The organism is Microbacterium phoenicis (assembly GCF_047302325.1).
GTDB lineage: Bacteria > Actinomycetota > Actinomycetes > Actinomycetales > Microbacteriaceae > Microbacterium.
This window is the reverse complement of the sequence record NZ_CP154849.1, coordinates 450,471-505,026: the sequence shown is the minus strand read 5'-3', so window position 1 is coordinate 505,026 and position 54,556 is coordinate 450,471. Positions and strand designations below refer to the sequence as shown.

Annotated in this window: 61 protein-coding genes (2 of these 61 only partly in view); 34 read left to right on the top strand and 27 right to left on the bottom strand. The window is 70.1% G+C overall.

Features of this window, described 5'->3' with window-relative positions; all coding sequences use genetic code 11:
- The 6 genes from ABCU91_RS02495 to ABCU91_RS02470 form a co-directional block, all read left to right on the top strand.
- Positions 1-176: the final stretch of a carbohydrate ABC transporter permease gene (locus ABCU91_RS02495; RefSeq protein ID WP_133398969.1), read on the top strand. Its footprint begins 745 nt before the window's first position; only the last 176 of its 921 coding nucleotides appear in the window; the start codon falls outside the window, past its left edge; it ends in the stop codon at positions 174-176.
- Positions 177-203: 27 nt separating this feature from the next.
- Positions 204-1,898 carry a glycoside hydrolase family 13 protein gene (locus ABCU91_RS02490; RefSeq protein WP_413354668.1) on the top strand — a complete coding sequence of 565 codons (1,695 nt, stop codon included), beginning with the start codon at positions 204-206 and terminating at the stop codon, positions 1,896-1,898.
- A gap of 27 nt (positions 1,899-1,925) precedes the next feature.
- Complete coding sequence (locus ABCU91_RS02485; RefSeq protein ID WP_413354667.1) at positions 1,926-2,723, top strand: Fpg/Nei family DNA glycosylase; 798 nt, start codon at positions 1,926-1,928, stop codon at positions 2,721-2,723.
- A 16-nt stretch (positions 2,724-2,739) separates the two neighbouring features.
- Positions 2,740-3,300, top strand: a complete 561-nt coding sequence (locus ABCU91_RS02480) for a GAD-like domain-containing protein (RefSeq protein WP_413354666.1) — start codon at positions 2,740-2,742, stop codon at positions 3,298-3,300.
- A gap of 63 nt (positions 3,301-3,363) precedes the next feature.
- On the top strand, positions 3,364-3,738 hold the full coding sequence (locus tag ABCU91_RS02475) for a DUF3253 domain-containing protein (RefSeq protein ID WP_413354665.1): 375 nt from the start codon (positions 3,364-3,366) through the stop codon (positions 3,736-3,738).
- Position 3,739: 1 nt separating this feature from the next.
- Positions 3,740-4,192, top strand: a complete 453-nt coding sequence (locus tag ABCU91_RS02470) for an MSMEG_6728 family protein (RefSeq protein WP_413354664.1) — start codon at positions 3,740-3,742, stop codon at positions 4,190-4,192.
- A gap of 9 nt (positions 4,193-4,201) precedes the next feature.
- Here ABCU91_RS02470 and ABCU91_RS02465 read toward each other — a convergent pair whose 3' ends face one another.
- The 3 genes from ABCU91_RS02465 to ABCU91_RS02455 form a co-directional block, all read right to left on the bottom strand.
- Entirely contained in the window at positions 4,202-4,711 is a 510-nt protein-coding gene (locus tag ABCU91_RS02465) for a hypothetical protein (RefSeq protein ID WP_413354663.1), read from the bottom strand.
- 109 nt (positions 4,712-4,820) lie between these two features.
- Positions 4,821-5,825: an adenosine deaminase gene (locus tag ABCU91_RS02460; protein WP_413354662.1), complete on the bottom strand. Its 1,005-nt coding sequence runs from the start codon at positions 5,823-5,825 to the stop codon at positions 4,821-4,823.
- Positions 5,826-6,668: 843 nt separating this feature from the next.
- The gene (locus ABCU91_RS02455) at positions 6,669-6,938 is read right to left on the bottom strand and encodes a GlsB/YeaQ/YmgE family stress response membrane protein (protein WP_413354661.1); all 270 of its coding nucleotides are present in this window, start codon (positions 6,936-6,938) and stop codon (positions 6,669-6,671) included.
- Positions 6,939-7,064: 126 nt separating this feature from the next.
- Here ABCU91_RS02455 and ABCU91_RS02450 point away from each other — a divergent pair, with 126 nt between their 5' ends.
- The 3 genes from ABCU91_RS02450 to ABCU91_RS02440 all read left to right on the top strand — a co-directional run bounded on the left by ABCU91_RS02450 (position 7,065) and on the right by ABCU91_RS02440 (position 8,911).
- Complete coding sequence (locus ABCU91_RS02450) at positions 7,065-7,226, top strand: hypothetical protein (protein ID WP_413354660.1); 162 nt, start codon at positions 7,065-7,067, stop codon at positions 7,224-7,226.
- 63 nt (positions 7,227-7,289) lie between these two features.
- Positions 7,290-8,564, top strand: a complete 1,275-nt coding sequence (gene nhaA, locus ABCU91_RS02445) for a Na+/H+ antiporter NhaA (RefSeq protein ID WP_413354659.1) — start codon at positions 7,290-7,292, stop codon at positions 8,562-8,564.
- An 8-nt stretch (positions 8,565-8,572) separates the two neighbouring features.
- Positions 8,573-8,911 carry a DUF6804 family protein gene (locus ABCU91_RS02440; RefSeq protein WP_413354658.1) on the top strand — a complete coding sequence of 113 codons (339 nt, stop codon included), beginning with the start codon at positions 8,573-8,575 and terminating at the stop codon, positions 8,909-8,911.
- Between the two features lies 1 nt (position 8,912).
- On the opposite strand, the gene ABCU91_RS02435 is transcribed toward ABCU91_RS02440, so the two are convergent.
- The 6 genes from ABCU91_RS02435 to ABCU91_RS02410 all read right to left on the bottom strand — a co-directional run bounded on the left by ABCU91_RS02435 (position 8,913) and on the right by ABCU91_RS02410 (position 13,295).
- Entirely contained in the window at positions 8,913-9,302 is a 390-nt protein-coding gene (locus ABCU91_RS02435; protein ID WP_413354657.1) for a ribonuclease inhibitor, read from the bottom strand.
- A 5-nt stretch (positions 9,303-9,307) separates the two neighbouring features.
- Complete coding sequence (locus ABCU91_RS02430; protein ID WP_413355361.1) at positions 9,308-10,243, bottom strand: aldo/keto reductase; 936 nt, start codon at positions 10,241-10,243, stop codon at positions 9,308-9,310.
- A 79-nt stretch (positions 10,244-10,322) separates the two neighbouring features.
- Entirely contained in the window at positions 10,323-11,021 is a 699-nt protein-coding gene (locus ABCU91_RS02425) for a GOLPH3/VPS74 family protein (protein WP_413354656.1), read from the bottom strand.
- 33 nt (positions 11,022-11,054) lie between these two features.
- Positions 11,055-11,825, bottom strand: a complete 771-nt coding sequence (locus tag ABCU91_RS02420; RefSeq protein ID WP_413354655.1) for a MerR family transcriptional regulator — start codon at positions 11,823-11,825, stop codon at positions 11,055-11,057.
- A gap of 63 nt (positions 11,826-11,888) precedes the next feature.
- Complete coding sequence (locus ABCU91_RS02415; RefSeq protein ID WP_413354654.1) at positions 11,889-12,446, bottom strand: small multidrug efflux protein; 558 nt, start codon at positions 12,444-12,446, stop codon at positions 11,889-11,891.
- Positions 12,447-12,509: 63 nt separating this feature from the next.
- The gene (locus ABCU91_RS02410) at positions 12,510-13,295 is read right to left on the bottom strand and encodes an EI24 domain-containing protein (protein WP_413354653.1); all 786 of its coding nucleotides are present in this window, start codon (positions 13,293-13,295) and stop codon (positions 12,510-12,512) included.
- Positions 13,296-13,391: 96 nt separating this feature from the next.
- Between ABCU91_RS02410 and ABCU91_RS02405 the strand changes: the two genes are divergently transcribed.
- Genes ABCU91_RS02405 through ABCU91_RS02385 form a run of 5 tightly spaced genes read left to right on the top strand, consistent with a single transcriptional unit; the run spans position 13,392 to position 17,597 of the window.
- Positions 13,392-13,880 (top strand): DUF2975 domain-containing protein, encoded by a 489-nt coding sequence (locus ABCU91_RS02405; RefSeq protein WP_413354652.1) that lies wholly within the window; start codon positions 13,392-13,394, stop codon positions 13,878-13,880.
- 38 nt (positions 13,881-13,918) lie between these two features.
- Entirely contained in the window at positions 13,919-15,283 is a 1,365-nt protein-coding gene (locus tag ABCU91_RS02400) for an APC family permease (protein WP_413354651.1), read from the top strand.
- 40 nt (positions 15,284-15,323) lie between these two features.
- Positions 15,324-15,659, top strand: a complete 336-nt coding sequence (gene cmtR / locus ABCU91_RS02395; RefSeq protein ID WP_406923108.1) for a Cd(II)/Pb(II)-sensing metalloregulatory transcriptional regulator CmtR — start codon at positions 15,324-15,326, stop codon at positions 15,657-15,659.
- Positions 15,641-16,306, top strand: a complete 666-nt coding sequence (locus tag ABCU91_RS02390; RefSeq protein ID WP_413354650.1) for a cation diffusion facilitator family transporter — start codon at positions 15,641-15,643, stop codon at positions 16,304-16,306. Before cmtR ends, ABCU91_RS02390 begins: the two co-directional genes overlap by 19 nt.
- 40 nt (positions 16,307-16,346) lie before the next feature.
- A complete protein-coding gene (locus ABCU91_RS02385) occupies positions 16,347-17,597 on the top strand; it encodes an FAD-binding protein (RefSeq protein ID WP_413354649.1) in 1,251 nt (416 codons plus the stop codon).
- 85 nt (positions 17,598-17,682) lie between these two features.
- Here ABCU91_RS02385 and ABCU91_RS02380 read toward each other — a convergent pair whose 3' ends face one another.
- A complete protein-coding gene (locus ABCU91_RS02380; RefSeq protein WP_413354648.1) occupies positions 17,683-18,999 on the bottom strand; it encodes a DUF222 domain-containing protein in 1,317 nt (438 codons plus the stop codon).
- Positions 19,000-19,187: 188 nt separating this feature from the next.
- Between ABCU91_RS02380 and ABCU91_RS02375 the strand changes: the two genes are divergently transcribed.
- Positions 19,188-19,742, top strand: a complete 555-nt coding sequence (locus ABCU91_RS02375; protein WP_413354647.1) for an NUDIX domain-containing protein — start codon at positions 19,188-19,190, stop codon at positions 19,740-19,742.
- 3 nt (positions 19,743-19,745) lie between these two features.
- Here the strand turns inward: ABCU91_RS02375 and ABCU91_RS02370 are convergent, their stop codons facing one another.
- A complete protein-coding gene (locus ABCU91_RS02370) occupies positions 19,746-19,988 on the bottom strand; it encodes a hypothetical protein (protein ID WP_413354646.1) in 243 nt (80 codons plus the stop codon).
- A gap of 201 nt (positions 19,989-20,189) precedes the next feature.
- On the opposite strand from ABCU91_RS02370, the gene ABCU91_RS02365 reads away from it, so the two are divergent.
- The 5 genes from ABCU91_RS02365 to ABCU91_RS02345 are packed head-to-tail and all read left to right on the top strand — an operon-like array spanning position 20,190 to position 24,895.
- Positions 20,190-21,197 (top strand): SDR family oxidoreductase, encoded by a 1,008-nt coding sequence (locus ABCU91_RS02365; protein WP_413354645.1) that lies wholly within the window; start codon positions 20,190-20,192, stop codon positions 21,195-21,197.
- Between the two features lie 26 nt (positions 21,198-21,223).
- Positions 21,224-22,018: a thioesterase family protein gene (locus ABCU91_RS02360; RefSeq protein ID WP_413354644.1), complete on the top strand. Its 795-nt coding sequence runs from the start codon at positions 21,224-21,226 to the stop codon at positions 22,016-22,018.
- On the top strand, positions 22,015-22,875 hold the full coding sequence (locus tag ABCU91_RS02355) for an SDR family oxidoreductase (RefSeq protein ID WP_413354643.1): 861 nt from the start codon (positions 22,015-22,017) through the stop codon (positions 22,873-22,875). The genes ABCU91_RS02360 and ABCU91_RS02355 overlap by 4 nt, the downstream gene beginning before the upstream one ends.
- A gap of 57 nt (positions 22,876-22,932) precedes the next feature.
- Entirely contained in the window at positions 22,933-23,190 is a 258-nt protein-coding gene (locus ABCU91_RS02350; protein WP_413354642.1) for a hypothetical protein, read from the top strand.
- Between the two features lie 52 nt (positions 23,191-23,242).
- Positions 23,243-24,895 (top strand): FAD-binding dehydrogenase, encoded by a 1,653-nt coding sequence (locus tag ABCU91_RS02345; RefSeq protein WP_413354641.1) that lies wholly within the window; start codon positions 23,243-23,245, stop codon positions 24,893-24,895.
- 12 nt (positions 24,896-24,907) lie between these two features.
- On the opposite strand, the gene ABCU91_RS02340 is transcribed toward ABCU91_RS02345, so the two are convergent.
- The 3 genes from ABCU91_RS02340 to ABCU91_RS02330 form a co-directional block, all read right to left on the bottom strand.
- On the bottom strand, positions 24,908-25,489 hold the full coding sequence (locus tag ABCU91_RS02340; protein WP_413354640.1) for a sigma factor-like helix-turn-helix DNA-binding protein: 582 nt from the start codon (positions 25,487-25,489) through the stop codon (positions 24,908-24,910).
- Between the two features lie 98 nt (positions 25,490-25,587).
- Entirely contained in the window at positions 25,588-26,526 is a 939-nt protein-coding gene (locus ABCU91_RS02335; RefSeq protein ID WP_413354639.1) for a Clp protease N-terminal domain-containing protein, read from the bottom strand.
- Positions 26,523-26,768, bottom strand: coding sequence for a hypothetical protein (locus ABCU91_RS02330; RefSeq protein WP_406923121.1), 246 nt, complete (start codon positions 26,766-26,768; stop codon positions 26,523-26,525). The genes ABCU91_RS02335 and ABCU91_RS02330 overlap by 4 nt, the downstream gene beginning before the upstream one ends.
- A 129-nt stretch (positions 26,769-26,897) precedes the next feature.
- Here ABCU91_RS02330 and ABCU91_RS02325 point away from each other — a divergent pair, with 129 nt between their 5' ends.
- From ABCU91_RS02325 to ABCU91_RS02305, 5 genes are all read left to right on the top strand, one after another.
- The gene (locus tag ABCU91_RS02325; protein WP_406923122.1) at positions 26,898-27,728 is read left to right on the top strand and encodes an aldo/keto reductase; all 831 of its coding nucleotides are present in this window, start codon (positions 26,898-26,900) and stop codon (positions 27,726-27,728) included.
- Positions 27,729-27,854: 126 nt separating this feature from the next.
- Positions 27,855-29,366, top strand: a complete 1,512-nt coding sequence (locus tag ABCU91_RS02320; RefSeq protein ID WP_133398986.1) for an MATE family efflux transporter — start codon at positions 27,855-27,857, stop codon at positions 29,364-29,366.
- Positions 29,367-29,444: 78 nt separating this feature from the next.
- Positions 29,445-30,242 (top strand): alpha/beta fold hydrolase, encoded by a 798-nt coding sequence (locus ABCU91_RS02315; RefSeq protein ID WP_413354638.1) that lies wholly within the window; start codon positions 29,445-29,447, stop codon positions 30,240-30,242.
- A 114-nt stretch (positions 30,243-30,356) separates the two neighbouring features.
- Complete coding sequence (locus tag ABCU91_RS02310; protein ID WP_413354637.1) at positions 30,357-31,211, top strand: DUF2332 family protein; 855 nt, start codon at positions 30,357-30,359, stop codon at positions 31,209-31,211.
- Positions 31,212-31,410: 199 nt separating this feature from the next.
- Positions 31,411-31,863, top strand: a complete 453-nt coding sequence (locus tag ABCU91_RS02305) for a hypothetical protein (RefSeq protein ID WP_413354636.1) — start codon at positions 31,411-31,413, stop codon at positions 31,861-31,863.
- Here the strand turns inward: ABCU91_RS02305 and ABCU91_RS02300 are convergent.
- Positions 31,838-32,980 (bottom strand): PQQ-dependent sugar dehydrogenase, encoded by a 1,143-nt coding sequence (locus tag ABCU91_RS02300; RefSeq protein WP_413354635.1) that lies wholly within the window; start codon positions 32,978-32,980, stop codon positions 31,838-31,840. The two genes, ABCU91_RS02305 and ABCU91_RS02300, sit on opposite strands and share 26 nt — an antisense overlap.
- Before the next feature lie 95 nt (positions 32,981-33,075).
- Here ABCU91_RS02300 and ABCU91_RS02295 point away from each other — a divergent pair, with 95 nt between their 5' ends.
- Positions 33,076-33,717 (top strand): acyl-CoA synthetase, encoded by a 642-nt coding sequence (locus ABCU91_RS02295; RefSeq protein WP_413354634.1) that lies wholly within the window; start codon positions 33,076-33,078, stop codon positions 33,715-33,717.
- Positions 33,714-34,067 (top strand): hypothetical protein, encoded by a 354-nt coding sequence (locus ABCU91_RS02290; RefSeq protein WP_413354633.1) that lies wholly within the window; start codon positions 33,714-33,716, stop codon positions 34,065-34,067. The genes ABCU91_RS02295 and ABCU91_RS02290 overlap by 4 nt, the downstream gene beginning before the upstream one ends.
- Positions 34,068-34,113: 46 nt before the next feature.
- Here ABCU91_RS02290 and purB read toward each other — a convergent pair whose 3' ends face one another.
- The gene (gene purB, locus ABCU91_RS02285) at positions 34,114-35,496 is read right to left on the bottom strand and encodes an adenylosuccinate lyase (RefSeq protein ID WP_413354632.1); all 1,383 of its coding nucleotides are present in this window, start codon (positions 35,494-35,496) and stop codon (positions 34,114-34,116) included.
- Between the two features lie 26 nt (positions 35,497-35,522).
- The gene (locus ABCU91_RS02280) at positions 35,523-35,996 is read right to left on the bottom strand and encodes a low molecular weight protein-tyrosine-phosphatase (RefSeq protein WP_406923423.1); all 474 of its coding nucleotides are present in this window, start codon (positions 35,994-35,996) and stop codon (positions 35,523-35,525) included.
- A 140-nt stretch (positions 35,997-36,136) separates the two neighbouring features.
- Here ABCU91_RS02280 and ABCU91_RS02275 point away from each other — a divergent pair, with 140 nt between their 5' ends.
- Entirely contained in the window at positions 36,137-36,430 is a 294-nt protein-coding gene (locus ABCU91_RS02275) for a hypothetical protein (protein WP_413354631.1), read from the top strand.
- Positions 36,431-37,723, top strand: a complete 1,293-nt coding sequence (locus tag ABCU91_RS02270) for a hypothetical protein (protein ID WP_413354630.1) — start codon at positions 36,431-36,433, stop codon at positions 37,721-37,723. It abuts the gene before it with no gap.
- Here ABCU91_RS02270 and ABCU91_RS02265 read toward each other — a convergent pair.
- Positions 37,695-38,087, bottom strand: coding sequence for a phage holin family protein (locus ABCU91_RS02265; protein ID WP_406923132.1), 393 nt, complete (start codon positions 38,085-38,087; stop codon positions 37,695-37,697). The two genes, ABCU91_RS02270 and ABCU91_RS02265, sit on opposite strands and share 29 nt — an antisense overlap.
- A gap of 48 nt (positions 38,088-38,135) precedes the next feature.
- Here ABCU91_RS02265 and ABCU91_RS02260 point away from each other — a divergent pair, with 48 nt between their 5' ends.
- Positions 38,136-39,200: a histidinol-phosphate transaminase gene (locus ABCU91_RS02260; protein ID WP_413354629.1), complete on the top strand. Its 1,065-nt coding sequence runs from the start codon at positions 38,136-38,138 to the stop codon at positions 39,198-39,200.
- A gap of 114 nt (positions 39,201-39,314) precedes the next feature.
- On the opposite strand, the gene ABCU91_RS02255 is transcribed toward ABCU91_RS02260, so the two are convergent.
- From ABCU91_RS02255 to ABCU91_RS02220, 8 genes are all read right to left on the bottom strand, one after another.
- Positions 39,315-40,775, bottom strand: coding sequence for a sugar porter family MFS transporter (locus ABCU91_RS02255; protein WP_413354628.1), 1,461 nt, complete (start codon positions 40,773-40,775; stop codon positions 39,315-39,317).
- Between the two features lie 77 nt (positions 40,776-40,852).
- The gene (locus ABCU91_RS02250) at positions 40,853-42,121 is read right to left on the bottom strand and encodes a glucoamylase family protein (protein ID WP_413354627.1); all 1,269 of its coding nucleotides are present in this window, start codon (positions 42,119-42,121) and stop codon (positions 40,853-40,855) included.
- Positions 42,118-43,809, bottom strand: coding sequence for an ABC transporter ATP-binding protein (locus ABCU91_RS02245; RefSeq protein ID WP_413354626.1), 1,692 nt, complete (start codon positions 43,807-43,809; stop codon positions 42,118-42,120). The genes ABCU91_RS02250 and ABCU91_RS02245 overlap by 4 nt, the downstream gene beginning before the upstream one ends.
- The gene (locus ABCU91_RS02240; RefSeq protein WP_413354625.1) at positions 43,809-44,813 is read right to left on the bottom strand and encodes an ABC transporter permease; all 1,005 of its coding nucleotides are present in this window, start codon (positions 44,811-44,813) and stop codon (positions 43,809-43,811) included. The genes ABCU91_RS02245 and ABCU91_RS02240 overlap by 1 nt, the downstream gene beginning before the upstream one ends.
- A 16-nt stretch (positions 44,814-44,829) precedes the next feature.
- Complete coding sequence (locus ABCU91_RS02235) at positions 44,830-45,813, bottom strand: ABC transporter permease (protein ID WP_091357714.1); 984 nt, start codon at positions 45,811-45,813, stop codon at positions 44,830-44,832.
- A 3-nt stretch (positions 45,814-45,816) separates the two neighbouring features.
- Entirely contained in the window at positions 45,817-47,523 is a 1,707-nt protein-coding gene (locus ABCU91_RS02230) for an ABC transporter substrate-binding protein (protein ID WP_413354624.1), read from the bottom strand.
- A 45-nt stretch (positions 47,524-47,568) separates the two neighbouring features.
- Positions 47,569-48,603, bottom strand: coding sequence for a LacI family DNA-binding transcriptional regulator (locus tag ABCU91_RS02225; RefSeq protein ID WP_413354623.1), 1,035 nt, complete (start codon positions 48,601-48,603; stop codon positions 47,569-47,571).
- A gap of 93 nt (positions 48,604-48,696) precedes the next feature.
- Positions 48,697-49,128 carry a GIY-YIG nuclease family protein gene (locus ABCU91_RS02220; protein ID WP_413354622.1) on the bottom strand — a complete coding sequence of 144 codons (432 nt, stop codon included), beginning with the start codon at positions 49,126-49,128 and terminating at the stop codon, positions 48,697-48,699.
- A gap of 450 nt (positions 49,129-49,578) precedes the next feature.
- On the opposite strand from ABCU91_RS02220, the gene ABCU91_RS02215 reads away from it, so the two are divergent.
- The 3 genes from ABCU91_RS02215 to ABCU91_RS02205 all read left to right on the top strand — a co-directional run bounded on the left by ABCU91_RS02215 (position 49,579) and on the right by ABCU91_RS02205 (position 53,087).
- Positions 49,579-50,157: an NAD(P)H-dependent oxidoreductase gene (locus ABCU91_RS02215; RefSeq protein WP_413354621.1), complete on the top strand. Its 579-nt coding sequence runs from the start codon at positions 49,579-49,581 to the stop codon at positions 50,155-50,157.
- Positions 50,158-50,289: 132 nt separating this feature from the next.
- On the top strand, positions 50,290-51,903 hold the full coding sequence (locus ABCU91_RS02210) for an alpha-amylase family glycosyl hydrolase (protein ID WP_413354620.1): 1,614 nt from the start codon (positions 50,290-50,292) through the stop codon (positions 51,901-51,903).
- Entirely contained in the window at positions 51,900-53,087 is a 1,188-nt protein-coding gene (locus tag ABCU91_RS02205; protein WP_413354619.1) for a glycoside hydrolase family 1 protein, read from the top strand. Before ABCU91_RS02210 ends, ABCU91_RS02205 begins: the two co-directional genes overlap by 4 nt.
- A 150-nt stretch (positions 53,088-53,237) precedes the next feature.
- On the opposite strand, the gene ABCU91_RS02200 is transcribed toward ABCU91_RS02205, so the two are convergent.
- Positions 53,238-53,960 carry a PepSY domain-containing protein gene (locus ABCU91_RS02200; RefSeq protein WP_413354618.1) on the bottom strand — a complete coding sequence of 241 codons (723 nt, stop codon included), beginning with the start codon at positions 53,958-53,960 and terminating at the stop codon, positions 53,238-53,240.
- 85 nt (positions 53,961-54,045) lie between these two features.
- Between ABCU91_RS02200 and ABCU91_RS02195 the strand changes: the two genes are divergently transcribed.
- A protein-coding gene (locus tag ABCU91_RS02195; RefSeq protein WP_413354617.1) for an ASCH domain-containing protein crosses the window boundary here: on the top strand, positions 54,046-54,556 show its 5' portion. Its footprint extends 2 nt past the window's final position; 511 of the gene's 513 nt are visible here — the first part of the coding sequence; the start codon lies at positions 54,046-54,048; the stop codon is cut by the window's right edge — 1 of its three bases falls inside, at position 54,556.

The window sequence follows — 54,556 nt, the reverse complement described above, 5'->3', positions numbered from 1 at the left end:
ACCCGTCGATGCAGACCCTGCCCGTGCGGCAGAACCTGTTCCAGACGCAGTTCAGCAACAACTACAACGTCGCCTTCGCGTCGTACCTCATGGCCATGGCCCCCGCGATCCTCGCGTACCTCTTCACCCAGCGCTGGGTGATGGAGGGCGTGACGCAGGGCGCCGTCAAGGGCTGACCGACCGCCGACCCCCGAAAGGACACCGTGACCTCCGACGTGCAGACCGCACCCGAGACCGCCGACCTCACCGACGCCGAGCTGCCCGAGTGGTGGCGTCAGGCGGTCGTCTACCAGGTGTACCCGCGCAGCTTCACGGATGCCGACGGTGACGGCATCGGCGACCTGCGCGGCATCCGCTCGCGGGTGCCCTACCTGAGGGAACTCGGCGTCGACGCGGTGTGGATGAGCCCGTTCTACCCGTCCGAGCTCGCCGACGGCGGGTACGACGTCGCCGACTACCGCGAGGTCGATCCCCGCCTCGGGACGCTCGCCGACGCGGACGCGCTGATCGCCACGCTGCACGAGGCCGGGATCAAGGTCGTCATCGACATCGTGCCGAACCACACGTCCGACCAGCACGCGTGGTTCCAGGAGGCGCTCGCCTCGGAGCGCGGGTCGGCTGCGCGGGCGCGGTACATCTTCCGCGACGGGAAGGGCGAGAACGGCGAGGAGCCGCCGGCGGACTGGCAGTCCGTGTTCGGCGGGCCGGCCTGGGAGCCGGTCGGCGACGGCCAGTGGTACTTCCACAACTTCGCCGTCGAGCAGCCGGACCTCGACTGGTCGAACCCCGAGGTGCGTGCCGACTTCGTGCGGACCCTCCGCTTCTGGTCCGACCGGGGCGTCGACGGATTCCGCATCGACGTCGCGCACATGCTCACGAAGGACCTGCCCGTCGACCTGCCGACGCAGGCCGAGCTCGACGCGATGCCGCTGGACGGGCGGCATCCGATGATCGACCGTGACGACGTGCACGAGGTGTACGCCGAGTGGCGGGCGGTGTTCAACTCCTACGATCCGCCGCGCACCGCCGTCGCCGAGGCCTGGGTCGCGCCCGCCCGTATCCCGCTGTACGCCAGCGCCGAGAGCCTCGGGCAGGCGTTCAACTTCGACCTCCTCGAGGGCGACTTCGATGCGTCGCAGTTCCGACGCATCGTCGCCGACAACCTCGCGCTCGCCGCGTCGTCGGGATCGTCGACCACCTGGGTGCTGTCGAACCACGACGTCGTGCGCCACGCGACGCGCTACGGGCTGCCGCATTCGGCCCGGGATGCCTCGGGCCGCCCCGCGCGCAAGCACGGCAACGAATGGCTGCTCTCCGGCGGCGCCGCGTCGACCGTCGATGCCGACGCGGGGCTCCGGCGGGCGCGCGCCGCGAGCCTGTTCGTCCTCGGGCTGCCGGGATCGGCGTACATCTACCAGGGCGAGGAGCTCGGCTTGCAGGAGGTCGGGGACATCCCGGAAGGCGACCGGCAGGACCCGACGTTCTTCCGCAGCCCCGGCGAGGACATCGGACGGGACGGATGCCGAGTGCCGATCCCCTGGTCTGAGTCCGGGTCGTCGTTCGGCTTCGGCTCGGGAGGAGCGCACCTGCCGCAGCCGGCGTGGTTCGGCGAGATGTCGGTCGAGGCGCAGGAGGACGATCCCACGTCGACGCTGAACCTCTACCGCCGCGCGCTGCACCTGCGTCATGAGTTGCAGACGGCGGAGGAGCTGACCTGGCTAGAGACGGGGCGGGCCGATGTGCTCGCCTTCACCCGACCGAACGGGTGGACGGTCGTGACGAACTTCGGCGACGAGCCGGCCGACCTGCCGGCGGGCGAGGTGCTGCTCGCGAGCGGAGATCTGGACGGCGACCGGCTGCCGCACGCGACGACGGTCTGGCTGCGCGCCGCACGCTGACGCGCGTCGCGCACGGGGGGTGAGCGGATGCCGGAGGGCGACAGCGTGTACCGGTTGCGGCAGCGGCTGGCCGCGGCATCCGTCGGTCACGTCGTCGTCGCGGGGGAGCTGCGTTCCGGCACGGCGGCGGGCACCCCGCTCGCGGGTGCGCGGATCACCGGATACGACACCCACGGCAAGCACCTGCTGACCCGGTTCGACACCGGGCAGACGCTGCACACGCACCTGCGGATGCAGGGAAGCTGGACCGTGACGCGGCCGCGTCGACGCATCCCCTCGCGCGAGGATCACCGAGTGCGCGTGCGGATGCGCCTCGACGACGGGTCGACGCTGTGGGGCATCGACCTGCCGGTGGTCGAGCTCGTCGCCACAGCGGACGAGAAGTCCCTGCTGGCGTACCTCGGTCCCGATCCGCTGCGCGAGGACTGGGATGCCGCCGAGGCCGTCCGCCGCGTGTCGGTGCGGCCCGAGCGCCCCCTCGTTGCGGCGCTCCTCGACCAGCGGAACCTCGCCGGGCTCGGCAACCTGTGGGTCAACGAGACCGCGTTCCTCTCCGGCGTGCATCCGTTCGCGCCCGTCGCTTCGGTGGACCTCGGGTCGCTCGTCGAGCGGGCAGCCCGGATGCTGCGGATCTCCGCCACGGTGCCGGGGATGTACCAGGTCACCACCGGTTCGACCCGCAAGGGCGAATCGCACTGGGTCGTCGGTCGCGCCGGGCGCCCGTGCCTGCGGTGCGGCACCCTCGTCCTCGTGCGCGACGAGGTCGCGAACGACCCGGAGCGCCGTCGCACCTGGTGGTGTCCTCGGTGCCAGCCGGAACGATGACGGCTAGGTTGGGCGCATGATCGAGATCGCCGATTTCGTCCCCCATGCGCCCGTCGAACCGGAGGTCATCGCGGCGTACCGCGACCGCGTTCCGGCGGAGATCGTGGAGCTCTGGGAGACCTACGGCTACGGGACGTTCGGCGATGGCTTTCTCCGAGTGATCAACCCTGCGGTGTACGAGGAGGAGCTCGGCGACCGGATCGGCAAGACGCAGGGCGACGGCATCGCGATTCCCGTCATGGTGACGGCGCTCGGCGACCTGATCACATGGGAGCCGAGCATCGGAGGGCTCGTGGCGCTGATGTTCCGCGAGCAGCGGGGCCTAGGCCTGGGCGACGCGGACACGTTCTTGTTCCTGCTGCGTCTCGACGGCGCGGAGCATCTCGCGGACGAGTTCCACTGGGACGTGTTCCCCGAAGCGGTCGCGCAGCAGGGGGCGCCGGCGTTCGACGAATCGTTCATCTTCGTGCCGCTGCCGTCGCTTGGCGGCCCGGGCACGGCAGACACGCTGAAGAAGCGTCAGACCATCTCGGCGATCCAGGTCATGGTCGACCTGCAGGGGCCGATCGGCCACTGAGTGGCGCCGAGCGGCATCCGCAACCCCTGCGCCCGCGTCGCTCGTGCGGCGTAGCGTCACGGCATGGCTTCTTCCCCCGCCCCCAAGACGTGCGCCTCGTGCGGACGCGAGATCCAGTGGCGAAAGAAGTGGGAGAAGAACTGGGACGAGGTGAAGTACTGCTCCGACGCGTGCCGGAGGCGCGGCATCCGTCCCGTCGACGAGAAGCTCACCGCGTCGATCCGCGAGCTGCTCGACGCACGCGCGGCGTCGGCGACGATCTGCCCGTCCGAGGCGGCGCGGGCCGTCGGAGGCGAGGAGTGGCGCGACCTCATGGAACCCGCCCGCCGGGCGGCGCGCCGGCTGGTCGCGGAGGGCGAGGTCGAGATCACCCAGCGGGGGCAGGTCGTCGATCCGTCGACCGCGAAGGGGCCCATCCGCATCCGGAAGGCCCGCTGACGTGCAGACCTTCGTCCCCTACGACGACCTCGCCCGCGGCATGGCGGCGCTCGACACGAAGCGGCTCGGCAAGCAGCGCGTCGAGACGCTGCAGGTGATGCGCGCGCTCACGATCCCCGACTACGGCTGGCGGCACCATCCGGCTGTGAAGATGTGGCGCGGGCACCGCGCCGCGCTCATGGTCTACCAGGACGTCACGGTCGACGAGTGGATCCGCCGCGGCTTCGCCGACACGACTCGGGCCTCGACCCTCGCGACGCTCGACGAGATCCCCGAAGACGGTGCCGAGTACCGGTCGGGGACGGTGCGGATGCCGCCCTGGTTCGGCCGCGAGGACGTCCACCGCTCGCACCGCTCGAACCTGCTGCGTAAGGATCTCGAGTTCTACCGTGCGCAGGGCTTCGACGACCCCGACGACCTGCCGTACGTGTGGCCGACGGCCGAGGGCGGGTAGCGCAGCGGGTCAGTACTCGATGCTGGGCGAACTGTCCTCGGGCAGAACGAAGCAGGGCGAGAAGGATGCCACGTTCACCGCGTTCTCCGCACGCCGATCCACGATGTAGCCCGAGCTATACGGACCGAGCAGCTGCACCCCCGGACCGACGGAATCGGTGATGTCGCGCGGTCGAAACTCGTCATCGTCCTCGTACGCCGTGAGAACCTCATCGACCACGATCTCGGGCGACGTCGACTCCGTCAGCGTGACCACCGTCTGCCCGGTCCATTGGTACCCCCGGTTTGCGTTGCAGCGGATGAGGACGCCGGTCGCATCTTGTTTGACCGATGACACCATCGTCTCGGGCAGCCTCGCGACGATCGCGTCCTCGACGCCTTGCGCCACGCGCTTCGCCTCGGCGACCGTGAGACCCGGCTGCGTCGTCTGCGCCGCACTGTCCTCGTCTGCTGACGGTGCGCATCCGACGAGCAGCAGCCCGGGCGCTACCGCGATGACCGCTGCCGTCATCCTGTTCATCGCCAGCGCCTCCTTCCGTCGAACCTGACGCCCCGCCCCCCGGCCGGATCCTTGAACCCTACCCGGTGCTCGGCGGTCGACGACCGTTCCATCCCCCGGCCGGGTTCGGTCAGGCGGATGCCGCCCACGCCCGTACCTGCGCGAGGAGATCCGCTTTCCGCCCGGCATCCGCGAAAGACGCCTCGATCGAGTTCGCGGCGAGCTGCGCCAGCTCGGCCGTGTCGAAGCCGAGCGAGGCGACGGCGGCGTAGTTGTCGCCGATGTAGCCGCCGAAGTACGAGGGATCGTCGGAGTTGATCGTCACGACGACGCCCGCGTCGACGAGCCCGCGCAGCGGGTGGGCGCCCAGCTCGGGCACGGCCCGCAGGCGCACGTTCGAGAGGGGGCACACCGTCAGCGCGACGCGGTGCTCAGCGAGGTGTGCGAGCAGCTCGGGGTCGTCGATCGAACGGATGCCGTGGTCCACCCGCTCGACCTCGAGCAGTCGCAGCGCCTCCCACACGTACGCGGCCGGTGCCTCCTCGCCGGCGTGGGCGACGCGGCGCAGTCCCAGCTCGGCGGCCCGGCGGAAGACGCCCTCGAACAGCGACGGCGGGTAGCCGACCTCCGCGGAGTCCAAGCCGATGCCGAGCAGCTCGTGCGCCCGCGGCGCGATCTCGTCGAGAAGGGCTTCGGCCGACGCGACCGGGTGGTCGCGGACGATGCAGACGATCAGTCCGCCGGTGATGCCGAACCGCTCCCGTCCGACCTCGAGTCCCGCGCGGAGCCCGTCGATGACGACGTCGACCGCCACGCCGTTCGCGGCGTGGACCTGCGGGTCGAAGAACATCTCGACGTGACGCACGCCCTCGTCGGCGGTCCGCTCGAGGTAGGCGGTCGCGAGGTCGGTGAAGTCCTGCTCGGTCCGCAGCACCGCCATGCACGCGTAGTAGAGGTCGAGGAACGACTGCAGATCCTCGAAGTCGTAGCGGCGCCGCAGATCGTCGACGTCCGCGAACGGCAGGGGCACGCCGTTGCGCTCGGCGAGGGCGAACGCGAGTTCCGGCTCGAGCGTGCCCTCGATGTGCAGGTGCAGCTCGGCCTTCGGGAGGGTGCGCAGATCAGGGCTCGTCACGGGGAGCCATCGTACGCACCCGCGCTCAGCGATTGCGGCCCACACTGGCGCCCACGCCTCGGCGCACTACGGTCTCGAGAAGCGGCCATGGTGGCTTTTCCGGGGGGACGAGATCGTGATCGGGTTGTTTCCGGAAATCGACTGAGGTTATCCCGTAATCGTGTTTGGGGATCTACCCCTCGGGAAGAAGATGAAGGGAGCTCATGCGGTTGTTGCCTACGGCGAGACGAATAGCGCCTATCCGATAGCGCACTACGGATGGGACGGCTACACCAACATCATCCTCAACGGCGCGACCGTGGGCTCGACAGCAAGGTTTCGACTCAAATGAAAGCACGACGTAAAACCATCCTGGTGTGGGGAGCTATCGCGCTACTTCTCTTGACAGGATGTGCGGGCACGACCACGCGGTCGTTGGGGGTCGACGCGAGCGACGTCGCCGAGATTCAGTACTACGAATACCCGTGGGGCGGCGTTCCCTCGACGCTCGACCGGCTGACGATCGACGATCCGGCGGCGATCGCAGAGTGGCTTCGAGGTTATAAAGACATGCCGACGACCGCATGGGACCCGGAGGACGCACGCGACGCCATCGGCAAAGAGACCCGGTCGACCCGCTTCATCCTGGCTGACGGTGACATCGTCGAGGTCACCACCATCTGGGTGTCAGGGCACAACGTAATCGTGGTTTGGCCGGATGGAAAGGTCTACACGACGGAATGGGGATCCCCCGGGACGATGAAGGCCTGGCAGGAGCGGGGCATGATCCAGGAGGTCGACGCCGCAGAACGCCCGAAGGTGGCATTGCCCGGCCGACCCGCCGCGGACGCCACCGCCGCGCGATCAGCGCTTGGCGCCCTTGCGCCCGAACAGTGCGCCGTAGATCAGCAGCACGATGAGCGAGCCGCCGATGGCGAGGAGCCAGGTCGACAGCGAGAAGAACTCGTTGAGGTTGACGTTGAAGATCAGTCCGCCGAGCCAGCCGCCGAGCAGTGCGCCGACGATGCCGAGCAGCAGCGTGACGAACCAGCCGCCGCCCTGCTTGCCCGGCAGGATCAGCTTCGCGATGGCACCGGCGAGCAGACCGAGGATGAGGAAACCGAAAAAGCCCATGATGACTCCTTAGCGATGGTGAATCCGGTTCCGCCGGAACGGATGTCGTCAGTCCAGTCGCTTGGGCACGTCTTGCGCTACGTCCTTGACGGGGCGGCGAGAGTGAGCGCGGGATACCCTTGAGGCATGACGACCACGGCACGCTACCGCCTCGAGCGTGCGTTGCCGTCGGCCATCGGCATCCGCGCGCTCAGCGCGCCGCAGCATCCCGGAACGAACGGCTGGGTGAGCGAGTGGGGCACCAACGCGCACGGCGAGATCGCCGGCTGCCCACCGTCAGCGGCCTGACCCGCACCGCTCGTCGGTGCGTCCTCAGCGACCCCTGATCCCCCTCGCGGAAAGCGATCCGTCATGTCCTCCTCTCCTTCTTCCCGCACAGCCCCGCACGAGATCTGGCGCGGTATCCGCCAGACCGTCCGCACCGACACCTTCGGCGGCATCCTGCTGCTGGTCGCGACCGTCGCGGCCCTCGTCCTCGCGAACTCGCCCGCCGCGCCCTGGTACGTGGGGCTCCGCGAGGCCTCGTTCGGGCCCGAAGCCCTGCACCTCGACCTGACCGTCGCGCACTGGGCGGCGGACGGCCTGCTCGCCGTGTTCTTCTTCGTCGTCGGCCTCGAGCTGAAGGAGGAGATCGTCGCCGGGCGCCTGCGCTCGCCGCGCGTCGCCGCGGTGCCGGTGATCGGCGCCCTGGGCGGGGTCATCGTCCCCGCCCTCATCTTCACTGCCTTCACCTTCACCCTGCCCGGCGACGCCGTCCGCGGCTGGGCGATCCCCACTGCGACCGACATCGCCTTCGCCATCGCGGTCTTCGCCGTCGTCGCGAAGGGGCTGCCGCCCGGGCTCCGCGTGTTCCTGCTCACTCTCGCCGTCGTCGACGACCTCTTCGCGATCACCATCATCGCCACCGTCTACACCGACGACCTGCAACCGCTGTGGCTCGCCGCCGCCGTCGTTCCGCTGGTGCTGTTCGCCGTCGCGGTGCGCCGCGGCATCCGTCACTGGTGGGTGCTGATGCCGCTCGCGATCGCCACCTGGGGTTTCGTTCACGCCTCCGGCGTGCACGCCACGATCGCGGGCGTCGTCCTCGCGTTCATGGTGCCGGCGACCGTGACGCCGCGCGCGCGTGTTCAGGTGGGGACGGATGCCGACGGTTCCCCCGTCCACGATGCGCTGACCGCGCACTTCGCCGACCGCTTCGGGCCGATCTCGACACTGGTCGCCCTGCCGATCTTCGCGTTCTTCTCCGCCGGGGTCACGGTCGGCGGCTGGGAGGGGCTGGCGGCCGCCTTCGCCGATCCGGTCACCCTCGGCATCCTGGTCGGACTCGTCGTCGGAAAGCCGATCGGTATCCTGCTCGCGGTGTTCCTCCTGACGCGCGTCCCCGCGGTCCGGCGGACGTTCGAGCTGCACTGGGGCGACATGCTCGGCGTCGGTCTGCTCGCCGGTATCGGGTTCACCGTCGCGCTGCTCGTCGGCGAGCTCTCGTACGGCGTCGGATCGCTCGAGGACGATCACGCGAAGATCGGCATCCTCGCCGGATCAGTCGTCGCCGCGATCCTCGGTGGCGCCGTTCTCGCCTGGCGCGCCCGGCGCGTGCGTCAGACTGGAACGACACCCCCGTTCTGAGGAGCCCCGTGAGCCGCACGCAGCCGACGCCCGCGACGTACCAGCGCAACGCACTCGCGCCGAGCCTGCTCGCCGCGGCGGTCCTGTTCGTCGCACCGGCCCTGCTCGAGAGCGACTGGTTCCTCACGGTGCGCTTCGTCGCGACGATCTTCGCGCTCATCATCGGGTGGTTCGCGTTCCAGGCGAAGCACTGGTGGTGGATGCCGGTGATGCTGGCGATCGCGGTCGTCTGGAACCCGATCTTCCCGTTCGAGTTCGCGGGGCCGGTCTGGAGCGCCGCGCAGGTCGCCGCCGCGCTCGTCTTCCTCGGCGCGGGCGCGACGATCAAGGTCCGGCGCGACGCCTGAATCAGCGGAGCTCGAGCACGACCTCCGGGTGGCCTTCGAACACCTCGAGCACCCGGTCGAAGTAGGTCGGGCCCGTACCCGCGCGCACGTCGTCGAGCTGCCGCCGGAGGTCGTCCGACCGGAACCGCCCCGGCTGTGCGAGCTTCTCCCGCAGCCAGCGTTCCGTCTCGGCGACCCCCAGCGCGTCGCGGCTCTGCGCGGCATCCCGCCAGACGATCCGGACGGCGTCATCCTCGGCCAGCGTCCCGTACCCGCCGTAGAGCAGGTCGTCGAGCGCGTCGAGGCTGGCGCCGAGTTGCCAGTCCTCCCCGGTCATGAAGAGGCGGTTGAGTTGGTCGTAGAGATCCGGGATGCCGCCGATGCGGCGGCCCTCGATGACGTACTCGGCCACGCGGCTCAGGGGACCTTGTGCCCTGCGGCGGTGATGAGGCCGTACCACTCGGGTCGGGTGAGAGGGATGTCCGAACCGGCGGCGGCATCCGCGACGCGCTGCGGGTTCGTGGTGCCGAGGACGACCTGCATGTGCGCGGGATGCCGCGTGATCCAGGCGGTGGCGATGGCGGTCGGCGTGACATCGTACTTCGCTGCGAGCCGGTCCATCAGCTCGTTCAGCTCGGCGTATTCGGGGGCGCCGAAGATGACGCCGTCGAAGAAGTTCTTCTGGAACGGCGACCACGCCTGCAGCGTGATGCGGTTGATGCGCGAATAGTCGACGAGACCGCCGCCGTCACGGGTGATGGAATCTTCCTCTCCCGCCATGTTCGATGCGAGGCCCTGCGCGACGATCGTCGAGTGCGTGATCGACAACTGCACCTGATTGGCGACGATCGGCTGGGTCACCGCCGTCTTGAGCAGATCGATTTGCCGCGGCGTGTGGTTCGAGACGCCGAAGGCGCGCACCTTGCCCGACGTTTCGAGGTGGTCGAACGCCCGCGCGACCTCCTCGGGCTCGACGAGCGCGTCCGGGCGGTGGAGGAGGAGCACGTCGAGCCGGTCGGTGCCTAGCGCCTGCAGCGACTCTTCCGCCGACGTGACGATGTGCTCGTACGAGTGATCGAAGTGCCACTCGTCGGCGACGATGCCGGTCTTGGTCTGCAGTGTGATCTCGTCCCGCTCGGAGGCGCTCAGGCCGAGCGCCTCCGAGAACCGTCGTTCGCACCCGTGCCGCGTGCTGCCGTAGAGGTCGGCGTGGTCGAAGAAGTCGACGCCGGCGGCGCGGCACGCGTCGTACAACCCGCGGATGGCCTCGTCGGACATCTCCTCGATGCGCATCATCCCGGCGACGACGTTGGGGACGTGGTGGTCGGTGGGCCCGAAGGGGACGAGGCGCATGGTGCTCCGTTCTGCGCCGATGCGGCGCGATCGAGCTTCCAGCATGGCCGAACCGGATGCGGGTCTGTCAACGGGCTGGCTACGCGCGACCGGCGACCGCTGCGGCCACCACGACGTTGTTCACGATCGTGGCGGCGACCGTGCGTGCGACGGCCTGCGCCGCGGCATCCGCTCCCCAGTTGCCCTGCTCGAGCTCCTTCGCGCGGGTGATGACGGCGCTGTTCCAGCCGATCTCGCGGTCGAACTGCGGGAGCGTTCCACTGCCGGACAGCAGTGCGGCCAGCGCGGCGGTGCGGGCGTCCGGCTGCGCGCCGTCGACGAGCACTGCGCGGACGCCGGCCATCAGCTCGTCGCGCCGGCCGCTCGGTCCGGGCGCGAGCGACGTGGTGTCGATCAGGCCGAGGAGCTTGCGGGACGTGCGGGCGATGTCGCCGCGGTCCTCGAGCCGCTCGAGGACGGGCGAGCGGAGTACGGGGCCGACGGCGGCGAGCACGGTCTGGACGCCGCGCGGCTTGTCCGTGACGTAGTCCCAGGCGGGGCGGAGGAGCGGGTCCCCAGGCGGGTTGTCGGCGACGGCGCGGATGCGGAGTGCGCCGGTGGCGCCGGCGGTGTCGGTCTCGACGTTGCCCTCGAGACCGAGCTCGGCGAGGACGGCGCCGGCGAGGACGTAGAAGAGGGTGCCTTCGCCGGCGATCGTGCCGTGGCGCGGCTGGAAGAGGAGGAGCAGCAGGTCCTCGGCGAGCGTGGGTGCGCCGGGATCGGTGTTCGTCGTCGTCATGTCGTCAGTCGACACCCTGTTCCCGGAACAGGGTCAAGCCCCGGAGGCGGTCTCGTCGGGGGCGGATGCCTGCGCGACGGCGATTTGCTCGGTCGCGAGGTGGCTCGCCAGCGCGAGCACGCGGATCTGTGCGGGGTTGTACAGCTCCTGCAGCGCCTCGACGAAGGTCTCCTGGCTCACTCGCTCGCCGCGGGGGAGGTGATCGCTCGGATCGCTCAGCCACGGGTAGTCCCGCAGGCTCTGCTCGATCGAGGGAGCCAGCGCGCGGGCGAGGCGGAGCACGGTCTCGTCGTCGGCGTCCGCCGCGAGGGCGTCGATCTCGGCGCGGACCTCGGGCGGGCTCGTGTCCTCGCCGACCATCTTCCGAACGTCGGCCATCGCCTCGTCGTCGTACAGGCGGCCGAAGACGTGGATCAGTGAGCTGTCCGCATCCGAGAGGGTGTCGGCGTACGGCTCGAAGCCCGACGGGCCCGACGCGGGCGCGTGGCCGCTGCGGATGGCGGCGAGGTCGGCGCGAGCGCGCTGCAGTCGTTCGATGCCGGCCTGCAGCTCGGCATCGAGGTCGTCGAGCTCGCGCTCACCGGCGGTGCCGCCGTCGATGAGGTCGGGGACACGCGAGAGCGGGACGCCCAGATCGACCAGACGCCGGATCCGCAGCAGGCGCACGAGGTCGGACGCCGTGTACTGCTTGTAGCCGTTGTACCGCCGGTCCGGCTCGGCCATGAGGCCCAGCCGATGGTAGTGGCGGACGGTGTTGACCGTCGTGCCGGCGAGCTCAGCCAGTTCCCGCGTGCTCCACGCCATGCGCTCCTCCTCGCCGCGTCACTGTATCCAGGGGATGCCGCGATGTCACCAACAGATTCACTGTCACCATCCGAGGACGGTGACGAGTCCGGCGGCGGCAGCGGCCACGGCACCGGTCCAGAGCACGATGGCGATGATCTGCCACAGCATGACCCAGCCCTTTCGCACGCCAGAGGCGACGAAGAAGGCGGCGGTCAGCTGGGTCGGCAGGGCGAGGGGGGCGAGCAGGCTCGCACCTGGGACGCCGAAACGCACGAGCCAGCGGCGGAGCTTCGTCTGCCCCTTCGCGCGGCGGGTGGGCTTGTCGTCCGTGGTGGCCTGCTCGTCGACGGTCGCGACGGTCGTGGTTGCGTTCGCGACGGGCGTCGCAGCGGCCCGGCGCGCGACGACGGATTCGCGGACGCGCGAGCCGAGCAGGACGACGAGCAGGACCGAGAGGATGTTGCCCGTCGCGCCCGCGATCGCGGCGACGATCGGATTGATGCCGACGATGATGCCGAGGGTCGCGGAGCCCTCGCCCTCGACGTAGGGGATGGCGCCGGCCAGGGCGACCATCAGGGGCTGGACGAGTTCGGGAAGGCCCGCGACGAAATCCTGGAGGCCTTCGTAAGGGTTGGACATGGGGTGCACACGCTCCGTTCCGATGGGTGAGCACCCATCACAGACCGTGTTCTCACCACAGGGTCAAGCGGTCGTGTCAGCAGTGTCGGCGGCGGTCGTGTCGAGCATCCGGCGGGCCAGCAGGGTCGAGCCGGCGACGGCGGCCGGCATCGCGACGACGGCGCCGAGCGGGATGAGGAAGCAGAGCTGCGTGGCCACGCCGAAGCCGAGCACCCGCGCGCGATTGCCCTTTCGCAGGGCGCGGCGGGCCGCGGCATCCAGTCCCCGAGCGGCGAAGGCCCGCGAGGTGAGTTCGTCGGCCAGGAGCCACCCCGTGAGGAAGGCGGCGACGACGGCGCCGAGGGCGGTGCCGACCAGGGGGATGAGGCCGACGAGGCCGGCGACGATCGCCGCGAGCAGGCCGCGGAGGATGAGCCCGATGCTGTCGCCGATCGAGCGCCAGAACCCGTAGTCGGATTCGACCGGCGCGTCGCCGAGGTGCTCCTCGACGGAGCGCCAGATGCGCTCGTAGAAGGGATCGCCGACGAGGAGCGTCAGGGCGGTGAACGAGACGACCGCCAGGACGATCGCCCCGCCGAGGATGCCTGCGCCGATGCCGAACCGCACCAGTGACGCCGCGACATCCGACCATCCGTCGGCGAACCCCGTGATCGCGGTGACGATGTCGCGCAGGAAGACGATGAGCGTGATGATCCCGGCGAGGAGGAGGAGGCCGACGATCGCGGCGGGGATCAGCCCGAGCGCCATCCGGCCGGGCAGGCGCCCCCAGAAGCCGAACCCGCGACCCAGATCGCCGACGCCGCGGAAGAACGACGCGACGGGATGCGTCGCGGGTGGGGGAGTCGTCATGAGCCCATCCTGCCGTGTCGGCACGACGCGGGCTCTCGACACGGCGCGTCGTTCATCGATATACATATATCGAATATCGATAGATGGAGGCCCTTCATGATCTCACTCGCCAAGGTCGGTGCGGGTTTCGTCTTCACCGTGATCGTCATCCTGCAGGTGTGGGTCGTGCCGGGCATCGCCGACGTCGCCCTGCAATGGGTGCCGGAGCTCGCTGGGCTTCGGGATGCCGGTGTGGTGCTCGCGGGCATCCTGCTGTCCTGCGTGCTGGCCGCCCTCGTCTGCGTCTGGCAGTTGCTCACCCGCGCTGACCACGGGCGGCTCTTCGACGATGGATCGATGCGCTGGGTCGACGGGCTGGTCGGGTGCGCGGCTGCGGCGATGATCGTGGTCGTCGTCGGCTGCGGGGTCCTCTTCGGCGAGGGTGCGGGGAGTCGGGCCGTCCTGCTGATCGCCGGCCTCGCGATGGTCGTCGGGCTCGGCGTCGCGCTTCTTCTCGGAGGGCTGCGCGAGGTGCTCAGGCAGGCGGTTCTCTTGCAGGATCAGGTCGGGGGTGGCGCGCACGCACAGGAGGCCCCGTCGCGATAGGGGTTGCATCCCACGCGGGACTTGGCTGGAGTGGTGCGATGACAAACGACACCACGGCTGCACCCGCCCAGGAGAAGCCCGGTCTGAAGCGCGCCGTCGGCACGTGGCTGCTGTTCGCCTTCATCGTCGGCGACACCCTCGGCGCCGGCATCTACACGCTCGTCGGCACGATGGCGACCGACGTCGGCGGCGTCATCTGGCTGCCGCTGCTGATCGCGCTCGTCGTCGCGCTGCTCACGGCCGGCACCTACGCCGAGCTCATCACGAAGTACCCGCACGCCGGAGGCGCAGCGCGCTACGTCGACAAGGCGTTCGGCATCCCGTTCCTGTCGTTCCTCGTCGGGTTCCTCATGATGGCTTCGGGCATCACGACGGCAGCCGCTCTCGCGAACGCCTTCGCCGGCGACTACTTCACCGCTCTGGTCGACATCCCGCCGATTCCCGTGGCCATCACGTTCATCGCCCTTCTCACTCTCATCAACCTGCGAGGTGTGAAGGAGTCGCTCGCCACGAACATGGTGGCCTCGATGATCGAGGTCTCGGGCCTGGTCATCGTCATCGTCGTCGCGGCGATCGTCTTCGGCAGCGGCGGCGGCGAGCCGTCGCGCATCTTCGAGTTCGCCCCGGACGTACCGCCGCTCCAGGGGGCGTTCGCGGCATCCATCGTCGCGTTCTTCTCGTTCCTCGGCTTCGAGGCCGCCGCCAACATGGCGGAAGAGGTCAAGAACCCCTCCCGGGCGTACCCGCGGGCGCTGTTCGGGGCGATCCTCACCGCGGCGGTCGTCTACCTGCTGATCGCGATCGGCGCCGTCATCGTCGTCGAGCCCGCCGAGCTCGCGACCTCGACCGGTCCGCTGCTCGAGGTCGTCACCGCCAGTGGGCTCGCCGTCCCGGGGTGGCTCTTCAGCCTCATCGCCCTCGTCGCGATCGCCAACGGCGCGCTGCTGTTCATGGTGATGGCGAGCCGCGTCGCCTACGGTCTGGCCGAGAACCAGCTGCTGCCGCACGCGTTCGGCAGGGTGCTCCCGAAGCGGCGTACGCCGTGGGTCGCGATCGTCGTCGTCGCCGGTGTCACGATGCTCCTCACGGTCGTCGGCGACATCTCGACGCTGGCCAACACGACCGTGCTGCTCCTGCTGCTGGTCTTCCTGACGGCGAACGTGAGCGTGCTCGTGCTGAAGAAGGACAAGGTCGAGCACAAGCACTTCTCGGTTCCGCGCATCGTGCCGATCCTGGCGATCATCGCGTCGATCGTCCTCCTCACCCAGCAGGAAGGGCCGGTCTGGCTGGCCACCGCCGGCTACGTCGTCGTCGGCACGATCCTGTTCTTCATCGCGCGCTACGGCCGACGCCGTGGTGACCGCAAGATCGCCGAACGGACGGGCTCCATCCCCACCGTCTGACCGATCGCGAAAGGGTCAGCACGCGCTGTATAGTCAGCATGTGCTGACCCTTTCTTCTCGCCTCGACGTCATGAACCGCTTGGGACGCGCGATGGCGGATCCGTCGCGGTCCCGCATCCTGCTGTCGCTTCTGGAGCGACCCGGATACCCCGCCGATCTCGCCCGCGACCTCGAGCTGACGCGGACCAACGTATCGAACCACCTCGCCTGCCTGCGCGGCTGCGGCCTCATCGTCGCGACGCCCGAGGGGCGACGCACGCGGTACGACATCGCCGATCCGCATCTGACCGCCGGGCTCGCACAGCTGCTCGACGCTGTCGTCGCGGTCGACGCCGGTGAAGCGTGCGCAATCGACGGATGCCGGTGCTGCGCGTGACGGCTGTCGCCGATGCGTCGCGGATCGAGGTGCTGCGTCGCCGCATCCGGTGGATCGTCGCCGCCACGATCGCGTACAACCTCGTCGAGGCCGTGGTCGCGGTGACGGCGGGGACGATCGCCTCGTCCGCCGCCCTGATCGGCTTCGGCCTCGACTCGACCATCGAGGTGCTCTCGGCAGCCGCGGTGGCGTGGCAATTCACCCGGCGTGACCCGGAGCGCTGGGAACGCGGGACCCTGAGGGTGATCGCCGTCGCGTTCTTCGCGCTCGCGACCTATGTCACCGTCTCGTCGGTGACGGCGCTGATTCTCCGCACCGAACCCGAGACCTCACCGATCGGGATCGTCCTCACGGCGGTGAGCGTCCTCGTCATGCCGTTCCTCTCGCTCGCCGAGCGCCGTGCCGGCACGGAACTCGGCTCGGCGACGGCCGTGGCCGACTCGAAGCAGACCCTCATCTGCACGTACCTGTCGGCGGCGGTCCTCGTGGGACTCGTGGCGAATGCCGCATTCGGCTGGTGGTGGGCGGATGCCGTCGCCGGTCTCGTCATCGCGGTGTTCGCGGTGCGCGAGGGGGTCGAGGCCTGGCGCGGGGATGCGTGCGCGACCTCGGTGGGGATGCTCCTGGAGGGCGAGCACGATCACTGATCCCGATCCGGGGCGGACGCGCGCCCGTAGGCTGGCTCGCATGAGCGACGACGCAGGAGAGAACTGGTCCCGGAACATCCGCTACACGGCGGAGCGGTACGTCGCGCCGAGGACCGTCGACGAGCTGCGCGAGGTGGTCGCGGCATCCGATTCGGTGAAGGCACTGGGCTCGCGTCACTCCTTCACCCGCATCGCCGACACGGGCGGGACGCTCGTGTCGACCGCCGAGCTCGATCTTCCGATCCAGGTGGATGCCGCGCAGAAGCGGGTGCGCGTCGGTGGGGGCGTCCGCTACGGCGAGCTCGCGCAGGAGCTCGACCGGCAGGGGTGGGCGCTCGCGAACCTCGCGTCGCTGCCGCACATCTCCGTGGCCGGCGCGGTGAGCACGGGCACGCACGGGTCGGGTGTGGGCAACCGTTCTCTCGCCGCCGCGGTGACCGGCCTCGAGCTCGTCACCTCAACGGGCGAGCTGGTGCAGCTGACGGATCGCGACGACGCGCTCGCCGGAGCGGTCGTGGGGCTCGGTGCGCTCGGGATCGTGACGACGGTCGAGCTCGCGATCGAGCCGACGTACGAGGTCGCGCAGACCGTGTATGAGAACGTGCCGCTCGAAGCGGTGCGGAAGGCGTTCGACGTCATCGCGGGGTCGGCCTACAGCGTCTCGTTCTTCACGACGTTCCGCGACGACATGTACGTCGACCAGGTGTGGCGCAAGGAGCGCACGGATGCCGCGGCGACGCCGATCCCCGCGGCGCTGCGGGATCGGCAGGCGTCGGGGGCCCGGCATCCGCTCCCCGGTGTCTCCGCGGCGTCGTGCACCGTGCAGGGCGGTAAGGCGGGGCGGTGGCTCGATCGGCTGCCGCACTTCAAGCTCGAGTTCACGCCGTCGAACGGCGAAGAGCTGCAGTCCGAGTTCCTGCTGCCGTTCGGCGATGCCGTGGCTGCGTTCGACGCGGTCCGCGAGCTCTCGGAGCGCCTGAGGCCCGTGCTGCAGGTGTGCGAGGTGCGGACGATCGCAGGCGACGACCTGTGGCTTTCGCCGAGCTCGGGTCGGGATTCGGTCGCGTTTCATTTCACGTGGACCGATGACGAGGCCGGGGTTGCGGAGGTGCTGCCCGAGCTCGAAGCCGCGCTCGCGCCGTTCGGTGCCAGGCCGCACTGGGGCAAGGTCTTCACGCCGCGCGATCCCGCCGAGCTCTACCCGCGCTGGGCGGAGTTCGTGCAGCTGCAGCGCGCGCTGGACCCGCGCGGTGCGTTCCTGAACGACTACCTGCGGGCGCTCGGGCTTTAGGGCAGGGCGCGCTCTCTGTTCGCGGGTCGCGATCGTGGCAGCGCGTGCGTGTTCGCGGGTTGCGATCGTGCCGATCCGCGTCGGTTCAGAAGGGTGCCGGGTCTCCAGGTTGTGCCGGGGCAGGGGTGAAGGCGACGGCCGGGGTCGGGGCGTCTTCTCTGTAGGTCCTGCCGAGGGGTGAGGTCCATTCGAGGACGCCACCCGAGAGTTGTCGGACCCGCCAGGCGGTGAATTGCTTCATCGTGTGATGCCTCTGGCAGAGGTGGGCGAGGTTGGAGAGTTCTGTCTTGCCGCCGAGGGCGTGGTCGTGGGTGTGGTCGACTTCGCAGCGGATGGCGGCGACGCGGCATCCGGGGAACCGGCAGTGCTGGTCGCGGGCTTGCAGGAACCGGCGCATCCCCGAGGGCACGCGGTAGGAATCGGATGCGACCGTGACGCCGGTCGTGGGGTCGTGGAACAGGCGCTCCCAGATGTGCGTCGCCCCGGCCAGCACCCGTGCGGTCGCAGGGTCGATCGGCGAGCGGCCGGTGAGATCGCACGGCCCGTCATCCGCACCGGTCAAGGTCACCGCGGGCACCAAGACCTGTACTCGCGCGCGGATCGCGCCGAGCGGTCCGGCGGTGGTGTCACGGGTGTCGTCGAGCGCGGGTGTGCCTGCGAGCAGGAGGTCGGCGAACACGTCTGCTCGAACCTGATCGGTCGAGCGCGCATCGGTTGCCACGACGTCGGAGCCGGCCGAGCGCTCCTCTCGCGTGTCGACGATCGCCCGCGCCTGCTGCGTCAACCGATCATGAATCCCCTCCGCGATCACCGTCGGGAGGGTTGCGATGAGATCGCTCATCCCGTCCCGCCCTGGGATCAACCGCACGCATCGGCCCGCCGCAGCCTTCTCATGCCGTTCCGCGAAGCTCCGTGGGTGCATCCGGTGGGCCAGGATCTCCAACTCACCTCGCACCCGGTTCGGGGTCTGGCCTTCGCATCGTTCGATCGCGACCTTCTCGAACTCCGCCCACAACTCCGCGGGTAGGTTCACCCCGGCGTCGACGATCGCGCTCACGTGCCCGCGGACGATTCGGCCGGCTTCCCACGCGGCCACCGCCGCCGGGAAACCTTCGATGGTCACTCGGGCTTCCCCGATCCGGCGTTGCACCGTCCGGTCGGTCATTCGCATCGCCCCGGCGACCTCGGCCGAGATGGAGCGCAGGGCCATGTCGTGCAGGAGGACGTTCGCGTCCGCATGAGCGCTCTGCGCCTCCGCCAACCGCCCGGCAGCGGCCAGCACGCGAAGCTCCGCGATCTGCCCCGCAGCGATCCGGCGGCCCACGTCTTCGACGTCCGCAACGATCCCCGCGACGGCAGCGAGATACGCCTCATCATCGGGGGTTTCCATCGCTTCGGTCATACCTCTACTCTCGCACCAACCTCCGACATCCAGACCCGAGAAACCGGCCAGATCCACACCCGGCAGAGACCCCCCAGATGAGAAATCGCTCATCTTCGGAGGCGTCCCGACACCCAGCTCGTCGACGACGCCGGCGCCGGCCAGTGCGGCATCCTGGAACGCACCCCAACCTCCCCTGAACAGGACCCATGCCCCACCTCCACACAGACCCCGGCGACCACGACGCGACGGTCAGCTTCTTCATCGTGCGCACCGACGGTCCGGAGCCTCGCCTGATGTACCACCGGCACCTCAGGGTGCAGAAGCTCATGATGTTCGGCGGGCACATCGAGCGCGACGAGACGCCGTGGGCGGCGGTACTCCGCGAGCTCGTCGAGGAATCCGGCTATCAGCCCGCGCAGGTCCGGGTGCTGCAGCCGCGCATCCGGATGAGGCGGGTGACGGATGCCGCCGCCCACCCCGTCCCGGTGATGTCATCCACTGCCTGCACCTCCGCCGAGCCGGCGCACTTCCACACCGACCTGCTCTACGCCCTCACCACCGACGAGGAGCCCGCAGGCGCACCGGACGACGGCGAGTCCACCGACATCCGTCTGGTCACGCGCAGCGAACTCGATCGCATCCCCGACGAGGACATCGTCGAAATGTGGCGCGAGGCGGGTCGGTTCATCCTCGACGAGATCCTCGGCGCCTGGGAGCCCGTCGCGATGGACGCGTACCCCGGCGCCGCGCCCCTGGTGTAGGCCCTACTCCGCGTCCGTTTCGACCTCGCCGTTCGCGATGGCGTCGGCATAGGTGCGCAGGTCCGGTCCCGGCTCCCAATCGATGAACTTGTCCTTCAGCTTGCCGGTCAGCGCCGCGAACGCCTCATCCGAGGTCATCTCGCCCGATCCTGCGAGGTCCACGACGGCCTCCCGCAGCACCCGGTCGGCGTCGTCGAGGATCTTGGCGCGGGCTTCGTCGTTCCAGCGAATCTCTGAGCTCTTCATGCCGGGACGGTAGCCCGCCGACGGATGCCGACACTCGGGGTTGCGTTCCTCCGCACGATGCGCTTGCGCCTCGTACCCCATCCCCGCATCCCTGGCAACCGGATACCTCCGACGTAGCCGGCACCGAAAGATGGTTGCAGCGGTCGATGTTCGACTCCTCGGGCTGATCACGCCCGGTCGAGCCCCGCGGGAGGAGTCGCCGTGAGCAGCACCACATCCCGAGGCGTCGCCGTCGTCACCGGCGGCAGCGCAGGGCTCGGCCGGGCGATCGTCCGCGAACTGGCCGACCGCGGCTGGGATGTCGCCGTCCTCGCCCGCGGCCGCGACGGGGTGGATGCCGCCACCGCCGAGGTCCGCGCCAAGGGATGCCGCGCACACGGCATCTCGGTCGATGTCGCCGACAACGCCGCCGTCGACGCCGCCGCATCCGAAGTCGAAGCGGAACTCGGCGAGATCGACCTCTGGGTCAACAACGTCATGTCGGGTTCGATCGCCCCGTTCCTCGAGACGACTCCCGAGGACTACGAACGGGCGACCCAGGTCACCTACCTCGGCACCGTGAACGGCACCCGCGCCGCACTGACGCGGATGCGGCCGCGCAATCGCGGTCACGTCATCCAGATCGGCTCGGCTCTGGCGCACCGCGGCATCCCGCTCCAGGCGGCCTACTGCGGCTCGAAGCACGCCGTGCACGGATTCACCGACTCGGTCGTGTCCGAACTCACCCACGAGGGCAGCGCGGTCGCCGTCTCGATCGTCGACATGCCCGCCTTGAACACCACGCAGTTCGGCTGGGTGAAGTCGCCCTTCTCAGAGCACCCGCAGCCGGTCCCGCCGATCTACCAGCCCGAGGTCGGAGCCCGCGCGGTCGCCGACGTCGCGGACAAGCCCCGCCGCCGCACCTGGGTGGGGGAGTCGACTGTCGGTCTCGTCCTCGGCACCCGCGTCGCCGGCCGGTTCATGGACTGGTACCTCGCCAAGAACGCCTGGGAGGGGCAGTTCGCGCCCGACAAGGGCTCGTCGACCACCCCGCCCAACCTGTACGAGCCCGTTCCCGGCGACCATGGGGCGCACGGTGCGTTCGACGACCGGGCGCGCGGCGAGAGCATCCAGACCCGCGCACTCCGGCACCGGCGCGGGCTCTACTCCGCGGCATCCGTCGCCGGCGTCGCCGCCCTGGCCGGGGTCGTGAAGCTGCTGCGGCGCTGACAGCGGCGCAGGTAGCATCCGTACTCGTGCCCGCCTACTTCGAACGCACCGCTTCTGAACGTACCGACGCGACCAGGTTCCAGCCGACGACGTTCACCGGGGGAGCCTGGAACGTCACCGAGCAGCACGTCGCCCCGCCGATCGGCCTCCTCGCCCATGCGATCGAGGTCGATCACGCGGCGCGCAGCCCGCAGCCGATGCAACTCTCGCGGCTGTCGGTCGACATCCTCGGGGTGATCCCGATCGACGAGGTCGAGGTGACCTGCCGCGTGCTGCGCCCGGGGCGGAGCATCGAACTCGTCGAGGCAACGCTCTCGCAGGCGAGCCGGCCGGCGCTCAGCGCGCGGGCCTGGCTCATGCACACCCGCGACACCGACCCGCTCGCGGGCACCGCCCACCCCGCGATGCCCCCGCGCGACGCGATCGGGCCCGTCGACCCGTCATCCGCCTGGCCGGGCGAGTTCATCGCGACCGTCGGCGAGGTGCGACGCCGACAGCAGGAACCGGGCCGTGCACAGACCTGGATCCTGCCGGCCGTCCCGCTTCTCGAGGGAGAACCGGTGTCGACGACCGCGCGGCTCGTCTCGCTCATCGACATCGCCAACGGGATCACACCTCGCGCCGACCCGCGGGAGGTCGCCTTCCCGAACCTCGACCTCACCCTGCACCTGGTCCGCACGCCCGAAGACGGGTGGATCGGCTTCGACACCACCGTCACCTTCGGCGCGACCGGCCTCGGCATGACGCACACCGTTCTGCACGACGAGCGCGGCGTCGTCGGGTCCCTCGTCCAGTCCCTGACCGTGAGGCCGCACCGATGACCCTTCCCTTGGCAGGAAAGACCGCCCTCGTCACCGGCGTCTCGCGCCGACGCGGCATCGGCTTCGCGGTCGCCTGGCGACTCGCAGAGCTCGGCGCGAGCGTCTTCGTGCAGCACTGGCGACCTCACGACCTCGACCAGCCGTGGGGCGGGGACGACCTCGATGCGGTGCGCAGCGGCATCCGCTCGGCCCTCGTCGGCGACGCGAGATTCGGCGACGTCGAGGCGGATCTGACGGATGCCGGGGCGATCCCCGGCCTCATCGACGCCGCGTCCGCGCTGACCGGCCGCCTCGACATCCTCGTCTGCAATCACGCCAAGAGCGGCGACGACGGCAGCATCCTCGACATGACCGCCGACCGGCTCGACGCGTTCTGGGACACGAACGCCCGATCGACGCTGCTGCTCACCGCCGAGTTCGCCCGCCGGCTCGCCCCGCCGCAGCCGGGGCAGCGGCGTCCCGGCGACGCGATCGAGGGCGCGAAGCCCTACGCCGAGCCGACCGGCCGCGTGTTCTGGATGACGTCGGGCCAGGGACACGGCGCGATGTTCGGCGAGGTTGGGTATGCGACGAGCAAGGCGGCGCTCGCGGGCATCACCCGCACGGTCGCGGCCGAACTGCTCGAACTCGGCATCGTCCTCAACACGGTCAACCCCGGCCCCGTCAACACGGGCTACATGGACCCTGACACTGCCGATCGCGACACCTCCGGTCTCGACGAGTGGCTCGCATCGACGCCGTTCGGCCGGGTGGGCGTGCCCACCGATCCCGCCGCGCTCATCGGCTGGCTGTCGACGGCCGAGGGCGCCTGGATCGTCGGTCAGGTCCTCACGAGCGACGGTGGCTTCAGCCTTTAGCGGTGACGCGTGCACGAGCTCCTGGTGCGGAGGCGGCCGATGTGGTGGGATCGGCCCATGACAGCAGGGTCACCCGGGCGCGCGGTGCTCTGGGGAGTGGCCGCGCTGGTCCTCGCGACGATCTTCCTCGCCCCGGTCATCGGCGTCGGACGGTGCGTGGACTCGTCCGTTCCGGACGCGTCGTTCTGCGAGTCCTACACGACCACCTACGCGGGTTTCCGTCTCGACGTCTGGCCCTGGCTGATCGCCGTCGTTCTCATCGTGGTCGTGACCACCGTCGTCGCCATCCGCCGCCACCGCGCCGCGTCAGCCTAGAGTCTCCTCAGCGCCCGTCACCGCAGACGGGCTCGTCGGAGGGGACGCACGCATGACAACGGATGCCGCGGACGCGATCGTCGTCGGAGCGGGACTCGCCGGGCTGGTCGCCGCCTCCGAGCTCCTCGACGCGGGCAAGCGCGTGCTGATCGTCGAGCAAGAGCCCGAGGCGAGCTTCGGCGGGCAGGCGTGGTGGTCGTTCGGCGGGCTCTTCCTCGTCGACTCGCCCGAGCAGCGCCGGCTCGGCGTGAAGGACTCCCTCGAGCTCGCACGGCAGGACTGGTTGGGCTCCGCCGGCTTCGATCGCCCCGAGGACCGCTGGCCCCGCGCGTGGGCCGAGGCGTACCTGCAGTTCGCCGCCGGTGAGAAGCGCGCGTGGCTGCGCGAGCGCGGCATCCGCTTCTTCCCCGTCGTGGGATGGGCCGAGCGCGGCGGCGACCGGGCGACCGCGCACGGCAACTCCGTGCCGCGGTTCCACATCACGTGGGGCACCGGTCCGGGCGTCCTCGACCCCTTCGTCCGCCGCGTGCTCGAGGGGGTCGCCACGGGCCGCGCCCGCATCGCCTTCCGGCATCGCGTCGACCGGCTCGAGGTCGACGGCGGCGCGGTCGTCGGGGTGAGCGGCGCGGTGCTCGCGCCCGACTCCGCCGAGCGCGGCGCTCCCAGCAACCGCGACGAGACGGGCGAGTTCTCGTTCCGCGCCGGAGCCGTCCTCGTCTCGAGCGGCGGCATCGGCGGCAACCACGACCTCGTCCGCGCGCAGTGGCCCGCCCGCATGGGACGCGCCCCCGAGACGATGCTCTCCGGCGTCCCCGCGCACGTCGACGGACGGATGCTGGGGGTCGCCGGGGCCGCCGGCGCCCACCTGATCAACGGCGACCGCATGTGGCACTACGTCGAGGGCATCCAGAACCACAGCCCCGTGTGGCCGAGCCACGGCATCCGGATCCTTCCCGGGCCGTCCTCGCTGTGGCTGGATGCCACCGGTCACCGTCTGCCCACGCCGCTGTTCCCGGGGTTCGACACGATCGGTACGCTCGAGCACATCGTGCGCGGCTGTCACGATCACAGCTGGTTCGTGCTCAACCAGGCGATCCTGAAGAAGGAGTTCGCGCTGTCCGGCAGCGAGCAGAACCCCGACCTCACCGGTAAGGACCTGAAGCTCCTCGCGGGGCGGCTGAAGGCCGGCCGAGCCACGCCTCCGGTCGAGGCGTTCACCGAGCGCGGGGCGGACTTCATCGTCGCCGACACGGTTCCGCAGCTGCTCGAGCGGATGCGGGAGGCATCCGCTCTGCTCGACATCGATCGCGTGCGCCTCGAACTCGAGGCCCGCGACCGCGAGATGACGAACCCGTTCACGAAGGACGCGCAGGTCACCGCGGTCCGGCAGGCCCGGCGCTACCGCGGCGATAAGCTGCTGCGCGTCGCGACCCCCAGTCCGATCGCCGACCCGAAGTACGGTCCGCTCATCGCGGTGAAGCTCCACATCATCACGCGCAAGAGCCTCGGCGGCATCGAGACCGACCTGTCCGCTCGTGCGCTCGCCGCGTCGGGTGTACCGATCCCCGGCCTGTACGCCGCGGGCGAGGCGAGCGGCTTCGGCGGGGGCGGCGTGCACGGCTACCGCGCGCTCGAAGGCACATTCCTCGGGGGCTGCATCTTCTCGGGACGCGCCGCCGGCCGCGCGATGGCTGCCGCCATCTGAGCCGGGATGCCGCTACGCGGCGGCGCCGGTGGGCGGTGGCGGGATGGGGGTCGAGCCGGTGAGGGGCAGTGCGATCGACTCGGCGAGGGGGCGCGCCGCGTCGCGGAGCTGGTCGAGCGCGCTGCGGGTGCGCGCCTTCACCGTGGCGAGGGGGGTCCCGGTCATCTCCGCGATCTCGGGCTGGGTGTGTCCGCCGAAGTAGGCGAGGGAGACCACCTGTTCCTGCTCTTCCGGCAGCTTGCGGAGCGCGCGGTGGCTGGCCGCGGTGCGGTCCGGGGTGTGCGCCCCCGCATCCACGGGCCGCGCCTCGCGCAGGGTCGCAACGGCATGGCGGTGGACGATCGCGAGGATCCAGGTGAGCGCGGCGGTCCGCTTCGCGCGGAAGCGTTCCGCCTCGTGCCACACCGATACGAAAGCGCTCTGCAGCACCTGCTCAGCGAGATGCCGGTCGCCGGTCACGCGCACGGCGACGGCGAAGGCGGCCGCGGACGTCGCGTCGTAGAGACGGGTGAAGGAAGCGACGTCGCCCGAAGCCGACCGAGCGACGAGTCGCCCCAGTGCGGCATCCGTCTCGGGCGCGGGTGTTTCGGACATGACTGAATGGTGCGCTTCCGCAGGGGGCGCATCGAGCTCTTGCCGAGTTCACGCGGGAGTGCTAGCAGCATCCATTCATGTGAATGGCTTGGTTGCGATCAGCGCACCGCAGCCCCAATCGCGGCACCCACCCTGGCCACCTGCATCGCGAGGGCCACCCGGTACAGCGGCGCCATCATCCAGCCGAGCCCGCTCCTGCGGCGACGGTACGTGCGCTCCCACGAGTAGTCGACGTGCACCGTCGTCCCACCCGCGGCCGGCTCCAGGCGCAGGCCGATGCGCCGCGCGTTCGCCTTCGGGGCGTCGGGGTACCGGAACGTCCACGTGACGTGGTGCGCGTCGGCATCCGTCGTCCGGCTGATGGACAGCCGACGGAACGCCGGCTTGCTCTCGACGTCGTCGCGAGGCGCCGCGACCCAGTCGCCATGGGACGCGGCGCTCACGTGGCCCACCGAGTCCTCCCACTCAGGCAGGCGCTCGGGGTCGGACACGAGCGCCCAGGTCTCGTCGAGGGGTGCGGCGACGAACGATGCGGACGACCGGGCGAGCGGATGCCGTCGCTGCACCGTCGTCACCGGCGGCAACGCCGCGGCGGCGTCCAGCCGCGCGCGCAGATCGTCGGCCGTCACGTCCAGGCGGCGTAGCAGCGCCTCGATCGCCCCGCTCGGCTCGTCGAGCAGGCGGCGCAGGATGCCGGCGCTCGTCCCATCTCCCGGTGAGGTCAGCACCCGCTCGGCCACCGGGGACCACGCCCATCCTGCGGAGGGTCCGACGGCGATGGGCCCGGGTGCGAGCCCCGCCCCCGGAGCGCCGAGCGCGGCGAGGTGAGCGGCCTCCTCGGCGGCGACGGCCTCACGGGCTGCTGCGATCGTCACTCCCGCGGCTCGGAGGACCTGGCCAGCATCGGCCTCGTCGAGGGTGAGCGCGAGGAACAGGTGCTCGACACCGAGCTCGGTGCGGCCGGTGCGGGATGCCTCCTCCATCGCATACCGCGTGAGGCGATGTGCGTTCCCCATCGCCGTCGTCATCTTGCTCATGCTCTCCTCCGGGGTACCTCGATGGTCGGATCGATCCGCTTCGCGTACTTCTTGTGCACGGCCTGGCGGGTGACGCCGAGCGCGTCTGCGACGCCTTGCCAGGACATGCCTGCTCGCAGGGCGGCCTCGACCTGTCGGAGCTCGAGGGTGTCGGCGAGGATGCGAAGGGAGGCGACGGCGCGGAGTCCTGCGCGCGGGTCGGTCGTGTCGCTCGCGACCTCGATCGCACTGGGAGTGTCCATGAAGCAACCTTGGTTGACAGGCTTCCGTCTTGTCAACCCAAGTTGCTCGGCGAGCGACGCCGTTGCCGCATCCGTCACGATTCGTCAAGGCATGGGGATCGTTCGCCCTGCGGTGGGAGTGTGATCCCCATGACCGTTCCCACTCTCACACTCAACGACGGACACACCATTCCCCAGCTGGGCTTCGGCGTCTTCCAGGTCGATCCCGCCGAGGCCGAGCGCATCGTCAGCGTCGCCCTCGAAGCCGGTTACCGCCACATCGACACGGCGGCGGCGTACCAGAACGAAGAGGGTGTCGGCCGGGCGATCGCGGCCTCCGGCATCCCTCGCGACGAACTGTTCATCACCACGAAGCTGTGGAACTCCGAGCAGGGTCGCGCCACGGCTCGTCCGGCGATCGAGTCGAGCCTCGAGAAGCTCGGGCTCGACCACGTCGACCTGTACCTGATCCACTGGCCGCGCCCCGACAAGGACCTCTACGTCGAGACGTGGCAGGAGTTCGAGAACTTCCAGGCCGACGGTCTGACGCGCTCGATCGGCGTCTCGAACTTCCACCAGCCGCACCTGCAGCGCCTGTTCGACGAAACCGACACGGTGCCGGCCGTCAACCAGATCGAGCTGCACCCGGCATTCGCGCAGCGCGAGCTCCGCGGCTTCCAGGAGCCGAAGGGCATCCTCACCGAATCGTGGGGGCCGCTCGGTCAGGGCAAGTACGACCTGTTCGGCGAGAAGGCCGTGGCGGATGCCGCCGAGGCCCACGGCGTGAGCCCGGCTCAGGTCGTGATCCGCTGGCACCTGCAGGAAGGCCTCATCGTCTTCCCGAAGTCGTCGACGCCCGAGCGGATCCGTTCCAACTTCGACGTGTTCGGCTTCGAGCTCACCTCGGACGAGATCGCCGCGATCGGCGCACTCGATCGCGGTCTGCGGGTGGGATCCAACCCGGAGACCGCCACGTTCTGAATCCGACAGAGCGAGAGGGCGCCGAGCGATCGGCGCCCTCTTTCTGTGCGACCCCCCTTACGACTCCCAGGGTGACCTCGATACAATCGATCGACCTCGAATCGATTCGAAATCCCGAAAGCCCGCATGGCCACCTCTCTCACGACGGGCCGCCCCTGGCGCGTCATCCTCCTTTTCACCCTGCCGCTGATGATCGGCAACGTGGTGCAGCAGCTGTACCACTTCGCCGACACGATCGTCGTCGGGCGCCTCCTGGGCGTCGACGCGCTTGCCGCCGTCGGCGCGACGGGCAGTCTGCTGTTCCTACTGCTCGGCTTCGCGTGGGGTCTGACGTCCGGTTTCGCGATCCCCACCGCGCAGGCCTACGGAGCGATGGATGCCGACGGTGTCCGCCGCTCGGTCGCAACCGGTGCGTTCCTCAGCGGCATCACGACCATCATCCTGACCGTCGGCGCGCCCCTGATCGCCGAGCCCGCGCTCGTGGCGCTGCAGACCCCGCCCGAACTCCTCGCCGACGCGACGATCTTCACGCAGGTCAGCTTCCTCGGCGCCGGCGCCCTGATGTTCTTCAACTTCCTGTCGGCCGTCATCCGGGCCATCGGCGACTCGCGGACGCCGCTCATCTTCCTCATCGTCTCGTGCGGTCTGAACGTCGTCCTCGTGATCGCCGCCATCGCGTGGCTCGGTCTGGGCGTCGCGGGCGCGGCCCTCGCGACCGTCATCGCCCAGGCGGTCTCGGTGCTTCTGTGCCTCGAGTTCGTGCGCCGTCGCATCCCCGAACTGCACCTGCGGCGCGAGGACTGGCGCATCACCCGTGCCGACATCGTGGCTCACCTCCGCCTCGGTCTTCCCATGGGGTTCCAGGCGTCGATCATCGCGATCGGCGCGCTGACCGTGCAGGTCGCGCTCAACACGCTCGGCGGCGAGGCGATCGCCGCCTACACCGCGGCATCCCGTGTCGACGGACTGGCGGTCGCCCTCCTGCAGTCGATGTCGCTCGCGGTCTCGATGTACGTCGCGCAGAACTACGGCGCCGGTCGCCCCGATCGCATCCGCCGCGGTGTCGTCCAGGCGACGTGGATCGCGCTCGGCGCGGCGGTGGCCCTCGGCATCCTGCTCATCTCGCTCGGCGCACCGATCGTCCGCATCTTTGTCGGCGACGGCGCGGACGAGGTCGTGCACCTCGCGGTGTCGATGCTCGTCATCAACGGGCTGAGCTACACGGCGCTCGGCGTGCTGTTCGTCACGCGCGGCGCCCTCCAGGGCCTCGGCAACGCCGTCATCCCGACGGTCACGGGCGTCGTGGAGCTCATCGCGCGCGCCGTCGCGGCGATCCTGCTCGGCGCGCTGTTCGGCTTCATCGGGGTCGCGTGGTCGAACCCGCTCGCGTGGATCTCGGCCGCCGTCATCCTCATCCCGGCGTACATCCGCGCGCACAAGATGCTCGCGACGATGCCGATGGCGCCCATGACGATCACGCCGACGACGCCGATCGCGGTCATCGGACCGGTCGACGGTTCCATGACGGTCGAGACCGTCGTGACGCAGCCGGTGCCGCTGCCGCAGGTGTCGTCCCGGATGCGGCGGGCCCTGCGTCGTCGCCCCGGCTCGTCGCGTCGCCTCGCCCGCAAGCGCTGAGCTCGGCCCGCCTGCACCACCCGCGGGCCGTGACGCAAGCGATTCCGGCGAGCCGGCCGGCGGGTGCATGATCGGGGGATGACCACCGTCTTCCCCGCGCTCACAGAGACACCCGACCCCCGGTTCGTCATGGTCGGTGACGGGTATCGCGTCGCGACCTACGAGTGGGGACCGGCGGATGCCCCGACCGTCCTGCTCGTGCACGGGTTCGCCTCGAGCGCCCGCGACAACTGGGTGAACACGGGCTGGGTGCGCGACCTGCTGCGCGCGGGCTATCGCGTGCTCGCCGTCGACCAGCGCGGACACGGCGCCAGCGACAAGCCCCACGAGTCGCGTGCCTACGCGCTCCGCACGATGGTCACCGACGTGGAGGCGGTCCTCGACACCTACCTCGTCGACGAGGCGCTGTACGTCGGGTACTCGCTCGGCGCCCGCGTCGGGTGGGAGGTCGCGCGCGACCTGGAACCCCGCATCCCGCGCGTCGTCCTCGGCGGTGTGCCCGACGGCGTGCCCCTCGGCCGCCTCGACCTCGACCAGGTTCAGGCGTACGTCGACGAGGGGACCCCGGTGACGGATGCCGTGACCCTGAATTACATCACCCTCACCGAGCGGGTGCCCGGCAACGACCTGCGCGCGCTGCTCGCGATCGCCCGCGGCATGCGCGCGACCGGCACGGTCGACCCTGATCCGGGCCGGGCGCCCGGGCAGCCGGTGCTTTTCGCGACCGGGACGAAGGACGGCATCATCGAGGGTTCCCGGTCGCTGGCCGCGGCGACGCCGCAGGGCCGGTTCGTCGAGATCCCGGACCGCCATCACTTCAACGCGCCCGGATCCCGCGCGTTCCGCGAAGCCGCGCTGGCCTTCCTCGCCGAGTAGGCCGCGCCGCGGCATCCGTCGACGTCCCACCCCGGCCGGGAATGGCCGCTCGAGGCGCGGGGCTCGTCCGCCGTCTACGAGGACTGGGCGCTCGGGGTCGCGGATGACGCCGAGTTGCTCGGGCTGATCGACGAGCTCCCGCGCGCCAAGCGGCAGGCGAACCTCGTCTTCGCCGCGATGCGCGTCGCCGGTGTGCCGACCGCGCCGTGGTCGGGCGCGCGCGGCGGGGCGATCGCGCGGTGGCCTCGGGTCCGCGAGGTCGCCCTGACCCACGCGACCCAGACGAACGAAGCCGCGCGCTGCGCCGTGCTCCTGCCGCAGCTCGCACGCATCCCGCGCCCGCTCGCCCTGCTCGAGGTCGGGGCGTCGGCGGGACTCTGCCTGTATCCCGACCGCTACGCCTACCGGTACACCGCGGACGACGGCACCGTCACGCGCATCGACCCGGTGGTTCCGACCGACGTCGTCATCGACTGCCGCATCGAGAACACCGCGCCGCCGACGTACCTGCCCGACGTGGTCTGGCGCGGCGGAATCGACCTGAACCCGCTCGACCCCGCCGATCCCGAGACGCTCGCCTGGCTCGACGCCCTCGTGTGGCCCGAGCATGATGACCGCCGCGCCCGCCTCGCGGCGGCGGCGCGAGTCGCGGCATCCGATCCCGCTCTGATCCGCGCCGGTGACCTCAACGACCTGATCGCGGATGCCGCGGCGTCCGCCCCCACCGATGCGACGCTCGTGGTCTTCCACACCGCGGTGCTCGCGTACCTGAGTCCCGAGGATCGCGAGCGCTTCCGCCGCACGATGGCGCAGACGGATGCCGTCTGGCTCTCGAACGAGGGGCTCGGCGTCTTCCCGGAGTTCGAGCGGGTGTTGCCGCCCGGGGAGCGGCACCGGTTCGTGCTGGCGGTCGACAGCGAACCCGTCGCGCTCACGCACCCGCACGGCCGCACCTATCGCGCGCTCTGAGGCGTTCCGGGGACGCGATCTGCCGCCGCGCGGCATCCCACACGACACGTAGCGTCCCCGGAACCCACCCGGTGCGCGTTCCGGGGACGCGATCTGCCGCCGCGCGGCATCGCACCCGACATCGCGCGTCCCCGGAACCACCCCTCGCCCGATGAGCGCGCGAGTGGCAACATCGGCAGGAGACCCGGAAGGAACCACCATGGCAGGCAAGACCAGCGAGGGCGCCGGCTTCAGCGACGCCGAGAAGGCCGCGATGAAGCAGCGGGCGGACGAGCTCAAGGCGATGAAGGGCCTGAAGGGCCTCGCGAAGATCGAGAAGGAGAACCAGGCCTGCCTCGACGCGATCGCAGCGCTCGAGGGCACCGACCGCGTCATCGCCGAGCGCGTGCACGTCATCGTCCTCGAAGAGGCGCCGCACCTGAACCCGAAGACGTTCTACGGCTTCCCGGCCTATGCGAAGGACGGCAAGGTCGTCGTCTTCTGGCAGCCGGCATCCAAGTTCAAGACCCGTTACGGCACGGTCAGCTTCGACGAGACCGCGCAGCTCGACGACGGACCGATGTGGCCCGTCTCGTTCGCGGTGATCGAGATGACGGATGCCGTCGAGCAGCGCATCCGCGAACAGGTCAGGCGCGCGGCACCGCGAGACTGACGATCCGGTCGTCGCCCTCACGGGGCGAACCCCGTCCGTCCGTGTTGTTGGTGAGCACGAACAGCGTGCCGTCGGGGCCGACGGTCACATCGCGGAGCCGGCCGTACTCGCCGGCGTAGAGCTCGGTCGACGTGGTCGGGTCCGCCACGGGGACCGCCCGCAGCACGCGCCCGCGCAGGTTGGCGATGAGGATCGTGTCGTTCACGATCGCGATGCCGCTCGGGCTCGCGGCATCCGTCGGCCACGTCTGCACCGGATCGACGAACCCGTCGCCCTCCCCGCCGGTGCCCTCGACGTACGGCCAGCCGTAGTTGCCGCCCGGCTCGATGATGTTGAGCTCGTCGCGGTAGTTGCGCCCGAACTCGCTCGCGAACATCGTGCCGTCCTCGGCCCACGCGAATCCCTGCACGTTGCGGTGCCCGAGGCTGTAGACGGGGGAGGACGGATCGGGATTGTCCGACGGGATGCCGCCGTCCGGGGCGATCCGCAGGATCTTGCCCGCCAGCGAGCCGGGGTCCTGCGACGCCGGCTCGTCGCTCGTGTCGCCGTTCGCGATGTAGAGCATGCCGTCGGGACCGAACGCGATGCGGCCGCCGTTGTGATGGGTGCCCGCCGGCATCCCGTCGATGACCGACGTCCGGCCGCCGAGACCGTACGAGCCCGGCTCCCCGGTTAGCGGGTACCGCTCGACGCGGTTGCCGCTGCGCGCCGTCGAGTAGACGAAGAGGGAATCACCGTCGGTGGCGAGTCCCAGCAGCCCGCCTTCGGCACTGTGCGCGACGCCCGCGATCGTCCCGACGACCCGTGTCGCCCCGTCGGCGGCGACCTCGAGGATGCGGGCGGTGTCGCGCTCGCTGACGAAGACGGTGTCGCCCACCACGGCCATCGACCACGGCGCATCGAGCCCGCTCGCGACGGTCCGCGGTGTCTCGGGCGCGGGGACCGGTGTCGGGGTGGGGGTCGGCGACGGCGAGGGCGTCGGGCTCGGCGACGCGGGCGCCGACGGGGAGGGCGACTCGGCCGCAGGGTCCTCGGAGGACGTGCACCCGCTGAGCAGCAGGGCCGCGGCGACGCCGACACCGGCGATCGAGGAGGAGGTGCGTCGTCGCGAGAGCATGCGCCCAGTCAACCGCATCCCGCCCCGCGGAGGACGGAACCAGGTGAACGACCTAAACTGGGGGCATCCCGTTCCCGTCTGTGAGAATCACGCCTGTGTCTGACGCTGCCCCCCGCGCCTTCGAGGTGCGCCACCTCCAGATGGGGCGCGCCCTTTTCGCGGCGCTCGCGGCGATCATGATCACCTTCTCGGCCGATCACTCCGCCGAGGTCGGGATGTCGGTGTTCAGCGGCTTCGCCGTCGCCACCGCCCTCATCCTCATCCTCTCCGCCTGGCTCGTCTTCCGGGCGGGTGAACGCTGGCAGGCGGTGCTCCTCGGCATCCTCTCGATCGTCGCCGGCATGATCGCGACCCTTCCCGTGGTGCGGACGGTCGACGGATTCTTCACGACCGTCCTCGTCTGGGCGCTCGTGGCCGGAACCGCGGAACTGATCATCGGCATCGTCGGGCGCCGCCGGGGCGATCCCGCGGCGCGCGAGGCGGTGTTCGTCGGCAGCCTCACCCTCATCCTCGGGGTGGTGCTCGCGTTCATCCCCCGCGACTACATGCTCGAGTACTACATCGAACAGGCGCGTCGCTCGTTCACCCTCACGGGGTCGACGATCGGCGTCGGCGTCTTCGGCGGCTACGCGGCCATCGTCGCCGTGTACCTCGGGATCGCCGCGTTCTCGCCCCGCCCCGACGCGGCGGCTGCCGTAGAGACGGCCGACACGGATGCCGCTGGAGGCCGCGCATGAGCGAGAAGAACCCCACCCGCCGTGACCTGATGCGTCCGGTCCACCTGCTCGGCTTCGCCCTGCTCGCGGCGGTGTTCGCCGGCGTCGTCACGCTCGTGTCGATGGGCGTCCTGCAGGAGCAGCGCGCCGGAGCCGTCGACATGCACCTGCGCGCGTGGGCGATCGCCGGGGTCGTCGCGGGGATCACGTTCATCGCGACCCTCGTGATCATGGCGCTGTCGCTGCTCGCCGTCGACCCGGCGAAGATGGCGAAGCCCGTCACGCGCGGTCTGCTCCTCGACCCCGAGGACGAGCAGGCGGACGGTGAGGGCGACACCGATCGCCGTCAGGCACCGCCTTCCGGGCACTGATCCGAAGGACGTCGAGCGGAACCGGGAGATCGGCCCCGCAGCCCCGTCAGCGCAGCAGGTCGACGAGCCGGTCGGCGAGACCCGCGTAGCCGGCAGGAGTCAGCGCGAGCAGGCGCTGCTTCGCGGCATCCCCGATGTCGAGTCCGTTCACGAACTCGGCGAGCTCGGGCGCGCCGACGCGCCGACCGCGCGTGAGGTCCTTCAGCAGGGCGTACGGGTCGGTGATCTGCGAGCGACCCGCGACGATCTCGGCGCGGACGACGGTCTGGATCGCCTCGGCGAGGACCTCCCAGTTCGCGTCGAGGTCGGCGAGCAGCACGTCGCGCGACAGCGAGATCTCGGTGAGGCCGCGCTGCAGGTTGTCGAGCGCGAGCAGGGAGTGGCCGAACGCGACGCCGATGTTGCGCTGCGTCGTCGAGTCGGTGAGGTCGCGCTGCTGGCGCGAGGTGACCAGCGTCGCCGCGAGGGTCGTGAACAGTCCACCGGCGATCTCGAGGTTCGCCTCGGCGTTCTCGAACCGGATCGGGTTGATCTTGTGCGGCATCGTCGACGAGCCTGTCGCACCGGCGACCGGGATCTGGGCGAAGAAGCCCATCGAGATGTAGGTCCACACGTCGGTGGCGAGGTTGTGCAGGATGCCGCCCGCGTGCCGCACGCGGTCGTACAGCTCGACCTGCCAGTCGTGCGACTCGATCTGCGTCGTCAGCTCGTTGAAGCCGATCCCGAGACCCTCGATGAAGCCTCGCGAGAGCGCGGGCCAGTCGACGTCGGGCTCCGCGGCGAGGTGCGCCGACCAGGTGCCGGTCGCGCCCGAGAACTTCGCGAGGTACTCGCCGCCGGCGATCTGGGCGACGACGCGCTGCAGACGCCAGGCGAAGACGGCGAGCTCCTTGCCCATGGTCGAGGGGGTCGCGGGCTGCCCGTGCGTGCGCGAGAGCATGACGGCATCCCGGTGCTCTTCGGCCAACTGCGTCAGCGAGCCGATGACGGCCTGCAGTTTCGGCAGCCACACGCGCTCGACGGCGCGCTGGACGGTGAGGGCGTACGAGGCGGAATTGATGTCCTCGCTGGTGCAGGCGAAGTGCGTGAGCTCGGCGATCGCGTCGAGCCCGAGCGACGAGAGCCTGTCGCGCACGAGGTACTCGATCGCCTTGACGTCGTGACGGGTGACCGCTTCCTTCTCGGCGAGCCAGCCGATCTCGTCGGCGCCGAAGTCGCGGTACAGGGCGCGGAGCGACTCCTTCTGCGCGTCCGTGAGGGCCGACGACCCGAACAGGCCGCGATCGGTGAGCGTGATGATCCACTCGACCTCGACCTCGACGCGGGCCCGGTTCAGTCCCGCCTCAGAGAGGTACTCGGCGAGGGGAGCGACGGCGGCCGCGTAGCGACCGTCGAGGGGACTCAGGGACATCGAAGGCAGGGAGGACACGCGACTCCGTTCGGTGGGGGGTGCGCTCACCGGCGAAGCGCGGGTTCGAGCTGCCGGAACAACGCCCGGCTGGCGCTCTCGATCATACCGAGCACCTCGTCGAACATCGCGGGGCCCCCGTAGTAGGGGTCCGGCACGTCGAGTGCTCCGTCGGCACGCGCGTCGAAGCTCAGCAGGAGGGCGAGCTTGTCGACGTCGGCAGGGCTGCGTGCCCACTCCGAGAGGATCCGCTCATGCGAACGGTCGAGCGCGATGACGAGGTCGTTGCGGTCGAAGTCCTCGCGCGAGAACTGCTTCGCACGGTGGCGGGTGCCGTCGTAGCCGCGACGGTCGAGGGCGTCGAGAGTGCGGCTGTCCGCTCTCTCCCCGACGTGCCACTCGCCCGTGCCGGCGCTCGTCGAGACGACGAGGTCGCCGAGGCTCGCCTGGTCCGCGAACCACCGGAAGACGACCTCCGCCATCGGGGAGCGGCAGATGTTACCGGTGCACACGAAAACCACGCGGAAAGCATCGTCGGGCGCGGGCACCTCTCCATTGTGCTGATCGAGAGGCCTTCTGCACAGACCGGGCGGTGACCGCGGCATCCACGTCCCTTGCCGGAACCGCATCGACGACGGATGCCGCGGATCACCCTCGACGCATGTCAGATGTCGTCGCGCCGTCTCCGTATCTCTGGGGCGCCCCGCTCGAGGAGCGTCTCGCCGGCCTGGATCAGGCGCTCGCGCTGCTGCAGATAGCAGAGGCTCAAGCCCTCCAGCTCCTCGACCAGGTCCGCCGCCTGGCGCCTGTCGTGGATTGGAGCGCGACCGCCGCGGACGCCTTCCGGACGGCGGTCTCGGCCTGGGAGGACGAGATCGCACGCCTGACGGCGTCGATCCCGTCGGTGATCGACCAGACGCAGCGCGATCGCCAGTGGATGCAGGCGGTGGGGTGAATGGGCGACATCGAGATCCGGAGCGGACGCGTCGTCGCCGTCGACACGGCCACGCTGCGCGACGCGGCCGCCCGGGCCGATCTTGCGGTCGCCGACGCGGAGAGTCTGCGCGCGGCCCTGGCGAAGGTCGATCATCTGCTCGGCGTCACGATGCTCGGAGGCACCGCGGCGCACCCGGTCACCGCCGCGACGACCGTCTGCGAGCAGGGCGAGATGCTCGTCACGGCGCTTCGCAACACCGCCACGGCGTACGAGCTCGTCGAGCTGCAGGCTCGGCAGGCCGCCGCGGCAGCAGGTGACCCGGGCGATCGACGCGAGGCGGTGCTCCTGGCCCGCCGAGTCGAGCAACTCGAGGCGTCGTCTCCGGCGGCCGCCGCGCTCGCGGACCAGGCGGTCGCCGACGCTCCGAACCCCTTCGCGACGGTCGCGGGTGAGCTGTTCTGGAGCACCGTGGCCTTCCCGTTCGTCGGTCCGCTCACGATGATCGCGTATGGGACGGCGGCGTCTCGGATCCAGGCGATGGGAAAGGGGCCGATCCCCGACGGCAGCACGCTCGTGGGGGCCCCGAGGACCCCGACGGTCCGGCTGATGAACGTGAGAGAGGGCACGGCGCCCGACTCGATGTCGGCTCTCGCGCGGCGGCAGCCGTCCACGGAGCGTCCCGGAGACATCCGCGTCGAGCGCTACACGATGCCGGGCGGCAGTCAGCGGTTCGCGCTCTACGTCTCGGGGACGCGGACCAAGGGCGACATCGGGACGTTCGGCATGGCGACGAATGTGCCGCTGTACTTCGGGGTCGCGTCGTCGTCGTACGAGGCCACGCGCATCGCACTCGAGAGGGCCGGGGCGAAGCCGGGGGACTCCGTGATGGTCAGCGGTCACTCGCAGGGGGCGATGATCGCGAGCCGCCTCGCGCTCGAAGAGGAGTACGACGTGCCGATGCTGGTCGGCTTCGGGAACCCGGTGCAGGCGGACGTGGGAGCCGACACCCTGCAGGTCGACTTCCGCCACAGCGACGACATCGTCCCTCTTCTGGCCGCCGGAGGACACGACGCCTCGATCGGTGCGACGGGGAGCATGGTCGTCGAACGGAACATCAACCCCTGGCCGTGGCTCGACTCCCACCAGATGGATGCCTACACCGAGACCGCCGAGATGCTCGACGCCTCTTCCGATCCGCGGATGGATGCCGTGCGGCAGCGCCTGGCCGAGTTCGCGCAGGCCGAATCGGTCGAGGTCTTCGTCTACGACACCGAGGAGGGCGTCACGCCTTCGTCTGCGGACGCAGGATGATCCCGAAGATGAAGTTGATGATCGAGATGAGCAGGGCCGCGACGACGCCCAGCCAGAACGACTCCACCGACAGTCCCCAGCCCCACCACTCGGTGAACCATCCCGTCAGCCAGAACAGGAACCCGTTGATGACGAGGGAGATGAGACCGAGGGTGAGGATGTAGAGCGGGAAGGCGAGGATCTTCAGGACGGTGCCGATCACGGTGTTGACGATCGCGAACACCGCAGCGACCGCCAGCAGCGACAGCACGAGCTGCAGGGTCTCACCGGGTGCGAACGGGGTGACCTCGACGCGCAGCGGCTGGATGAGTGTGACGACCCAGATGGCGAATGCGTTGATCACGACGCGGACGATGAAGCGCATGCCCGCAGTCTCCCACGCGGGCCGCCTCGCCGCTCGTAGACTCATCGCGTGACCGACATCCCCATCCGGGTTCGCCCTGAGATCGCCGCCCTCCCTTCGTACAAGCAGGGCAAGCAGGCCGGCGCCGCCGCCTACAAGCTCTCCAGCAACGAGAACCCGTTCGATCCGCTCCCCGGCGTCGTCGCCGCCGTGCGGGATGCGGTCGCGTTCAACCGGTACCCCGACGCGCTCGCCGGTCGCCTCCGAGCCCGGCTCGCCGAGCGGTTCGGTGTGACCGACGACCGGATCCACATCGCCGCCGGATCGGTGTCGATCCTCTACCAGCTCGCTCAGGCCGCGGCATCCGTCGGCGACGAGATCGTCCTGCCCTGGCGCTCCTTCGAGGCCTACCCCGGCATCGTGACGGTCACGGGCGCAACGCCCGTCATGGTGCCGCTGAACGACGATGCCGCGGTCGATCTGCCCGCGCTCGCGGCGGCCGTCACCGAGCGCACCCGCGCGGTCTTCGTCTGCACGCCCAACAACCCCACGGGCGCCGTCGTCACCCAGGCCGACTTCGACGCGTTCGTCGCGGCCGTCCCCTCCGACGTGCTGATCGTCCTCGACGAGGCGTACGTCGAGTTCGTGACAGATGCCGCAGCGGTCAAGGGCGAGCAGGTGATCGCCGCCGGGCACGACAACGTCGTGATCCTCCGCACCTTCTCGAAGGCCTACGGGCTCGCGGGCCTCCGCATCGGCTACGCCGTCGGGCACCCCCGCATCCTCGATGCCGCCCGCAGTGCAGGCATCCCCCTGTCCGTTACGGCCCAGGCCGAAGCCGCCGCCCTCGCCAGCATCGACGCCGAGGACGAGCTGCGCGAGCGCGTCGCCGTCGTCGCCGAGCGGCGCGACCGCCTCGTCACGCGCCTGCGCGAGATCGGCTGGGACGTCCCCACGGCGCAGGGCAACTTCGTCTGGCTGCCCGCGGGCGAGCGCTCGCTCGAGGTCGCGGCGGCGTTCGAGGCCGCCGATCTCGTCGTCCGGCCGTTCGCCGGCGACGGCGTCCGGGTCTCGGTGGGCGAGGACGAGTCGATCGACCGCGTCGTCGCGGTCGCGGCATCCGTCCGTCCCTGACCGGACCTCGGACGACAGCGTCCCCGGAGCCCTGAGGAGGGCGTTCCGGGGACGCGTCGTGTCTGCGCGAGTCCATCCGAGCGACGTCTGGCGTCCCCGGAACCGCCTCGCGGCTCAGCGCGTGGACTTCTCCTTCTGCTTGCGCACGAACAGGGTTTCGGTCTGCTCGAGCTCCATGCCCTTCGTCTCGGGCACGCGCCAGGCGACGTACACGAACGACAGCGCCGCGAACAGGGCGTACATGCCGTAGGTGAGCGGCAGGGACCAGCCCGACATCGCGGGGAACGACACCGTGATGAGGAAGTTCGCGATCCACTGGGCGGCCGCGGCGACACCGAGTGCCTTGCCGCGGATGCGGCTGGGGAAGATCTCGCCGAGGAGCACCCAGACGAGCGGCCCCCACGAGGCGCCGAAGCCGACGACGAAGAGGTTCGCGGCGACCAGGGCGATCGGACCCCACGCGCCGGGCAGCGACACCTCGCCGTCGACGGTCACAGCGAAGGCGAAGGCCAGCGCCATCGTCGCGAGCGACAGGGTCATGAGCACTGAGCCGGTGAGGAGGATCGGCTTGCGGCCGACGCGGTCGACGAGCCAGATCGCGATGAGCGTGACGACGACGTTGGTGACCGAGGTGATGACGCTGATGAGCAGCGAGTTGCTCTCGTCGAACCCGACGGCCTTCCAGAGCGTGGTCGAGTAGTAGAAGATCACGTTGATGCCGACGAACTGCTGGAACGTCGACAGGATGATGCCGACCCAGACGATGCCCTGGAGGCCCAGAACGGGTCCGCGCAGCGATGCGCCCTTGCTCTTGCGGTCGTTCTCGATGGCGGAGCGGATGTCGTTGACGGACTTGTCGAGGTCCGCGGGGGGAACGAGCCGCGAGAAGATCTCACGGGCTTCGTCGTTGCGGCCCTTGGCGAGCAGGTAGCGCGGTGACTCCGGCATCGTGAAGGCGAGGATGCCGTACACGGCCGCCGGAATGACGCCGACGAGGAACATCCAGCGCCAGGCTTCGAGTCCGAGCCACAGCTGCTCCGCGGCGCCGCCGGCGCTGTTCGCGAGGACCGCGTCCGAGAGGAGCGCGGCGAAGATGCCGAGCGTGATCGCGAGCTGCTGCAGCGAGGCGAGGCTGCCGCGGATCTGGCGCGGTGCGATCTCGGCGATGTAGGCAGGGGCGACGACCGAGGCGATGCCGATGCCGATGCCGCCGACGACGCGCCACACGATGAGGTCGGGGACGCTGAAGGTCAGCCCGGATCCGATGGACGAGACCAGGAACATGACGGCGCCGAGCATCATCGTCTTGAGGCGGCCCCAGCGGTCCGAGAGCCCGCCGGCGATGATCGCGCCGACCGCGCAGCCGAGGAGCGCGACGGCCACGACGAACCCGGTGAGCACCTTGTCGAGCTCGAAGTTGCCCTCGATCGCGTCGACCGCGCCGTTGATGACCGACGAGTCGAACCCGAAGAGGAAGCCACCCACTGCCGCGGCGATCGACAGCCCGATCGCTCGCCGCCCGTAGGGACTCTTGATCGAGAAGGCGTCTGCGGGAATCGTGCCGGTAGTGCTCATGAGGGACGAGGGTACCCCCGGTCTCGTGCGACCGACTCGCCCTTGCGCCCGCGACGAAAACCGATACGGACGCGGCGTCACACTGCGGTGAACCCGAGCTTGTCGACGCCGCGGGCGATCCACGGATGCCGCGCGAAGGCATCCCAGACCACTGTCGACCCGAGCGCCGCAGCACCGAGCACGGCCGTGGCGCCCTTGTTCAGGCCGTAGCGCGGGCCGGCGTACCAGGGCTCGTCGCCCTCCAGGTTGACGCCGTCGGTCGCGCCCCACTCGTTCCAGGCACCCGGGTGCTCGTCGCGCAGCACGCGGAGCGCAGGCGCCACCTCGTCGGGGGCGAGGGCGAGCGCACCGAACAGCGATACCGGGGGGATCGTGCCGTCCCAGCGCGGCTCGTGGCCCGCGGGACGCGCACCGTTGACGACGTAGCCGCTCGGGCCCTCCCCGGCGGCGGGTCCCCAGAGGCCGGCGGCGAACGTCTTCGACCGTGCGGCCTGATCGGCGCACCACGCCTTGTTCGCGAGCGTCGCCTCGCGCGCGTTCGCCCACCAGTCACGGCCGTCGCGGTCCCGCACGCGCTGGAGCGGGTAAAACGCGAGCGGGAAGTGGTAGACGAACAGGGTGCCGGCCCGCTCGTACACGCACTCGTGCCCGCCGTACTCCCCGACGGGCTTGTCGAACCCGTCCCACAGCGCCTGCGCGCGCTCGGCGGTGACGCCGGGGTGGCCTGCGGCGAGCAGGTACATCGGCAGCTGCTCGGCCGTCATGTCCCACTGACTCACGAATCCGTCACCGTCGGCGCCGTCCGCGTAGTCGTCGGTGGCCGATGCGACCCACGCCATACGCACGAGGGTGCGCCCGGAGTCGTCGACGGTCGTGATCCAGTCCCAGTCGATGCGCTCCAGCATCCGGTCGACTGCGGCCGTCACCTCGGCATCGTCGAGGAAGGATGCCGCGACCACCGCGCCGCACAGGGCGAGGGTCGTGTCGATCGTCGAGTACTCCGACCGGCCCTGGCGCTCGCCGGTGGCGGCGTCGACGAAGTGCGCGAGAAACCCGTTCTTCTGCGGCACCGTGTGCTCGAGCGTCCGCACCGCGCCGCGCACGCGGTCGAGCACGTCGCCGCGGTCGAGGATGCCGCGTTCCACCCCCACGCACCAGGCGGCGAGGGCGAAGCCGGTCGCCGCTACCGTGGCGACGTCCGGCAGGTCGTCCTTGTCGAGGACGAGCCCGGTGCCGGCCCCCGACGGCGTGGAGAAGCGCCAGAGCCATCGGATCGAGGCATCCACCTCCTCCTCGGTGAGGTCGCGGATGTCGGACGGGAGGGTGTCGACGGCGGGGAACGTCATGCGGCGGACCTCTTCTCGAAGGGGTTGGGGATGGCGTCCAGCAGCTGCCGTGTGTAGGCGGCCTGCGGGTTGTCGATGACCTGATCGGCGGGCCCGGATTCGATGAGTTCGCCGTCCTTGAGGACGAGCGCGTGGTTCGCGAGGCTCTTCGCCGAGAGGAGGTCGTGGGTGATGTAGAGCATCCCGACGCCGTGATCGGCGACGAGCGACTGCAGCACCTCTAGGATCTCGGCGCGGATCGATACGTCGAGACTCGCGATGGGCTCGTCGGCGATGATCAGCCTCGGCTCAGCCGCGAGGGCGCGGGCGATGACGACGCGCTGGCGCTGGCCGCCCGAGAGCTCGTGCGGCAGGCGGCCGATGAAGCGCCCGGCGGGGGTGAGGCCGACCGTCTCGAGCAGGCTCGCCGAGCGTTCGATCGCCTCGCGTCGTCCGACGTGGAGGAAGTTCACGAGGGGCCTGGCCAGCGAGTACCCGACGGTCAGCGTCGGGTTGAGTGCGGCGTAGGGGTCCTGGAAGACGTACTGCACGTTCCGCCGGTACTCCCGGGCGATCTTCCCGCGCAGGGATGCGATGTCGTGCATCGAACCGTCGGCCTTCGCGGCGTAACGTACCGAGCCCGACGAGGGCACGTCGATGCGGGTCAGGATGCGGGCGATCGTCGACTTGCCCGAGCCGGACTGTCCGACCAGTGCGGTGACCTCGCCTTCGCGGAGCGTGAACGAGACGTCCTTCACGGCGTCGACGTGCTCGGTCTTCATCCCCTGCCGCTTCGCGAATCGGCGGCCCAGATCCTCGATCTCGAGCACCGTCCGCCCCTGGACCGGCGCTTCCTGCGACACCTCGGCGGGCTCGTCCAGTTCGGCGCCGGTGTAGCCGGCGACGTCCTCGCCGAGCAGTTCCGCATAGGACCCGACGAGGTGGATGGAGTACGGATGCCGCGGGCCGGGGCTCACGGCATCCGTCGCCGAGATGTCCTCGACGATCTCGCCCTCGTACATGACCGCGACGCGGTCCGAGAAATCGAGCAGCGTGCCCATGTCGTGCGTGATGAGCACGGCGCCGAAGCGCTCCCGTTCCTGAAGCTCTCGGATCTTGTCGAGGATCGACTTCTGCACGACGACGTCGAGGCCGGTGGTCGGCTCGTCGAACAGCACGAGCTGCGGCTGCAGCGCGAGAGCGAGAGCGAGGTTGACGCGCTGCCGCATGCCGCCAGAGAGCTCGTGCGGGTACATCGCGAGGAAGCGCTTGTCGACGCTGACGAGGTCGAACAGCTCCTCGCAGCGCTCGCGGATCTGCTGATCGGTGAGGTCGGTGTGCTCGTGCATGACGTCCTCGAACATGCGCCGCACCCGGACGACCGGGTTGAGTGAGTTCATGCTCGACTGGAACACCGTCGACACGTACGACCAGCGGTACGGTCGCAGGTCGTCGCCCGACAGGTCGGTGACGTCCCGATCACCCCAGCGGATCGTCCCGCTCGTGATTCGTCCGGGGCTGCGCAACAGCTTGAGCACCGCCTGCGCGAAGGTGGTCTTGCCCGAGCCGGACTCGCCTGCGAGCCCCACGAACTCGCCCGGCGCGACCTGGAGCGACGCGTTCTTGACGGCGTCGACGACCGCGCCGACCTTGGGTCGGTACTGCACCGACAGGTTCTCGACCGAGAGCACGGATGCCGCAGTGTCCATCACTTCTCCTCCTCTTCGCGCAGGTGCGGATTGCTGAGCATGTCGACGCCGAAGTTCACGAACGTCAGCGACGTCATGAGGAGCGCGAGCATGACACCGGGGGCCACGAGCCAGACCCACAGGCCCTGCACGAGGGCGCCGTTGGCGTTGGCCTGGGCGAGCATCTGGCCCCAGCTGACGGTGTTCGGGTCGCCGAAGCCCATGAACGACAGCCCGGCTTCGGCCGCGATGGCGGCGGTCGCCGCTCCGATGAAACCCGAGACGATCAGGGACGACATGTTCGGCATGATTTCCCGGAACACGATGCGCAGCATCCCGTCGCCGCCGAAGCGGGCCGCCGTCACGTAGTCGCGGTTGCGCATCGAGATGATGAGTGCGCGCATCTCTCGGGATGCCCCGGCCCAGCTCGTGATCGCGACGACGAACACCAGCAGGGCGAGGCCCCGGGTCTCGCTGTACGCGACGATGACCATCATCAGCGGCAGGACCGGGATGACGAGGGCCAGGTTCGTCGCGAACGACAGCACGTCGTCGAGCGCGCTCCCCTCGCGATACCCCGCCAGCAGACCGACGACGATCGCGATGACGATGGTCGCGAGTCCGCCGAGGACACCGATCGCGAACGAGAGCCGCGTTCCGTGGACGAGCTGCGTGCCGATGTCGTACCCGAGGGTGTTTGTGCCCAGCCAGTGGGCCGCGCTCGGATCCTGGGACGGGGCGAAGGAGGCGTCGGTGGGGCTGTACGGCGTCAGGATGTCGGCGAGGATCGCGACGAGCGCGAAGACGGCGAGCATCACGATGCCGACACGCGCCTTCCGGCTCGACCAGATCACCTGGTACCAGCGCGGTGGCCGGACGACGGCGACGACCTCCTTGGTCGACGCATCCGCATCGGTGATGCGTCGCCGGAAGGTCCGCACGGGTTCGGTGCGGTCGGGCAGCACGCCGCCCGCCGGCTGCGGCATCGATGCCGGCTGCGGGAGGGGGGTCTCTTCAGGAGCCATGTTCGTCACCCGACTTTCAGACCGACGCCTTGCGGGCGCGGGGGTCGATGAGCGGATAGATGAGGTCGACGATGAAGTTCGCCGTGAGGACGATCACGATCGTCGCGAGCAGGATCGCCTGCATGAGCGGGAAGTCGCGGTTGCTCGTGGCCTCGCCCATCAGCCGGCCCATGCCGGGGTAGTCGAAGACGGTCTCGATGAGGATCGATCCGCCCATGAGGACACCGAGCGAGAGCGCGAACCCGGTGATCACCGGCAGCAGCGCGTTCCGGGCGGCGTAGCCGAGGGCGAGCGTGCGCTCCTTGAGCCCGGCGGCCGACGCGAGGCGGATGTAGTCCTCGCCGAGCACCTGCACCATCGTGTTGCGCATCGACAGGATGAACCCGATCGGTGCGGTGATCATGAGGGTCAACGCCGGCAGGAAGCCGTGCGCGATGACGTCGGCGATGTGCTCGGGGGTGCCCGGGTCCGTGTAGCCGTACCCTCCGGTCGCGGGGAACCAGCCCAGCGTGTAGGCGAACAGGAACACGACGATGAGGGCGATCCATACGGACTGCAGGTTGCCGACGAACGTCGATCCGACCGAGATGGTCGCGTCGAAGCGGCTGTTGCGCCGCCAGGCGGCGATGGCGCCGAAGAGCGTTCCGATCACGAACGCCAGGATCTGCGTGAGACCCACCAGCACGAGCGTCCAGGGGAGCGCCTTACCGAGTACCTCGATGACCGGCGCAGGGAAGTAGGTGAACGAGATGCCGAGGTCCCCGGCTGCCAGCTGCTGCAGGTACTGCCAGTAGGCGATGAACACGTTGTCGTCGCCGTAGCCGAGCATGGTCCGGATGGCGGCGACCTGAGCGGGGTCGACTTCGCCGCGACCGGTGAGCTGGGTCACCATGATCTCGGCCGGGTCGCCGGGCTGCAGCCGCGGGATGATGAAGTTCAGCGTGATCGCCGCCCACAGCGTGAGCAGGAAGTAGCCCGTCTTGCGTGCGTAGTACACCACGGCTCAGTCCTCCCCGGTGCCGGCGGACGCGTCCGCACCATCGGTGGGGCGGAGCTCCGACGCGAGGCGGATCAGCTGGTCGACCGGGTACGGATCCTCCTCGCTCGGCCATCCGACAGCGTTCTCGGTCCGGTAGATCAGCCGACTCGGCGCGTACTGCAGCGCGATGTAGGGGAACTCCGTCATGAACACGTCGATGACGCGCTCCTCGATCTCCTTCGCGCGGGCGGGGTCCGTGACGTTCGCCCACTCGTCGATGAGCGCATCGATCTCGGGGTTGGAGTAGCGGGCACGGTTGAGGAGCAGCTCCTTGTCGTGCGAGATCTGCGACGACTGCAGGCGGGCGCCGAGGTCCCTCGACCGCTGGCATCCGCCGCCGACGAAGTCGACGACCATGTCGAAGTCACCGGAGCGCTGCATCCCGTCGACCGCGTTCGGGTCGGTGGTGACCATCTTCACCTGGACGCCGACGTCCTTCGCGTTGCGGACCACGACATCGGCCATCGCGATGATGTCCATCCAGCCGGCCTGGACGCTGAAGACGAACGACAGCGGCTTGCCCTCGTCGTCGACCCGCCACCCGTCGGCGTTCTTCTCGTAGCCGGCGGCGTCGAGGAGCTCATTGGCCTTGCCGGGGTCGTAGGGGATCGTCTCCTTGCCGCGCCACTTCTCGGGGATGTTCTGCTCCTGGTAGGGGAGGAGGAGCATCGACTGGCTGGCGGGCTCCATGATCCCGTACGTCGCGCGCTCCGTGATCGCCTCGCGGTCGATCGCGTAGGCGAACGCCTCACGGAACTTCGGGTCGTTCAGCACGGGCCGCTCGTTGTTGATCGCGAGCACGGTGGTCGCGTCCGGCGGGTAGAAGAAGTGCGCGTTCTCGGGGTCGGGGGCGACCACCGAACGGTTCGGGTTGGGGATGTCGCCGCGATAAAGGTCGAGCGCACCGCCGCGGAGCTTCAACGCACCGGAGTTGGCGTCGTACTGCCCCTCCATCGAGATCCGCTGGATCTTCACCTCGTCGGCGTTCCAGTAGTTCGGGTTGCGCTCGAGGATGAGGCGTCGCCCGTTGTAGTCCTTCGGAACGAAGGGGCCGGTCGCGACGCCCGCGGTGTCGACGAAGAGCGTCGGGTCGCCCTGCTCGGCGTAGATGTGCTCGGGCAGGATCTTCATCGTCGAGAGGATGCCGTCGGTCTTGGGTACCGCCGCTCCGGTGAACTGGATCTCGACCGTGTGGTCGTCGAGTGCCCGCACGTTCTCGGCGGGAGCGCCGAAGTACTCGCCCCAGATTCCCGCGCGGTCCGCCGCGGGGAACTCCTTGCCGACCATGAAGGTGTAGACGACGTCGTCGGCGGTGAACGGCTCGCCGTCGCTCCACTGCACGCCCTCGCGGAGCGTCAGGACCATGCGATCGGGTGTCGGCCACTCGTACGAGGTGGCGAGCCACGGGATCGCCTCGCAGGTGAACCGGTCGCGGATCATCAGCGGCTCGAACAGCCACGTCTGCACGGTGGCGTTCGGTGACAGCCAGTTGTAGTTCAGGATGCCCTGCACTGAGCCGGCGGCCTCGGACGGCATCCGGATCTCGGCGATCATGCCCTCTTCGGCGGCCGGTGCCGGCGTCAGGCCGATGTTCGCGCAGGCGGACGTCGCCAGCAGCGCGGACACCAGGGCGGCGCTCGCCGCCATCCTCGTTCTCGTGCGCGTTCTCATCGGAACCTCCTCGTTCCTCGGGGTGGGGCGCGCGGCGCCCGGGTCTCAGTCCGTCGTGGTCTCGACATCCGCCGACGCGGTGCAGCCGCAGGATTCGCGGATAACGAGTCGCGTCGGCAGCACCGTCCGCGGCTCGAGGTCGTCGCCGAGCGCGCCGGCGGCGGCGTGCGCGCCCAGGTCGGCGACCGGCTGGTGGACGGTGGTCAGTCTGGGCGAGGCGATCTCGGCGAGGGATTGGTCGTCGAACCCGGTGATCGCCACGTCCTGAGGGATGCGGTGGCTGAGTCCCGGCAGTGTCGCGAGCAGGCCGATGGCGAGCTCGTCGTTGGCGCAGACGAGCGCATCTGGCAACCCGCTCTCGTGCACCTGGCGTGCCGCCAGGGCGCCGCTGCGGACGTCGAGGCCGTACCGCAGCGGTGCGCCGGCTTCGTCGAGACCAGCGTCGCGGAGGGCGTCGCGGAATCCTTCGTAGCGGAGGGTCGTGTCGGGGGAGCCGTCCGGTTCGCCGACGAACCACAGCCGGCGGTGTCCATGGGTCTCGATCAGGTGGCGGGTCAGCTCGGCCGCGGCGCTGCGGCCGTCGGTCAGGACCGCGGGCGCCTTGGCGCTCTCGCCGGCGACGACCACGACGCGTCCGGCCGCGGCGAGTCGGCTGATCTCGGCATCCGGGATCGTTCCGCCCGCGACGATGAGTCCGTCGGTGCGCTCGGCGAGTTGACGGACGGATGCCACGGCGTCAGGACGCAGGTGCGTCCCGAGCACGTTGATCGCGACACCGCGCTCGACGGCGACCGATTCTGCGCCCTCGATGAGCGCGGCGAAGTACGGGCCCCCGAGACCCGGCAGGACGATCCCCAGCGTGTTCGTGCGCTGGTACGACAGCGCGCGGCCGAGGGAGGAGGGCGTGTAACCGAGGCGGTCGATCGCCTCGCGCACGCGTTTTTTCGTCTCGCCGGTGACGCGGGGATCGTCGTGCGTGACGCGCGAGACCGTCGCGACCGAGACGCCCACCTCGCGGGCGATGTCGCGGATCGTCGGTCGCGATCCTGTGCGCGGCCGGGGGGTGCGTGCGTCGGTCATGTCCCTCCGTCACCTCCTCGTGAGCCCGGGATCCGGCGATGTAACCGGATACATCGGGAGACTGTAGCGGTGGTAACCGGTTACATCAACCCCTCAGGACGACAGGCGTCGGTACGCGTCGCCGAGCCAGCGGTCGTATGCAGCCCATGGTTCGCCGATCCGCTCGCGCACCTCGTCGACGTGGGCGAGGAGGGGGCCGGTGAGGGTGAACCATTCGCCGCCTTCCCGCAGCTCGCCGAACTCGATGTGCCGAGCGTGCTCGACGTGGCGGTCGCCCGGCTCGAAGGCCAGCAGCTCGTCGTGCATGATCGCGGCGAGTCGGCGTCGAGGCGTCGCAGAGGTTCCGATCTTCACCCGGTCTCGGTACCGCAGGTAGTAGACGACGTCGATGCGAGGACGCGGGAGGTCGGCGTCCGGAGCATCGCCCAGCCGCCACCCGCACCGGGCGCACACCCACGCGTCCTCGAGACGTTTCCCGCATCCGCCGCCGCACACGCGGCACGGCGAGGGGAGCGATGTGGGCACGACGTCATCCTGATCGACGGTTCCGACATCCGTGCCCGTCCGGCGGGAGGGACCCCGGCGCGAGCCGCGGGGGGAAGGCGGGTCGACGACCGGGGCTCCCGGATGCGTCACCGTGGTGCATTGGCGAACGCGATCCCGCGCGGACACCCGGGGCTGGGATGCCGGTGACGATACGCGAAAGCGGGTCGGAACAGAAGGCATTCGATGATCCGGCTGGAGCGGGGTCTCCCCCAGACCCCAGCCGGATCGTCTCGCTGTAGCGTGGCCCGCACGCGGGAACGCCTGGAGCCCCCAGAAACCAGTCCGGGTGCGGGCTAACCAGCTCCCCAACTGTTGGTCTACAGCGATCCGAATGTACCGCCGCCTAGGTCGCCATTTGTCCCCCTTTCGGGGGACAAGCCCGATGTGCTAAAAACTTCTTCCCGCTCATCGCTGGGGAAGGATGGAGGGGTGTCCACGCTGATCGTCGTCGCCCACCCCGACCCCACCTCCCTCACCCACGATGTCGCGGCACGGCTCGCCGCTGCCCTCCCCGCGGGCCAGGTCGAGATCGCGGATCTCGCTGCCGAGGGGTTTGATCCCCGGTTCACCCTCGCCGACCGGCACTCCTTCCTCGTGGGGGGCGATTACCCCGAGGATGTCGCGGCCGAGATCGCGCGTGTGGAGCGCGCCGACCATCTCGTCCTCGTCTTCCCGGTCTTCTGGTGGTCGATGCCGGCCGTCCTGAAGGGGTGGATCGACCGTGTGTTCGTCAATGGCTGGGCGTTCGGAGTCGGCGAGGGCGAGGGGATCAGACCGGGGCTCGGCCGCCTCTCCGCGCACATGATCCCGATCGCGGGATCGGATGCGGCACTGTACGAGCGGCGCGGGTACGACGCGTCCATCGCGACGCAGATCGGCACGGGGATCTTCGACTACTGCGGCATCCGTCGCGGTCTGACGGAGTTCCTCTACGACGCCGACAGCGGCGCTGCGGTTGCCGACGTCGACGGTGCGGTCGAGCGGATCGCGGCCGCTGTCCGCGGCTGACCGACCCGCGGCATCCGCTCAGCGGAGCGCGTCGACCACCTTCGGGCATGGCTGGATGTAACCGGATACATCGGGTACTCTCCCCGGGGTAACCGGTTACATGACCTGCAACGTCGCAGAGAGGAACGAGCCATGGCGTCATCGACGCTCGCCGACCGACTCGATCGCATCGTGCTGTACCAGGCGTATCCGCAGAGCTTCGCCGATGCCGACGGTGACGGGATCGGCGACCTCGACGGTCTCGCGGCTCGCCTCGATCACCTGTCCTGGCTGGGGGTGGACGCCGTGTGGGTGAACCCCTGCTTCGTGTCGCCCATGCGGGACGCGGGCTACGACGTCGCCGATTTCGACCACGTCGATCCGCGCTACGGCGGCGACGCCGCGCTCGACCGGCTGATCGCCGCGGCCGATCGCCACGGGATCGCCGTCATCCTCGATCTCGTCGCAGGTCACACGTCGGATGAGCACCCCTGGTTCCATGCCGCCATCGCCGACCCGACCGATCATCGGTACGTCTTCTCCGACCGCGAGGCCGACGGCTTCGAGCCTGTCCCCGGGCACCGCGGCGGTTTCTACAAGCCGAACTTCTTCGCCTTCCAGCCCGCGCTGAACTTCGGCTACGGCAGGACCCACCCGGACGAGCCGTGGCGTCAGCCCGTCGATGCCGAGGGGCCGCGTCGCAACCGCGAGGCCCTCGTCGACATCATCCGCCGCTGGTACGACCGCGGCGTGCAGGGGTTCCGCGTCGACATGGCGGCGTCGCTCGTCAAGGACGACCCCGGACACATCGAGACCGCGAAGCTGTGGAACGAGGTCCGGGCGCGTCTCGACGAGAGCCACCCGGGCCGCATCCTGCTCTCGGAATGGGGCGATCCCGCACGAGCGATCCCGGCGGGCTTCCACAGCGACTTTTTCCTGCAGTTCGGCGGAGACACCGACGGCCGGCCGCTGAAATCCCTGTTCAACGACAACGCCGGCACCGTCCACGACGCGTGGAATCAGACGGAGGTGTGGGCGGGAGCGGACGCGACCGGGGATGCCGCGGACTTCGTCGCCGCGTGGCGCGAGGCCGCCGGCGCGATCGACCGCGACGGCCGGGGCGGCGTCGTCGGGCTCCCGACGGCGAACCACGACTTCACCCGCATGGTGAGCGGCCCCCGCGATGCCGAACAGGCTCGCGCGGCGCTCCTTCTCGTGCTCACGTGGCCGGCGATGCCCTCGATCTACTACGGCGACGAGATCGGCATGCGATACGTGCCCGGGCTCGCGTCGCACGAGGGATCGTCGCTCGGCCCGCGCTACGAGCGCGCCGGGTCGCGGACGCCGATGCAATGGGGCGACATGGGCGACGGCATCCACCCGTCGCGGTACCTCCCCGAGGACCCCGACCCCGGCCGTCCGACGGTCGCGGCGCAGCGGGACGACCCCGGCTCGCTCCTGACGTTCGTCCGCGCCGCGATCGCGCTGCGGCGGGAGGAACCGCGGCTCTCCGCCCGTGCGCCCGTCGAGGTCCGGACGACGGGCTACCCCTTCACCTACGTGCGCGGCGGCTCCCTGCTCGTCGCCCTGAACCCCTCGCGCACGCCGCGGACGGTCCCGGATGCCGCCGGCCGCCTCATCCACGGATACGCCGCGCACGTCAGCGGCGACACCCTCCACCTCGACGCGTTCGGTTGCGCCGTCGTCGAGCTCGACCACACCACGGCCGCGGCACCCGCGGCATCCGACGAAAGGACCCCCGCATGACGACGCACTCCGGACCGACGACCGACGCGCCCGAGGGATTCCTCTGGGGTGCCGCGACGGCCGCGCACCAGATCGAGGGCGGCAACGTCAACACCGCGCACTGGGAGTTCGAGTACGCCGCCGACACCACCGTCGAGCAGCCCTCGGGCGACGCGTGCGACTCGTACCACCGCTACCCCGAGGACATCCGGCTGCTCGCCGAGGCGGGCCTCGGCACCTACCGCTTCTCGATCGAGTGGGCGCGCATCGAGCCCGAGAAGGGCGTGATCTCGCGAGCGCAGCTCGACCACTACCGCCGCATGATCGACACCTGTCGGGATGCCGGCATCACCCCGTTCGTGACGCTGCACCATTTCACGGTGCCGCGCTGGCAGGGCCGTGACGGCGGCTGGTACGCCGACGACGTCGTCGACCGGTTCCGCCGCTACACCGAGACCGCGACCAGCATCCTCGACGACGTCGAGCACGTGGTGACGATCAACGAACCCAACATGATGGTCAATCAGACCGAGGCGAAGATCGACACCGAGCAGGGCGTCAACTTCCCAGGGCCCTCGCCCCACGTCGCGCAGGTGATCGCAGCGGCCCACCACGCGTCGCGGGAGGTGCTGTCGGGCCTCGGCCACGTGAAGAGCGGGTGGTCGGTCGCGAACCAGGTGTACCAGGCGGTGCCCGGGTACGAGACGGAGCGCGACGAGTGGGGCTACTGGCGCGAGGACTACTACCTCGAGCAGGCGCGCGACGACGACTTCATCGGCGTGCAGTCCTACCTGCGCACGATCATCGGCCCCGACGGTCCGGTGCCCTTCCCCGACGACGTCGAGCGCACGCTCACGGGCTGGGAGTACTACCCCGAGGCCCTTGGGCACGCGCTGCGCCACACCCACGAGGTCACCGGCGGCATCCCCATGATCGTCACCGAGAACGGGATGGCGACGGCCGACGACAGCCGACGCATCGACTACACGACCGGCGCCCTCCAGGGCGTGTCGGCGGCGCTCCGCGACGGCCTCGACGTGCGCGGCTACCTGCATTGGTCACTGCTCGACAACTACGAATGGGGCTCGTACCGGCCGACGTTCGGGCTCATCCACGTCGACCACGAGACCTTCGCGCGGACGCCCAAGCCGAGCCTCGCCTGGCTCGGCGATCTCGCGCAGCGCGGGGTGATCCCGGCCGCGTGACGCGCCGGCGTGCCGCTTCGCGAGGAGATGTCGCGTGAAGAGGAGGGATGCCGCGGCATCCCTCCTCGGGAATCGTCATCTCCTCGCGAACTGACACATGAACGGGGCGCGGATCCCGCAGGACCCGCGCCCGTTCTCATGCCGTCCGCGTCAGTCGTCGATCTCGCTCGCGATGACCGAGCCGGAGGCGTCGAGGGTGATGTCGATCACCTGTCGGTCGCCGGTGAGCACCGACACGTCGAACGGCGAGCGGTTGTCGTCGTCGGCGTCGATCTCGAGGATGCGGCCCGGCTGCTCGGCGAGGGCGGCATCCACCATGGCCGCGAGCGTGGCTGCATCGAGCACGTTCTTCGGAGCCCGGTCGTCCGCCTCAGCGGCCTCGGTCTCGTGAACCGCGGCGCTTCCGTCGGCGGAGATGCGAACCTCGGTCTCGGCGCCGTCGCCCGCCGTCAGCGTGACGTCCCACGTGCCGTCGCGGTTGGCATCGATCGCGGTCGGTTCGCCGGTCGCGACGCCCTTGGCGGCATCGATCAGCGCAGACAGCTCGGCCGCGTCCGCCGCGCCGAGATCGGCCGCGGGGGCGACCTGCGCGTCGTCGTCCGTGCGCTCGGTCGTGGCCGCGATGTCGTCCGACGCGGTCTGCGTACGCTGACTCGACGAGAGGCTGTCGAAGCCGTCGTCATCGCGGTCATCGGCAACGGCGGCACCGATCGCGACGCCACCGCCCACGAGAAGCAGGGCGCCGAGGGTGGCACCGCCGGCGATCATCGCGGTGCGGCCGCGACGCTTCGAGGGTGCGGCGGCAGGGGCCTCGGTCTGGGCCTCGGCGATGGGGGCGGTGGGCTGGTCGGGGGTGGTGGTGTTTTCGCTCATGAGGACAGCCTGCCGAGCGGGCACTGAAGCAGACCTGAAGCGACCTGAAGCCGTCTTCAGGATGCCGGGGTGAGAGGATCGTGTGATGTCCGAGAGCCTCTCCTCCGCAGCCTTCCCCCTCGACCGCGACGCCGCCGACCGGATGTGGGATGACTACCGCGCGGTCCACCCCGCCGCCGCCACGGCCGGCGCGGAGTACACCGTCGAGCACTTCGGTGACAGCCCGCGGCTCGCGGATCAGCTACTCGACGCCGTGCTGAACGGTCCGAAGCGCGCGACCTCCGAGCTGGTGGCGGAGTTCTCCGAGCACGGCGACGCCCTGCCGCGGATCGGTTCGCACTGGATCGCGTGCGACGGAACCGGAGCGCCGCGGATCATCATCCGGAGCACCGAACTGCGCGTCGGTCCGTTCGCGAGCGTCGACGCGGGGTTCGCGTTCGACGAGGGTGAGGACGATCGGTCGCTCGAGAGCTGGCAGCGCGAGCACCGCCGCTACTTCACGCGGGTCGCGGCCGCCCGCGGTGCGGAGTGGTCGGAGGACGACGAGATCGTGTTCGAGCGTTTCGCCGTGGTCTGGCCGCCAGAGCACGCCGACT

Bases quoted from the DNA above. Each gene is read 5' to 3' on its own strand.
- ABCU91_RS02485 (WP_413354667.1), top strand. From the start codon at position 1,926: ATGCCGGAGGGCGACAGCGTGTACCGGTTGCGGCAGCGGCTGGCCGCG.
- ABCU91_RS02480 (WP_413354666.1), top strand. From the start codon at position 2,740: ATGATCGAGATCGCCGATTTCGTCCCCCATGCGCCCGTCGAACCGGAG.
- ABCU91_RS02475 (WP_413354665.1), top strand. From the start codon at position 3,364: ATGGCTTCTTCCCCCGCCCCCAAGACGTGCGCCTCGTGCGGACGCGAG.
- ABCU91_RS02465 (WP_413354663.1), bottom strand. From the start codon at position 4,711: ATGAACAGGATGACGGCAGCGGTCATCGCGGTAGCGCCCGGGCTGCTG.
- ABCU91_RS02455 (WP_413354661.1), bottom strand. From the start codon at position 6,938: ATGGGCTTTTTCGGTTTCCTCATCCTCGGTCTGCTCGCCGGTGCCATC.
- ABCU91_RS02450 (WP_413354660.1), top strand. From the start codon at position 7,065: ATGACGACCACGGCACGCTACCGCCTCGAGCGTGCGTTGCCGTCGGCC.
- nhaA (WP_413354659.1), top strand. From the start codon at position 7,290: ATGTCCTCCTCTCCTTCTTCCCGCACAGCCCCGCACGAGATCTGGCGC.
- ABCU91_RS02430 (WP_413355361.1), bottom strand. From the start codon at position 10,243: ATGCGCCTCGTCCCCTTCGGGCCCACCGACCACCACGTCCCCAACGTC.
- ABCU91_RS02425 (WP_413354656.1), bottom strand. From the start codon at position 11,021: ATGACGACGACGAACACCGATCCCGGCGCACCCACGCTCGCCGAGGAC.
- ABCU91_RS02420 (WP_413354655.1), bottom strand. From the start codon at position 11,825: ATGGCGTGGAGCACGCGGGAACTGGCTGAGCTCGCCGGCACGACGGTC.
- ABCU91_RS02415 (WP_413354654.1), bottom strand. From the start codon at position 12,446: ATGTCCAACCCTTACGAAGGCCTCCAGGATTTCGTCGCGGGCCTTCCC.
- ABCU91_RS02410 (WP_413354653.1), bottom strand. From the start codon at position 13,295: ATGACGACTCCCCCACCCGCGACGCATCCCGTCGCGTCGTTCTTCCGC.
- ABCU91_RS02405 (WP_413354652.1), top strand. From the start codon at position 13,392: ATGATCTCACTCGCCAAGGTCGGTGCGGGTTTCGTCTTCACCGTGATC.
- ABCU91_RS02400 (WP_413354651.1), top strand. From the start codon at position 13,919: ATGACAAACGACACCACGGCTGCACCCGCCCAGGAGAAGCCCGGTCTG.
- ABCU91_RS02390 (WP_413354650.1), top strand. From the start codon at position 15,641: ATGCCGGTGCTGCGCGTGACGGCTGTCGCCGATGCGTCGCGGATCGAG.
- ABCU91_RS02385 (WP_413354649.1), top strand. From the start codon at position 16,347: ATGAGCGACGACGCAGGAGAGAACTGGTCCCGGAACATCCGCTACACG.
- ABCU91_RS02380 (WP_413354648.1), bottom strand. From the start codon at position 18,999: ATGACCGAAGCGATGGAAACCCCCGATGATGAGGCGTATCTCGCTGCC.
- ABCU91_RS02375 (WP_413354647.1), top strand. From the start codon at position 19,188: ATGCCCCACCTCCACACAGACCCCGGCGACCACGACGCGACGGTCAGC.
- ABCU91_RS02370 (WP_413354646.1), bottom strand. From the start codon at position 19,988: ATGAAGAGCTCAGAGATTCGCTGGAACGACGAAGCCCGCGCCAAGATC.
- ABCU91_RS02355 (WP_413354643.1), top strand. From the start codon at position 22,015: ATGACCCTTCCCTTGGCAGGAAAGACCGCCCTCGTCACCGGCGTCTCG.
- ABCU91_RS02350 (WP_413354642.1), top strand. From the start codon at position 22,933: ATGACAGCAGGGTCACCCGGGCGCGCGGTGCTCTGGGGAGTGGCCGCG.
- ABCU91_RS02345 (WP_413354641.1), top strand. From the start codon at position 23,243: ATGACAACGGATGCCGCGGACGCGATCGTCGTCGGAGCGGGACTCGCC.
- ABCU91_RS02340 (WP_413354640.1), bottom strand. From the start codon at position 25,489: ATGTCCGAAACACCCGCGCCCGAGACGGATGCCGCACTGGGGCGACTC.
- ABCU91_RS02335 (WP_413354639.1), bottom strand. From the start codon at position 26,526: ATGAGCAAGATGACGACGGCGATGGGGAACGCACATCGCCTCACGCGG.
- ABCU91_RS02330 (WP_406923121.1), bottom strand. From the start codon at position 26,768: ATGGACACTCCCAGTGCGATCGAGGTCGCGAGCGACACGACCGACCCG.
- ABCU91_RS02325 (WP_406923122.1), top strand. From the start codon at position 26,898: ATGACCGTTCCCACTCTCACACTCAACGACGGACACACCATTCCCCAG.
- ABCU91_RS02320 (WP_133398986.1), top strand. From the start codon at position 27,855: ATGGCCACCTCTCTCACGACGGGCCGCCCCTGGCGCGTCATCCTCCTT.
- ABCU91_RS02315 (WP_413354638.1), top strand. From the start codon at position 29,445: ATGACCACCGTCTTCCCCGCGCTCACAGAGACACCCGACCCCCGGTTC.
- ABCU91_RS02305 (WP_413354636.1), top strand. From the start codon at position 31,411: ATGGCAGGCAAGACCAGCGAGGGCGCCGGCTTCAGCGACGCCGAGAAG.
- ABCU91_RS02300 (WP_413354635.1), bottom strand. From the start codon at position 32,980: ATGCTCTCGCGACGACGCACCTCCTCCTCGATCGCCGGTGTCGGCGTC.
- ABCU91_RS02290 (WP_413354633.1), top strand. From the start codon at position 33,714: ATGAGCGAGAAGAACCCCACCCGCCGTGACCTGATGCGTCCGGTCCAC.
- ABCU91_RS02275 (WP_413354631.1), top strand. From the start codon at position 36,137: ATGTCAGATGTCGTCGCGCCGTCTCCGTATCTCTGGGGCGCCCCGCTC.
- ABCU91_RS02270 (WP_413354630.1), top strand. From the start codon at position 36,431: ATGGGCGACATCGAGATCCGGAGCGGACGCGTCGTCGCCGTCGACACG.
- ABCU91_RS02265 (WP_406923132.1), bottom strand. From the start codon at position 38,087: ATGCGCTTCATCGTCCGCGTCGTGATCAACGCATTCGCCATCTGGGTC.
- ABCU91_RS02255 (WP_413354628.1), bottom strand. From the start codon at position 40,775: ATGAGCACTACCGGCACGATTCCCGCAGACGCCTTCTCGATCAAGAGT.
- ABCU91_RS02250 (WP_413354627.1), bottom strand. From the start codon at position 42,121: ATGACGTTCCCCGCCGTCGACACCCTCCCGTCCGACATCCGCGACCTC.
- ABCU91_RS02245 (WP_413354626.1), bottom strand. From the start codon at position 43,809: ATGGACACTGCGGCATCCGTGCTCTCGGTCGAGAACCTGTCGGTGCAG.
- ABCU91_RS02240 (WP_413354625.1), bottom strand. From the start codon at position 44,813: ATGGCTCCTGAAGAGACCCCCCTCCCGCAGCCGGCATCGATGCCGCAG.
- ABCU91_RS02230 (WP_413354624.1), bottom strand. From the start codon at position 47,523: ATGAGAACGCGCACGAGAACGAGGATGGCGGCGAGCGCCGCCCTGGTG.
- ABCU91_RS02225 (WP_413354623.1), bottom strand. From the start codon at position 48,603: ATGACCGACGCACGCACCCCCCGGCCGCGCACAGGATCGCGACCGACG.
- ABCU91_RS02210 (WP_413354620.1), top strand. From the start codon at position 50,290: ATGGCGTCATCGACGCTCGCCGACCGACTCGATCGCATCGTGCTGTAC.
- ABCU91_RS02205 (WP_413354619.1), top strand. From the start codon at position 51,900: ATGACGACGCACTCCGGACCGACGACCGACGCGCCCGAGGGATTCCTC.
- ABCU91_RS02200 (WP_413354618.1), bottom strand. From the start codon at position 53,960: ATGAGCGAAAACACCACCACCCCCGACCAGCCCACCGCCCCCATCGCC.